Annotated in this window: 52 protein-coding genes and 1 other annotated feature (1 of these 53 running past the window's edge); of the genes, 16 read left to right on the plus strand and 36 right to left on the minus strand. The window is 34.9% G+C overall.

Annotation, left to right across the window (positions count from 1 at the left end; translation table 11 throughout):
• The 4 genes from BTJ66_RS08075 to BTJ66_RS08090 all read left to right on the plus strand — a co-directional run.
• A partial coding sequence (locus tag BTJ66_RS08075) for an LPXTG cell wall anchor domain-containing protein (RefSeq protein ID WP_153043327.1) occupies positions 1 to 401 on the plus strand: 401 nt, incomplete at its 5' end.
• A 295-nt stretch (positions 402 to 696) separates the two neighbouring features.
• Entirely contained in the window at positions 697 to 1941 is a 1245-nt protein-coding gene (locus tag BTJ66_RS08080; protein WP_099090462.1) for a Glu/Leu/Phe/Val family dehydrogenase, read from the plus strand.
• A 254-nt stretch (positions 1942 to 2195) separates the two neighbouring features.
• Positions 2196 to 3140: an agmatinase family protein gene (locus BTJ66_RS08085; RefSeq protein ID WP_099090463.1), complete on the plus strand. Its 945-nt coding sequence runs from the start codon at positions 2196 to 2198 to the stop codon at positions 3138 to 3140.
• 17 nt (positions 3141 to 3157) lie between these two features.
• Complete coding sequence (locus BTJ66_RS08090) at positions 3158 to 4378, plus strand: Nramp family divalent metal transporter (RefSeq protein ID WP_099090464.1); 1221 nt, start codon at positions 3158 to 3160, stop codon at positions 4376 to 4378.
• 77 nt (positions 4379 to 4455) lie between these two features.
• Here the strand turns inward: BTJ66_RS08090 and BTJ66_RS08095 are convergent, their stop codons facing one another.
• Positions 4456 to 4929, minus strand: coding sequence for an SRPBCC family protein (locus tag BTJ66_RS08095; RefSeq protein WP_099090465.1), 474 nt, complete (start codon positions 4927 to 4929; stop codon positions 4456 to 4458).
• Positions 4930 to 5119: 190 nt separating this feature from the next.
• Complete coding sequence (locus BTJ66_RS08100; RefSeq protein ID WP_099090466.1) at positions 5120 to 6748, minus strand: ribulokinase; 1629 nt, start codon at positions 6746 to 6748, stop codon at positions 5120 to 5122.
• A 197-nt stretch (positions 6749 to 6945) separates the two neighbouring features.
• On the opposite strand from BTJ66_RS08100, the gene BTJ66_RS08105 reads away from it, so the two are divergent.
• From BTJ66_RS08105 to BTJ66_RS08115, 3 genes are read left to right on the plus strand one after another with little or no spacing between them, the layout of a single operon-like run.
• Entirely contained in the window at positions 6946 to 8010 is a 1065-nt protein-coding gene (locus tag BTJ66_RS08105) for an alcohol dehydrogenase catalytic domain-containing protein (protein ID WP_099090467.1), read from the plus strand.
• A 26-nt stretch (positions 8011 to 8036) separates the two neighbouring features.
• Positions 8037 to 9278, plus strand: coding sequence for an MFS transporter (locus BTJ66_RS08110; RefSeq protein ID WP_099090468.1), 1242 nt, complete (start codon positions 8037 to 8039; stop codon positions 9276 to 9278).
• Between the two features lie 40 nt (positions 9279 to 9318).
• The gene (locus BTJ66_RS08115; protein WP_099090469.1) at positions 9319 to 10098 is read left to right on the plus strand and encodes a DeoR/GlpR family DNA-binding transcription regulator; all 780 of its coding nucleotides are present in this window, start codon (positions 9319 to 9321) and stop codon (positions 10096 to 10098) included.
• Between the two features lie 89 nt (positions 10099 to 10187).
• Here the strand turns inward: BTJ66_RS08115 and BTJ66_RS08120 are convergent, their stop codons facing one another.
• From BTJ66_RS08120 to eda, 5 genes are all read right to left on the minus strand, one after another.
• Complete coding sequence (locus tag BTJ66_RS08120; protein ID WP_099090470.1) at positions 10188 to 11009, minus strand: SDR family oxidoreductase; 822 nt, start codon at positions 11007 to 11009, stop codon at positions 10188 to 10190.
• Positions 11009 to 12040 carry a mannonate dehydratase gene (locus tag BTJ66_RS08125; protein ID WP_099090471.1) on the minus strand — a complete coding sequence of 344 codons (1032 nt, stop codon included), beginning with the start codon at positions 12038 to 12040 and terminating at the stop codon, positions 11009 to 11011. The genes BTJ66_RS08120 and BTJ66_RS08125 overlap by 1 nt, the downstream gene beginning before the upstream one ends.
• Positions 12041 to 12042: 2 nt before the next feature.
• On the minus strand, positions 12043 to 13449 hold the full coding sequence (gene uxaC / locus BTJ66_RS08130) for a glucuronate isomerase (protein ID WP_099090472.1): 1407 nt from the start codon (positions 13447 to 13449) through the stop codon (positions 12043 to 12045).
• Between the two features lie 181 nt (positions 13450 to 13630).
• Entirely contained in the window at positions 13631 to 14602 is a 972-nt protein-coding gene (locus BTJ66_RS08135; RefSeq protein WP_099090473.1) for a sugar kinase, read from the minus strand.
• Positions 14603 to 14605: 3 nt separating this feature from the next.
• Positions 14606 to 15223 (minus strand): bifunctional 4-hydroxy-2-oxoglutarate aldolase/2-dehydro-3-deoxy-phosphogluconate aldolase, encoded by a 618-nt coding sequence (eda, locus tag BTJ66_RS08140; protein ID WP_099090474.1) that lies wholly within the window; start codon positions 15221 to 15223, stop codon positions 14606 to 14608.
• A gap of 137 nt (positions 15224 to 15360) precedes the next feature.
• Between eda and BTJ66_RS08145 the strand changes: the two genes are divergently transcribed.
• Positions 15361 to 16305 carry a LacI family DNA-binding transcriptional regulator gene (locus BTJ66_RS08145; RefSeq protein WP_099090475.1) on the plus strand — a complete coding sequence of 315 codons (945 nt, stop codon included), beginning with the start codon at positions 15361 to 15363 and terminating at the stop codon, positions 16303 to 16305.
• Positions 16306 to 17147: 842 nt separating this feature from the next.
• Here BTJ66_RS08145 and cidR read toward each other — a convergent pair.
• The 5 genes from cidR to isaB (BTJ66_RS08170) form a co-directional block, all read right to left on the minus strand.
• Positions 17148 to 18023 carry a cidABC operon transcriptional activator CidR gene (cidR, locus tag BTJ66_RS08150; RefSeq protein WP_099090476.1) on the minus strand — a complete coding sequence of 292 codons (876 nt, stop codon included), beginning with the start codon at positions 18021 to 18023 and terminating at the stop codon, positions 17148 to 17150.
• Between the two features lie 56 nt (positions 18024 to 18079).
• The gene (gene bla, locus BTJ66_RS08155; protein ID WP_167380383.1) at positions 18080 to 18949 is read right to left on the minus strand and encodes a class A beta-lactamase; all 870 of its coding nucleotides are present in this window, start codon (positions 18947 to 18949) and stop codon (positions 18080 to 18082) included.
• A gap of 168 nt (positions 18950 to 19117) precedes the next feature.
• Positions 19118 to 19702 (minus strand): immunodominant staphylococcal antigen IsaB family protein, encoded by a 585-nt coding sequence (gene isaB / locus BTJ66_RS08160; RefSeq protein ID WP_099090477.1) that lies wholly within the window; start codon positions 19700 to 19702, stop codon positions 19118 to 19120.
• A 44-nt stretch (positions 19703 to 19746) separates the two neighbouring features.
• The gene (gene isaB / locus BTJ66_RS08165) at positions 19747 to 20331 is read right to left on the minus strand and encodes an immunodominant staphylococcal antigen IsaB family protein (RefSeq protein ID WP_099090478.1); all 585 of its coding nucleotides are present in this window, start codon (positions 20329 to 20331) and stop codon (positions 19747 to 19749) included.
• A 124-nt stretch (positions 20332 to 20455) separates the two neighbouring features.
• The gene (gene isaB / locus BTJ66_RS08170; protein ID WP_099090479.1) at positions 20456 to 21046 is read right to left on the minus strand and encodes an immunodominant staphylococcal antigen IsaB family protein; all 591 of its coding nucleotides are present in this window, start codon (positions 21044 to 21046) and stop codon (positions 20456 to 20458) included.
• A 449-nt stretch (positions 21047 to 21495) separates the two neighbouring features.
• Between isaB (BTJ66_RS08170) and BTJ66_RS08175 the strand changes: the two genes are divergently transcribed.
• Positions 21496 to 22881, plus strand: a complete 1386-nt coding sequence (locus BTJ66_RS08175; protein ID WP_099090480.1) for a GntP family permease — start codon at positions 21496 to 21498, stop codon at positions 22879 to 22881.
• Between the two features lie 99 nt (positions 22882 to 22980).
• Here the strand turns inward: BTJ66_RS08175 and BTJ66_RS08180 are convergent, their stop codons facing one another.
• Positions 22981 to 24060 (minus strand): aldo/keto reductase, encoded by a 1080-nt coding sequence (locus BTJ66_RS08180; RefSeq protein WP_099090481.1) that lies wholly within the window; start codon positions 24058 to 24060, stop codon positions 22981 to 22983.
• A 203-nt stretch (positions 24061 to 24263) separates the two neighbouring features.
• Here BTJ66_RS08180 and BTJ66_RS08185 point away from each other — a divergent pair, with 203 nt between their 5' ends.
• Positions 24264 to 24569 carry a monooxygenase gene (locus BTJ66_RS08185; RefSeq protein WP_099090482.1) on the plus strand — a complete coding sequence of 102 codons (306 nt, stop codon included), beginning with the start codon at positions 24264 to 24266 and terminating at the stop codon, positions 24567 to 24569.
• 217 nt (positions 24570 to 24786) lie between these two features.
• Here the strand turns inward: BTJ66_RS08185 and BTJ66_RS08190 are convergent, their stop codons facing one another.
• Positions 24787 to 25626 (minus strand): sialate O-acetylesterase, encoded by an 840-nt coding sequence (locus BTJ66_RS08190; RefSeq protein WP_099090483.1) that lies wholly within the window; start codon positions 25624 to 25626, stop codon positions 24787 to 24789.
• Positions 25627 to 25801: 175 nt separating this feature from the next.
• Here BTJ66_RS08190 and BTJ66_RS08195 point away from each other — a divergent pair, with 175 nt between their 5' ends.
• The 4 genes from BTJ66_RS08195 to BTJ66_RS08210 all read left to right on the plus strand — a co-directional run bounded on the left by BTJ66_RS08195 (position 25802) and on the right by BTJ66_RS08210 (position 28921).
• Positions 25802 to 26653, plus strand: coding sequence for an NAD-dependent epimerase/dehydratase family protein (locus BTJ66_RS08195; protein ID WP_099090484.1), 852 nt, complete (start codon positions 25802 to 25804; stop codon positions 26651 to 26653).
• 291 nt (positions 26654 to 26944) lie between these two features.
• Positions 26945 to 27301: an Msa family membrane protein gene (locus tag BTJ66_RS14020; RefSeq protein ID WP_420801881.1), complete on the plus strand. Its 357-nt coding sequence runs from the start codon at positions 26945 to 26947 to the stop codon at positions 27299 to 27301.
• On the plus strand, positions 27288 to 28166 hold the full coding sequence (locus BTJ66_RS08205) for an ABC transporter ATP-binding protein (protein WP_099090486.1): 879 nt from the start codon (positions 27288 to 27290) through the stop codon (positions 28164 to 28166). Before BTJ66_RS14020 ends, BTJ66_RS08205 begins: the two co-directional genes overlap by 14 nt.
• Positions 28166 to 28921 carry an amino acid transporter gene (locus tag BTJ66_RS08210; RefSeq protein ID WP_099090487.1) on the plus strand — a complete coding sequence of 252 codons (756 nt, stop codon included), beginning with the start codon at positions 28166 to 28168 and terminating at the stop codon, positions 28919 to 28921. The genes BTJ66_RS08205 and BTJ66_RS08210 overlap by 1 nt, the downstream gene beginning before the upstream one ends.
• A gap of 156 nt (positions 28922 to 29077) precedes the next feature.
• Here BTJ66_RS08210 and BTJ66_RS08215 read toward each other — a convergent pair whose 3' ends face one another.
• From BTJ66_RS08215 to BTJ66_RS08255, 9 genes are all read right to left on the minus strand, one after another.
• A complete protein-coding gene (locus tag BTJ66_RS08215) occupies positions 29078 to 30031 on the minus strand; it encodes an ornithine cyclodeaminase family protein (RefSeq protein WP_099090488.1) in 954 nt (317 codons plus the stop codon).
• 18 nt (positions 30032 to 30049) lie between these two features.
• Positions 30050 to 30457 (minus strand): hypothetical protein, encoded by a 408-nt coding sequence (locus tag BTJ66_RS08220; RefSeq protein WP_099090489.1) that lies wholly within the window; start codon positions 30455 to 30457, stop codon positions 30050 to 30052.
• Positions 30458 to 30563: 106 nt separating this feature from the next.
• The gene (locus BTJ66_RS08225) at positions 30564 to 31340 is read right to left on the minus strand and encodes a 3-hydroxybutyrate dehydrogenase (protein ID WP_099090490.1); all 777 of its coding nucleotides are present in this window, start codon (positions 31338 to 31340) and stop codon (positions 30564 to 30566) included.
• Between the two features lie 9 nt (positions 31341 to 31349).
• A complete protein-coding gene (locus BTJ66_RS08230; RefSeq protein WP_099090491.1) occupies positions 31350 to 31997 on the minus strand; it encodes a 3-oxoacid CoA-transferase subunit B in 648 nt (215 codons plus the stop codon).
• Positions 31990 to 32694 (minus strand): CoA transferase subunit A, encoded by a 705-nt coding sequence (locus BTJ66_RS08235; protein ID WP_099090492.1) that lies wholly within the window; start codon positions 32692 to 32694, stop codon positions 31990 to 31992. The genes BTJ66_RS08230 and BTJ66_RS08235 overlap by 8 nt, the downstream gene beginning before the upstream one ends.
• 384 nt (positions 32695 to 33078) lie before the next feature.
• On the minus strand, positions 33079 to 34830 hold the full coding sequence (locus BTJ66_RS13855; protein ID WP_238597612.1) for an accessory Sec system protein Asp2: 1752 nt from the start codon (positions 34828 to 34830) through the stop codon (positions 33079 to 33081).
• A gap of 21 nt (positions 34831 to 34851) precedes the next feature.
• A complete protein-coding gene (locus tag BTJ66_RS08245; protein ID WP_099090493.1) occupies positions 34852 to 37170 on the minus strand; it encodes a CDP-glycerol glycerophosphotransferase family protein in 2319 nt (772 codons plus the stop codon).
• 261 nt (positions 37171 to 37431) lie between these two features.
• Positions 37432 to 37938, minus strand: a complete 507-nt coding sequence (locus tag BTJ66_RS08250) for a GNAT family N-acetyltransferase (protein ID WP_099090494.1) — start codon at positions 37936 to 37938, stop codon at positions 37432 to 37434.
• A gap of 24 nt (positions 37939 to 37962) precedes the next feature.
• Positions 37963 to 38535: a GNAT family N-acetyltransferase gene (locus BTJ66_RS08255; RefSeq protein ID WP_099090495.1), complete on the minus strand. Its 573-nt coding sequence runs from the start codon at positions 38533 to 38535 to the stop codon at positions 37963 to 37965.
• 263 nt (positions 38536 to 38798) lie between these two features.
• On the opposite strand from BTJ66_RS08255, the gene BTJ66_RS08260 reads away from it, so the two are divergent.
• Positions 38799 to 39251 (plus strand): hypothetical protein, encoded by a 453-nt coding sequence (locus tag BTJ66_RS08260; protein WP_099090496.1) that lies wholly within the window; start codon positions 38799 to 38801, stop codon positions 39249 to 39251.
• Between the two features lie 102 nt (positions 39252 to 39353).
• Here the strand turns inward: BTJ66_RS08260 and BTJ66_RS08265 are convergent, their stop codons facing one another.
• Entirely contained in the window at positions 39354 to 39842 is a 489-nt protein-coding gene (locus BTJ66_RS08265; protein ID WP_099090497.1) for a kinase, read from the minus strand.
• Between the two features lie 128 nt (positions 39843 to 39970).
• Positions 39971 to 41161 (minus strand): glycine C-acetyltransferase, encoded by a 1191-nt coding sequence (locus BTJ66_RS08270; protein WP_099090498.1) that lies wholly within the window; start codon positions 41159 to 41161, stop codon positions 39971 to 39973.
• Between the two features lie 191 nt (positions 41162 to 41352).
• Between BTJ66_RS08270 and BTJ66_RS08275 the strand changes: the two genes are divergently transcribed.
• Positions 41353 to 42531, plus strand: coding sequence for a M20 family metallopeptidase (locus tag BTJ66_RS08275; RefSeq protein WP_099090499.1), 1179 nt, complete (start codon positions 41353 to 41355; stop codon positions 42529 to 42531).
• Between the two features lie 466 nt (positions 42532 to 42997).
• Here the strand turns inward: BTJ66_RS08275 and tuf are convergent, their stop codons facing one another.
• The 11 genes from tuf to rplA form a co-directional block, all read right to left on the minus strand.
• Complete coding sequence (gene tuf, locus BTJ66_RS08280; RefSeq protein WP_099090500.1) at positions 42998 to 44185, minus strand: elongation factor Tu; 1188 nt, start codon at positions 44183 to 44185, stop codon at positions 42998 to 43000.
• 218 nt (positions 44186 to 44403) lie between these two features.
• Positions 44404 to 46494 carry an elongation factor G gene (gene fusA / locus BTJ66_RS08285; protein ID WP_099090501.1) on the minus strand — a complete coding sequence of 697 codons (2091 nt, stop codon included), beginning with the start codon at positions 46492 to 46494 and terminating at the stop codon, positions 44404 to 44406.
• A 119-nt stretch (positions 46495 to 46613) separates the two neighbouring features.
• A complete protein-coding gene (gene rpsG / locus BTJ66_RS08290) occupies positions 46614 to 47084 on the minus strand; it encodes a 30S ribosomal protein S7 (protein WP_002484155.1) in 471 nt (156 codons plus the stop codon).
• A gap of 70 nt (positions 47085 to 47154) precedes the next feature.
• Complete coding sequence (gene rpsL / locus BTJ66_RS08295; protein ID WP_002484156.1) at positions 47155 to 47568, minus strand: 30S ribosomal protein S12; 414 nt, start codon at positions 47566 to 47568, stop codon at positions 47155 to 47157.
• Between the two features lie 94 nt (positions 47569 to 47662).
• Entirely contained in the window at positions 47663 to 47917 is a 255-nt protein-coding gene (locus BTJ66_RS08300) for a ribosomal L7Ae/L30e/S12e/Gadd45 family protein (RefSeq protein WP_099090502.1), read from the minus strand.
• A 153-nt stretch (positions 47918 to 48070) separates the two neighbouring features.
• Entirely contained in the window at positions 48071 to 51661 is a 3591-nt protein-coding gene (gene rpoC, locus BTJ66_RS08305; RefSeq protein WP_161940547.1) for a DNA-directed RNA polymerase subunit beta', read from the minus strand.
• Positions 51662 to 51827: 166 nt separating this feature from the next.
• Positions 51828 to 55379: a DNA-directed RNA polymerase subunit beta gene (gene rpoB / locus BTJ66_RS08310; RefSeq protein WP_099090504.1), complete on the minus strand. Its 3552-nt coding sequence runs from the start codon at positions 55377 to 55379 to the stop codon at positions 51828 to 51830.
• Positions 55380 to 55578: 199 nt separating this feature from the next.
• A complete protein-coding gene (locus BTJ66_RS08315; RefSeq protein WP_099090505.1) occupies positions 55579 to 56187 on the minus strand; it encodes a class I SAM-dependent methyltransferase in 609 nt (202 codons plus the stop codon).
• A gap of 223 nt (positions 56188 to 56410) precedes the next feature.
• The gene (gene rplL, locus BTJ66_RS08320) at positions 56411 to 56779 is read right to left on the minus strand and encodes a 50S ribosomal protein L7/L12 (protein ID WP_099090506.1); all 369 of its coding nucleotides are present in this window, start codon (positions 56777 to 56779) and stop codon (positions 56411 to 56413) included.
• 41 nt (positions 56780 to 56820) lie between these two features.
• Positions 56821 to 57330 (minus strand): 50S ribosomal protein L10, encoded by a 510-nt coding sequence (gene rplJ, locus BTJ66_RS08325; RefSeq protein WP_099090507.1) that lies wholly within the window; start codon positions 57328 to 57330, stop codon positions 56821 to 56823.
• Positions 57331 to 57408: 78 nt separating this feature from the next.
• Positions 57409 to 57556: a sequence feature (ribosomal protein L10 leader region), on the minus strand.
• Positions 57557 to 57641: 85 nt separating this feature from the next.
• Positions 57642 to 57671, minus strand: partial view of a 50S ribosomal protein L1 gene (gene rplA / locus BTJ66_RS08335; RefSeq protein ID WP_099090508.1) — the 3' end only. It continues 666 nt past the right edge of the window; only the last 30 of its 696 coding nucleotides appear in the window; its start codon lies off the right edge, out of view; its stop codon occupies positions 57642 to 57644.

Below are 57671 nucleotides of genomic sequence, written 5' to 3' on the forward strand. Positions count from 1 at the left end.
CGGATCCTGAACCAACACCTGATCCTGAACCAACTCCGGATCCTGAACCAACTCCGGATCCTGAACCAACTCCGGATCCTGAACCAACTCCGGATCCTGAGCCAACGCCGGATCCTGAACCAACGCCGGATCCTGAACCAACGCCTGTGCCTCAACCAAGCTCAGCAACTAAAGATAGCATAGTGGAAATATTACCACCTAGTCACAACAAAATAATCAAACTAGCATCATCCAAAAATACAATAAATAAAAATTCAAAGGCATCAAAGGAAACAGAAGAAACTCAACAACTGCCTGAAACCGGAGACAAAGACAGCAACACGACTATTTGGAGCAGTTTATTGATCCTAGTTGGGTCATCGCTACTCTTCTTTAGAAAAAGAAAACAGCGTGAGAAATAACTTACGCACTAAATCAAACTATAATATATTAATTTCAAATTTTGGTCACTTTCACACTTACCGGTAACAATTAACATACGCTACAAGCAATAACTAAAAAGTTATATGCTTGTAGCGTATGTTTATAATCTAAGACACACTCTAATTTAAAGGACTGATACGCATTGAATTGTTAATTGAATTTTCACAATTTTTAAAACATTCCGTTAATTTTATTGCATTTCACTCTTAATCCCCTTACCATTAAATATAAGTAGCATTTAATATTTAAGTAATAAGATAGAGGAGATTAGTAATGACAAAAACTACCGATTTAGTTAGCTCAACCCAGGAAATTACGAAAGAAGCTTTACATAAATTGGGTTTTGATGATGGTATGTATGAACTCATCAAAGAACCTTTAAGATTTTTAGAAGTACGTATTCCAATACGTATGGATGATAATACAGTCAAAACCTTTACCGGCTATCGTGCACAACACAACCATGCCGTTGGACCTACTAAAGGTGGAGTTCGTTTTCATCCTGATGTAAATAAAGACGAAGTGAAAGCATTATCCATGTGGATGACTATGAAATGTGGTATCACCGACCTCCCCTTTGGTGGTGGTAAAGGAGGAATAATTTGTGATCCGAGACAAATGAGCAATCAAGAATTAGAACGATTATCTCGAGGATATGTTCGCGCAATTTCTCAATTTGTTGGACCCGAAAGTGATATTCCAGCGCCTGACGTGTACACAAACCCACAAATTATGTCATGGATGATGGATGAATATAGTAAAATCAATCGTTCTAATGCATTTGCCTTTATTACTGGGAAGCCTTTAGCTTTAGGAGGTTCTCTTGGTCGTAATCGTGCTACCGCACTTGGTGCAGTTATAACGATTGAAGAAGCAATAAAACGCAAAAATTTAGATATCAAAGGATCACGTATAACAATCCAAGGTTTTGGTAATGCCGGCAGCTTTATTGCAAAAATCTTACATGATATGGGGGCAAAAATCGTAGCTATTTCTGAAAGTTACGGCGCCCTTCATAATCCTGATGGTTTAGATGTCAATCGACTTATTGAATTAAAAGAACAGCACGGTAGAGTGACACATCTCTTCGATGATGTTATTACAAACGAAGCTTTGTTTGAAGTTGATTGTGATATTTTAGTACCTGCCGCTCTTTCCAATCAAATCACTGAAGATAATGCATCTAAGATTAAGGCAAGCATTATAGCGGAAGCTGCAAATGGTCCTACGACACAAGAGGCAACACGAATTCTAACCAATCGCGGTGTCTTAATTATCCCTGATGTATTAGCAAGTGCTGGTGGTGTTACAGTGTCTTACTTTGAGTGGGTACAAAATAATCAAGGCTATTATTGGTCAGAAGAAGAAATTAACCATAAACTACGCAACAAAATGGTCGACGCCTTTAATAAGATATATGATTTAGCGGAAGACAGAAATATGGACATGCGCTTAGCTGCATACGTCTTAGGTATCAAACGCACTGCAGAAGCTACCCGTTTCCGTGGTTGGGCATAAAATACAATATACGACTGACAAGGTAACAATGAAACTACAGACAATTTTTTGTCTCAAGTTTCATTGTTATTTTTTTACATTCAAATGATTCATAAACTATTCAAAATGATAAGCAGACAATCGCCTACAATAATTATGCCTTTTCTTTTGTATTATTTAAAATTGCACAATTAAAATTAGAATTTTCTGATTTATTTGAAATGCAAATTAATAATCTATATACTTATTTACAACAAAGGGGAGGATATACAATTATGAAGAACAATATCTACGGTAATGTACCGTGCTTTTTAAATAGTAAGAATCTCACTCAGTCAAACATATTAGATACAGACGTTATCGTTTATGGCGCACCATTTGAAGGCGAAAGTACTTGGGGCGACTATACAGGTGTAGAACTTGGCCCTAAACAAATTCGCGTCTGCTCAGCTCGTTATAGCCAATATCTACCAGAACTTAATCACATAGACATCAGTGAACACCTCACGATGGGAGACGTTGGAGATGTTCCATTTGTCGCACACGATAATAAGCAAAGTTATGATAATATTACTGATTTCGCCAAAAAACTTTGGGAAAGCGGTAAATTTTTAGTAGGTTTCGGTGGTGAACATGGCGTTACATATCCCATATTGAAGGCACTCACAGAAACAGGAAAAAAAGTTGGCATTATTCATTTAGACGCCCATTACGACAATATGCCTGATTATGAAGGTGAGCCTTATGCACGTAACACACCTTTTATGAGGCTTTACGAAACAGATGGCGTACGAAATGAAAGCATTATTCACACTGGTATTCACGGACCAAGAAATAAACCAGCTACAGGTCGCTATGCACAAGAAGCAGGTGCCGTGACATTAACGATTAATGATATACGTGAGGCGCATGACTTAAAGGAGTATGCACGTGATATCTATAACCAAGCAAGTAAAGATGTAGATGTTGTTTATTTAACGATTTGTAGCGACGTGCTCGACTTTGCTTTTAATCCTGGTGGTCCTGTCGACGGGAATGGTCTCTCTTCTTTTGAGTTATTAACAATGATTCATGAATTTGGTAAATTAGGCCTTTGCGGTATGGATTATGTAGAAGTTTATCCGATGATGGATGCCAATCAAAACTCAGCGCATTTTGTCTCTACAGCAGTGTTATATGTACTTGCTGGCCACGTCGCTTATTTAAATCAAACAAAGTAATTTGAGGAGTGGTTTCATTGTTTAAAGAAGCTGGGAAGATTTTAAAATCAATTGGCCCTGGAATGATTATCACTGCCTCATTTATTGGTCCAGGTACCGTGACAACAATGACACAGGGGGGTGCCGGATTCGGTTATAGCTTACTATGGGCAGTAGCATTCTCTATCATAGCTACAATTGTGCTACAAGAAATGATTATTCGTCTATCTCTCGTCACACGTGAAGGATTAGGAGAAGCCATCCAAGATTTATTTAAGAATAAAATCGGCAAACTCATTATTGTATGGTTCACACTAATTGCCGTCACGATAGGCTGCGCTGCTTATATTAGTGGTGACTTAATTGGGACATCCTTAGGTGCTTCCTATTTATTGAATTTACCTGAACATTGGGTAGCACCAGTAATCGGTGTCATTATTTTATTTATTGGGTTATTCGGAAATTACCGCTTTTTAGAAAAAATCATGCTTGTGCTAATGGTTATCATGGGCATTATCTTTATTACTACTATGATTGTAATTCAACCAGATACTTCAGGTGTTTTAAAAGGGGCATTTATTCCGACTATTCCCGATGGATCTATTATTACTATCATAGCGCTTATAGGAACGACCGTAGTACCTTATAATTTTTTCATACATTCAACCGCAGTACATGAACGTTTTGGCAATATCAAAGAGCTAAAGTATGCACGTTGGGATACCGTGATTTCAATTACCATAGGCGGTATCATTTCAGCTGCTATATTAATTGCTGCAGCTACATTAATAGAAGGCAAAGAAGTTACAAGCGTCATCCAACTTGCCGGCCCTCTTGAACCCGTCCTTGGAGATGCAGCGCCTGTCGCAATCAGTATCGGACTATTTGCAGCTGGGTTATCTTCGGCAATCGCCTCTCCCACAGGTGCTGCCGCAACGATTAGTAGCTTGTTAGGTTGGCAAGGCGGTATGGAAAGCAAGAAGTATAAGACAGTTTTCACAATTATTATCATCATTGGTATTATCACTTCAGCCTTAGGTTTTGAGCCGCTTCAAGTACTTCTTGTTGCACAAGCGTTAAATGGTATCATCTTGCCTATTGTGGCCATACTCATTTTCATAATTATCAATAAGAAAAACTTAATGGGTCATTACGTTAACACCCTATGGCTCAACATCATTGGTAGTATCGTTGTACTCGTGGTTACCTTCTTGGGTGTATATAGTTTGATAGATGCAATTATGAGTTTTATGTCTTAAATATTTAAACACCCCAATTTAGTCAACTAAATTGGGGTGATATATTTTCATTTACAATAATAATTATACAGATTTAATTATTGTTCACAAATTTGTTTTAAACGTCTAAACATACTAACATAACCTTCTTCTGTAGTTGATTTTGTCACTGCTTTCTCTTTTTCAACTGCATCGTCATCCAATGAATCATCTATAGGGACTTTTATACCTTGATTAAATTTCACTTGTGCTTCACCTTGTAAATCTATAAATTCTACTGTTATAATATCTTCCAAATCACTAAATTGAGGCATTTTAAATGAAAACATCAATTTATAAGGTGCTACAATATCTATATATGTGCCAATTGCTCTATATGCTGTCCCTTCTCTGACATCGATAATTTCCCAGTCGCCATTCACTTCCAATTGGTTCTTTGCGACTTCATTAGTTGTCTCTGAAGTCATAAACCACTGCTTAAAGAGACTAGGTTCAGTCCATGCATTAAACACGGTTTCAACTGAAGCATCAACCTTGAATTCCATATCTAAATTAACAATTTCCCATTCCACAACATTCACCCCTTCATTTGCATTCAATATATGCAATAACACACTGTTTAACAATTCTACTGTTACTGTGATAAATTACCTATTTTTTACAAATTAAACTTTCAACATTGATTTGATTCACTAATACCGTAGTATGTTAAATATTGAAAATTTGATAAATTTCCTCACAAAGTTAATTATTATGTGTTGTTTACATTAACGCGCTTACATCACGCATAATACGAGCCTTTTTATAACCTAATAAATCATGTAATTCCTTATAAGCATTAAATAATTTTTTATAAATACGTACTTGTTCTCGTTCTGGCTCTACTTGATATAAAACAGGTTCTTTCATCGCTTGAATAGCTGAGGAAAAATCAGGATGTGCACCGCCACATATAGCGCCTAAGATAGCAGCCCCGATAGCCGGTGCATATGCACTATCAATCACAGTGATTTTCTTGTTTAAGACATTCGCATATATTTCCATCAACAAGCTATTCTTTTTAGGAATACCACCACATGCAAAGACATGATCCACTTCCATTTGCCATCCTTGATATTGTTGCATAATCATTTTTGTACCAAATGCTGTTGCTTCCATGTATGCACGATAAATATCTTCATGCTTTGTTTGAAGACTTAACCCGAACAGGCTTCCTTTTAAATTACTATCACTTAAGACACTCCGATTACCATTGTGCCAATCTAATGCGATGATGCCACTTTCTCCAGGATACCGCTGACCTGCTTTTTCATTGAGTAACTCAAAAATTGAGATACCTCGCTCTTCCGCCATTTTTACATAGTCATATGGGGATTGATTAGCAATATACTCGAATAAATCTCCTACTGCAGTTTGTCCGGCTTCATATGCATAAAGATCAGGTATGATTGCCCCTTTAACAGAGCCTGAGATACCAGGGACTTTATGCTGCGCCTTATTCAACATTAAGTGACATGTACTCGTGCCCATGACCATCGTCATTTCTTTATCCTTTTCAGCACCGATACCTAACAGACTTGAATGCGCATCAATAATGAAAGGACTTACTTCTGTATTTGGCGAAAGGCCCAATTTATGTGCCATCTCTGTACTAATTTTACCAACACTTTCACCAATGCTCACAACAGGTGCCGCTACTTTCGTACGTACAATATCTGATAAATTATCATCCACTTTATCAAACAAATCATAATGAAATCCTGTAGATGACTCCCAAAATGATTTAAATCCTAATCCACAGTTAGAGCGTACATTTTTACCCGTAAGGCGATTAACAATCCAATCTCCTGCCTCCATAATATTAGCTGTTTCAGTCATCACTTCTGGCGCTTTATGATTCACTTCCATAATTTTAGGGATCATCCACTCGCTGCTAACATTAAAGCCATAATAACCTAACCAACGATTTTTCTCTTCTATAGCAGTGTTAAATAATAAATCAGCTTCTGCCTGTGCGCCGTGATGCTTCCACAATTTCACATAGGCATGCGGATTATCGCAAAATTTAGGATTATTATGAATTGGCTCCATATATTCATCAACAAAAATGACTGTAGAAGAAGTGAAATCTATACCTATACCGACGATATCTTGTGCTGCTATATTCGATTTTGACAAAATTTCTGGTATACCTATTTCAATTACTTCCATATAATCATTCGCATTTTGCAATGCATAACTTGGTGGTAACTTTTGTCCATTAAGTTCCCCTTCAATTGTGCCATGCGAATATGCTTTGATATATTGTTCAATAATTTCACCATTCTCAGTATTCACCAGAAATACTCTCCCTGAACCGGTACCAAAATCTATCCCTATACTGTATGTCATGACTAACCCTCCAGTCTCCTTAAAGAAAACGCTTTCCTAAAGCATAATTAAGATAGTTCCAAAAATCAATATAAAAATTCATAAATACACATAAAGAAACACAAAAAAGCATTATTACATTGACAAATACCAATGTAAGCGTTTACTATTAGCCGTACAAACATAAATGAACACGAAAATAAAGGAGTTGAACATATATGAAAATCGAATCAAATGCTTTTCGTTTGATTGAGCCTGGTAAATTCAAAAGAGATACACTGATTCATGATTTCGAAGATAGAGATATTATTGTCAGGCCAACAAAAGCAAGCGTCTGTCACGCAGATTTACGTTACTATACGGGTAAGCGTCGTCCTGAAGCACTTGCCAAAAAATTACCTATGGCGCTGTTTCATGAAGGCATTGGTATAGTAGAAGATTCCAACCATCCTGATTTTCAACTTGGAGATAAAGTGGTCATTGTTCCTAATGTACCCTCTCGTCTACGTAAAGGTATATATCCAACTTCTACACTACAAGATAATTATGATGAGAACGCTGTTTTTATGGGAAGCGGATTTGATGGCATTTGCCAAGATCGGATGGTAGTTCCCGGAGATAACGTCGTAAAAGTACCAGAGGATTTAGATGAAGACGTTGCGCTACTTGCCGAATTATGTTCTGTATCACTATATCCCATTAACCAACTTGAACACATCACTACAACAGAATCACCACAGGTGGCAATCTTCGGAGATGGCCCAGTCGGTTACTTAGCAGCAACGGCCTTGCATTATATTTATGGCATTGATAAAGCAAATTTAATTGTATTTGGTGCTGTTCAAGAAAAACTAGCTGCCTTTGAACATTTTGCAACAACGCATCTCGTATTTGATTTTGATTTCAATCAGCACCGCGGTGTGCACACTATTTTCGAATGTACAGGCGGTCAATTTTCAGAGTCTGCGATTAATCAAGCCATTGATTTAATTGATAGACAAGGACACATAGTGTTGATGGGGGTCACTGAAGAACGTGTTGGTATCAATACACGAGACATTCTTGAAAAGGGCTTAACTTTTTCAGGAAGTTCACGTAGTACGAAACGAGAATTCGAACAACTAATTAACGCATTTAGCAATCAGCAGTATCAACAAGCCCTGAGACAGCTTATTCCAGAGGTTTACTATCACATCCATAATACATCAGATTTGAAGCACGCCATGGATGACACTGCTGCACATAAAGGATGGAAGAAAACATATTTACAATATCATTGGTAAACAATGACTGAAAAGGTGGTATATAAATGAATCATTCGAATGCTATTTTAGGCATGCCTCGTCAAATTATATGGGGGTATATCGGTATCATCATCTTTATGATGGGTGATGGGTTAGAAATTGGGTGGCTAAGTCCCTGGCTACATGGGCACGGCTTCTCAGTTCAAGAAACTAGTTTACTATTCTCTGCATACGGTGTTGCCGTAGCAGTCGCAAGTTGGCTCAGTGGCGTGTTTGCCGAAGCACTTGGCGGCAAACGCACAATGATGTTAGGGTTAGGCTTCTATATCATTGGTACCATTTGTTTTGTAGGGTTTGCAATTCCTTCACAAAATCTTGCACTCATGTTGCCTGCTTACGCTTTAAGAGGTTTAGGCTATCCATTATTTGCTTATTCTTTCTTAGTATGGATTTCTTACCGTTCAGAACAAAAGTCGCTTGGTGCTGCTGTGGGCTGGTTCTGGTTTGTATTTACAGGTGGCTTAAATGTATTAGGTGCGCTTTATTCTATTTGGGCAATCGAACACTTAGGACATATCAATACGCTATGGAGTTCACTATTCTGGGTCGTTCTTGGTGGTTTCTTCACTCTAGTGTTAAACAAAGACACGTTACCATCCAACCAAGGTAGTTCAAAGGAAAAGCTAAAAGAAATACTTAAAGGCTTTACAATTATGAATGACGAACCGAAAGTATTATTAGGCGGCATCGTGCGTGTCATTAATACAACAGCACAGTTTGCTTTTCCTGTCTTTTTACCAATATATCTTTCTTCATTTGGCATACCAACATCGAAATGGCTGGCTGTGTGGTCAACGATATTCGTTGGTAACATCATCTTTAACTTAATCTTCGGGATTGTTGGAGATAAGATTGGTTGGCGTAACACAGTGATGTACTTCGGTGGTATTGGAAGTGGCATCTCAGTCCTATTAATGGGTTATGTGCCTATTTGGACTGATGGTAACATCGTTCTTTTAACTATTGTAGGTTTCAGTTGGGGCGCCTTTATCGCTGCCTATGTACCATTATCCGCACTCATACCATCACTGGTTAAACAAGATAAAGGGGCAGCCTTATCTGTACTTAATTTAGGTGCTGGTTTGCCCGTATTTGTCGGACCTATGATTGTTTATCTATTCATTGGTAGCATACAAGCTATAGGCGTAATTTGGGTACTCGCGATACTATACTTTATTAGTACGATACTCACTTATTTTATTAAAATGCCTAAGCACATGCAAAATGGTGAGTATGAAACAACGTAAATTCTTGTGATAGCTGATCATACTTTAGGAGGTGTCGCCAGTGTTACCAGCTGAACGCGAACATTTGATTATTACTTTTTTGAAAACAAATAAAAAAGCAACGATTCATGATTTAGCAATCGAATTCAAAGTCCATGAAGCTACCATTCGTCGAGATTTAAATAAATTAGAACAATTCAACCAAATCAAACGGACGCATGGTGGGGTCGTTTTAAATGATTCAGAAGTCTGGGATGAATTAAATTTTGATGATCGTGAATCCAGTTACTATTATGAAAAATTAGCAATTGGTCATCAAGCAGCTGAATTTGTAGAAAATGGCGACACGTTGTTTATCGATTCGGGATCGACGACGATACACTTTGCTCGTGCACTAACGCAAAAGAACAATTTAACCATTATTACAAATGATATTCATATTGCTTCTATTTTAAAATCCACCTCCAATCAAGTCATTGTTACAGGAGGTATCTTATATAAAGATAATTATTTATTAAACGGTATGATTACGAACGATACATTGAAATTATTTAACCCTTCAAAATTATTTTTAGCAACACCTGCCCTTGATTTAGAAAAAGGAGTTACACATTTTAATGAAACACTTACTTCTACAAAAATTCAAATGGTCAACCAAGCTAAACAAATATACGTGCTAACTGATAGTTCTAAATTGGATAAAGTGTCACTTTACAATGTGTGTCCAACACACCGAATAGATACATTAATCACTGATCATACCAATCACAAAATTAACTGGACATCTTATGAAACTAAGTTAAATCATTTAGTTACAGTCGATACAAATATCTGTCACTAGTTTAAACGTGAATTACAAAACGGGTTTTCATCAAACTGATGAGAACCCGTTGTTTTTGTATATTGTACAATGTTTATTCATCCTGTCTATTAAACACCAGAATATGATGAAAATCCACCATCTATCGGAACAACAATACCTGTGACAAAACCACTCATGTTATAATCCATCAACCAATAGAGTGTTCCTAAAATATCCTCCGGTTCACCAAAGCGATTCATTGGTGTTTGAGAAAGAATTTTTGCAGCACGTTCAGAATACGAACCATCTTCATTCCTTAACAGTGCTTTATTTTGCTTCGTTTCAAAGAATCCAGGTGCAATGGCATTTACACGAATATGACCTGCAAAATAAGTACTTAACCATTGCGTAAAGTTACTAACTGAAGCTTTCGCACCACTGTATGCTGGTATTTTCGTTAATGGTGTAAAAGCATTCATCGAAGAAATGTTAATGATGGTACCATCTGCACTTTCAACAACGTCTTTACCAAATACTTGAGATGGTAAGAAGGTACCCGTATAGTTCAGTTTAAATACTTGGTCTACACCTTCTTCAGTCAAATCAAAAAATGTCTTGTCACTTGTTACATCATACATCTCATCATCTGTCGTAGCATTCGGATTATTGCCCCCCGCACAATTGATAAGTACAGCAATTCTGCCAAACTTATTATTATATGTTTGTTTCGCTTTTATTAAAGTATTCTTGTCTAACACATCTGCCATTAAACCAACCGTTTGTTCTCTATCTGTATCAACTTCATCTTGCAGTTCAATGATTTTATCTTCCTGACGCCCTAAAATACCGACATTTGCACCTTTTTTAACTAGTGCTTTGGCGAATGTTGCACCAATTACGCCCGTCGCACCGGTAATAATGACGTTAACTCCCTTAAATTGTGTAGACATTATTTACTCATCCCTTCTATTAAGCCATTGATATAGGTTGCACCTAATGCTCTATCAAACAGACCGTAGCCAGCTTTACCCGTTTCACCCCAAACCATTCGTCCATGGTCTGGTCTAATGGTACCTTGAAAGTCGATATCTTTTAAAGCTTCGACAACTGCTTTCATATCTACCGAACCATTTTTAGATAAATGCCCCGTCTCTACGAATGAAAATGCATCTAAACGTTTCACATTACGCATATGCACAAAATGGATATGGTCTCCAAATTCACGAATCAAAGCTGGTAAATTATTCTCAGCTGATGAGCCAAGTGACCCCGTGCAGAAACAAATGCCATTCTGTTTACTATCATTGATAGCTAATAATTGTTTATAACTGTTTCTATTTTTAATGATACGTGGAATACCAAAAATAGACCATGGCGGATCATCTGGGTGTATCGCAAGATCAATGTCATGTTCGATTGCAGTAGGTAACACAGCATCTAAGAAATACTTTAAGTTGTCCCATAATTGTTCATCAGACATGTCACGATAAGTGGTGATTAAGTGATTCATTTCTTCCCTTGAATAACTTTCATCCCAACCTGGTAAATTTAAATCTGTCGTTAATGGATCAATATTTTTTAATTGATCATGTTTATAAATAAGCGTATTGGAGCCATCTTCTAATTCGTAATCTAATTGTGAGCGTGTCCAGTCAAATACAGGCATAAAATTATATGTCACTGTTTTAATACCATTTGCCGCTAAGTTGATTAATGAAGTTTTATAATTTTCAATTAAAACATCACGTTTTTCTGTACCCATTTTAATTTCTTCACTGACAGGTAAACTTTCAACGACTTCAAACTTCAATCCTTCCGCTTCAATGGATTGTTTCAACTGCGAAATCCTTTCTGATGTCCATACTTCTCCAACCGGCACATCATAAATTGCCGTAACAATTTGCTTCATATCAGGAATCTGTTTAATATGTCTTAAAGTCACCGGATCATCTTGACCATACCATCGAAATGATAATTCCATAATTATACCTCCTTAACGCCATCTATTTTAAATAACCGAACTGCATTGTTGTAACAAATATCTTTCACCATTTGATTCATTGTTGATTCTGATAATGCAATTTCCCCTTTTTCAATCTTATCACCTAAGAAATTACATAATATTCTTCTAAAATACTCATGGCGCGTATAAGAAATCATGCTACGCGAATCTGTTAGCATACCAACAAATTTAGCTAATAAGCCTACATTGGCATAGTCTACTAGATGTTGTTCCATGCCTTCTTTCGTATCATTAAACCACCACGCAGCACCTAATTGCACTTTGTGCTCACTATTCGAAAAGTTGCCTGCAGTTGCTTGAACCATTAAATGATCATTCCCATTATTTGGATAAATAATTGTGTCTGAAAGTGCTTGATGCTGTTCAAGATGGTCTAACATAGCATTGAGTGATTTCGCACTTAATGGTTCTCCTACGCTATCAAATCCACTATCCGTGCCAACTCTTTCATACATTCTAGTATTATTATTTCTAGTTGGTCCTAGGTGGAATTGAACAACCCATTTTAATTCATGATAGACTTTGCTTATTTCTGTTAATATATAGCCCGCTAATTCATATTGTTCTGTTTCCGAAACGTTCTCACCATTGATTAGTGCTGTGTATATTGCGTGCGCTTCTTCAGAAGAAGCGGTCATGAGTGGCGTTTTTTCAAAACTTTGATCTGAGCTTCTAGCGCCTTGACGATCAAAATAATGAATACGTGCTTTAAGCGCTTCAATGTAACTATTTAAATCACGGATATCACAATCTGTAGATTGATCTAATTGTGCAATCTTTTCTTGTATAGTTGCGCTACTTAAAAATACATAACTATCCGGTCTGAATGTAGGGATAACTTTGAATGTCACGTTTTTATCTTCATTTAATAATCTATGATATGCTAAATCATCGCAAGGATCATCCGTTGTACAAACAACTTTCACATTACTTTGTTTAATTAGGTTTTGTGGTGTATGGGATGACTTCGCTAACTTGCGATTTAATGATTTATAAAGCTTTTTAATATTCACTTTATCTAAATCAGTATCTTCATTGAAGTAGCGTTTTAATTCAAGCGAACACCAGTGGTACATCGGGTTAACTATAGAATAAGGTACCATATGCATAAATGCTTTGAATTTATCATAGTCTTCTGCATCACCAGTAATATAGTCTTCTTCAATACCAAATGCTCTCATTAATCGCCATTTATAGTGGTCACCCGCTAGCCATAATTGTGTGATATTATCATAGTTTTTATTTTCATAAATTTCTTTGGGATCTAGATGGCAATGAAAATCATAAATGGGTAAGTCTTTCGCCTTTTGATATAACTTAACTGCCGTTTTATTATTTAGTAAAAAATCGTCTTTAATTAATGTCATTATTTTTGCCCCTTTTCTCTAAATATTTAGCTTGCCCAGTTAAATATTTAAAATTTCATATCAACCGCCTGATACTAAAAGTCATCCTGCCATCAGTTGACCACATGATTGACAACATCATTGAATACGCTTACATAGAAAGGATTTAAAATCTGTCAATCTATACATAGAAATTCTACGTTTAACGCTTTAATTCTCCGAAGTGAGAAGCTAATTTGAATACGTCACTTTCATCTACTGCTAATGCATCTTCATTCGTTGTATGTTGCAATACTGAACATTTCGTTGCAAAATCAATAGTTTCTTTCAGTTGCCATTGGTTTATCAAACCATGTAAAACACCAGCCATAAATGCATCGCCAGCCCCTATACGATTGAGTACAGCATACTGATATGCCTCACTTTCTAAATAACCTTGTTCAGATAACGCAATACCTTGTAACGTACTTTGCTCAATATCTCTGTTACTCGATGCCATGAGCGGTATGTGATATTGCCTTTGAAGTGTTTCAGCGCAAGTCTTTATATCATCACTTTCAGTATTAGTTTCAAGTAAATGGGTTGCATCTTTCTTCCCAAAGAACAACACATCCACTAATGGTAAGATTGATTGAATGATCGGTACTGCAACTGCTTTCGACCATAAATTGGCTCTAAAATTAATATCAAAGACAATATATGCCCCTTGTGATTTAAGCCCTTTTAGGATCTCTACGATTTGTTCACGAATCGTTTCATTGATGGCTAATGTAATACCGGTTAATACAACATAGTCACCCTTTTTAATCGGCACATCATTAATTACAACATGCCCTACTTCAGCAAAAGACGAATGTTCACGATCATAGATGACCTTGCCACTACGAAAGCCGAAGCTTTCTTCCATGTAATACGTACCCATTCGTCCGTCTACTTGGTGTATTAAACTTGTTCCAACGCGCGATTGATACATCTGTTGCAACGCTAATTGCCCCAAAGCATGATGCGGCAAGACGGTTAACATCTCCGTACCATGACCAAACTGTGCTAATGTCACAAGTGCATTCAATTCCGCCCCACCGACATTAACCCTCAATGCATCCGTATCTTTAAGCTGTTTATAGTTAGGCGGCGTATAGCGTAGTAAGACTTCGCCAAATCCATATACCGTCATAAATTATCCCTCGCTTTTTAATTCTGCTACGTATTGCTCTAATGCCGCTTTACCTTGTTGTTGATAAATTTTAGTAATCTCACTTCCGATACCTACTGCAAAGCTACCTGCGTCTAGCCAGTCTTTTTGATTATCTTTGCCAATGCCACCAGTAGGAACAATTTCAATTTGTGGCAATGGTCCTTTAAAATCTTTAATTGCTTTTGGTGAAAACTGTGTTGCTGGGAATAACTTCAATAATTTACAACCATAGCGCAATGACTCAACCATTTCTTTTACTGTCATACATCCTGGAATATATGGCACATCATAAAGATTTGCGATTTTAGCCGTCTCTTTATCAAAAGATGGACTCACAATAAATTTCGCACCGTTTAAAATAGCTGTGCGCGCTGACACACTATCTAATACAGTGCCTGCACCAATTAATGCGTCTTCTCGTTTTGCTAAGTCGCTAATAATGTCAATAGCCTGTGGTGTCGTTAACGTTACTTCAATAATATGAAGGCCTTTATCAATAATCGTATTAGCAATATCCAAAAATGATTGTGCATCGTCTGTACGCATGACGGCGATATGTTGTCCTTGTTGAATTGCTTTCATTGTCTCTGATGATTTCATCTTGTCATCTCCCTGATAGAAATTTAATTTACCGAAAATAACAACGTTGTTATTTAGGTTCAAAAAAATATTGTAACGCTTGTCTCTATGGTATAATTAATTCTAACCTAAATCAATCTATTTCAAGGAGAAATTTTATGGCAGTAACGTTAAAAGATGTTGCCGAAGCCTGTGGCGTAAGCTATTCCACAGTTAGTAAAGCACTAAAAAATTCCCAACTTGTAAAACCAAATACCAAACAAATGATTCAACAAAAAGCGATTGAAATGAATTATATCCCCAATCATTCTGCAAGAGCGCTTGTTTCTAAGAAAAGCGGTACGATTGGATTAATCTGGCCTTCTGTCGATCGTGTAGCCGTAACTCACCTTATCACTGAGATTAATTTAGCCATAAAATCCTTAGGATATGTCATGTTTGTGTCGATTGATGATGTTGCTGCCGCTTCGAAAAAATTTGTCGAATTTGGCTGTGATGGTATCGTCATTTTTGATGAAGGAGACAATACGAACTTACCGCCAGAGATTTACAACAATGTCCCCGTCGTAGCATATGGTGTCGATCGCAATGTCCCTTATCCAATTGTGAACGTCAATCATGCTGAAGCAATGATTATAGCAATAAGCGAACTACTAGCTAAGGGCATTGACAGCATCGATTACATCGGTGACCTGCACACGAATGACGCGCGTCAAGTAGCTAAAAAAGATGCCATCACCAATTATTGTAAACAACACCATATTAACTATCGCATGATAGATTCTCGAGGGTTAAATGCTATTGATGCAGAAGCATCAGTTAAACATTTTCTTCAAAGCGCATCACTGTCATCTGGCGTTATTTGTGGCAGTTACGATATCACTGTAGGTACTATCAATGCGATGGGGCCTGACCACCAACCAACCATATACTCTTATGACAATATCCCACAAATTAAAAAAATTGATTATCCTGTACACGCGATTGGTGTCCCTACTGCACAAATTGCACAACAAGTTGTTACCGTATTAGATAAAGTAATTAAAGGGGAACCTATAGAAGGTACTTATCAACTTCATCCTTCACTGAATCACAATCGGTAATATATCGTTACTACATGCATAATAAACAAAAAGCCCAATACTACATGGACAGTGTAGCGTTGGGCTCATTTGTTTGAGAGATATTTATCTTATCTAGAGGGTTATTTCATTTTTCTCATCAACTGAAATATAAGTTATTTCATGTATTAATATGTTTATTTTCTGGTTCGTTTAAATCTAATAAGTGACCTTCATCGATGTGTATATCGTCTAATCGATTTACAACAGTCGTTACACCTATATGCTGTTATTTACATAGTAACCTTACATTTAATACGCAAACTGTCATTATACGAATGAAAAATTAATATTTGTACACATTATCATGTTAAAGCTTTTTATGAAATATAGTCACCAATTTTGAGCGCTGGTTTTGGGGTTTAAGTTTATAATTGGGAGAAAACTTAGGTTAATTGGTTTGAACTTATATTTCATACACATCATATTTACAAATATAATCATTGGCATCGATGAGTGCTTTGCATAAGGGGATACAAAGCATTATCCATATTGATGCGATCACACCATCTCTGTGTCATACGGCATCACCTAATTCATTCTATTCCTTCAGACTCCCTTAGTATCTTCATAAGTTATGAGTTCTGATTAGAATAACGTATATTTTAAAACTGTTGTATCTAAGTTGTTCAACGAAATTAATACATCGCGAAACACTTATTTAAAAGCATTTGTCTGCTTAATTAATCAGTACTCATAACCCTCTACAACCCTTATTATAATACTCAACCTCCTATGATTAAAATACATAGTTGGAATATTAAATATTCCATTACGGAATACTTTGTCATGGAAATATACCCTACCTATTTCACGAAATGATACTATTTATAATTTTTTAGAAAATTAATCCATTCACGCGTTACATAATTAATATAGCTTTCTTTTTTCCAAATAATACCTAGGTTCCAATCCACATCTGCATCAGCTATTTCTATACCAACGACATCCTCATTTAAAATACCTACAATACTTTCAGGTAAAATACTCACACCTATTCCATCTACAATCATATTTTCAATAAATGTTATTTGCGCCATCTTGGCTACTGTTTTTGGATGGAAACCAACCTTCCTACAGCTTTCAATAATTTGATCTTTAATGTAATAATCATTATGGAACATAATAAAATGCTCCCGCTTTAAATCACCTAAATGCACCGATGATTGTTTTGCATATTCAGATTGTTTATCGACGACAAGTAGTAATTTCTCTTTATATAATGGTACTGCATGATACAAATCATCATCTACCGGCAGTGTTGTAATACCTACATCAATTTCATCATTATTCAAATATAATTCAACTGCTTTTCCGCCGCCTTCAATCACTTCATACGTAACATTAGGATATATACTATGGAATTTATTTAAACTTTCAGTAAACAAACGCACGTCCATAATAGCTGAGACACCTAAGCGTATATGGCCTCGTTCTAGGTTGGAAACATCATCCATTTCAAGCGATAAATCATCTAATATAGCTAATGCTTCTACACATTTATCATAAAATATTTGTCCTATATCTGTTAGTGTAATATGCTTCTTCCTTCTATCAAACAGCGTGATATTAAATTCATCTTCAATACTTTTAATATTTTTACTAATAGTAGATTGTGCGATATAGAGATGTTCTGATGCTTGCGTCATGCCACCATTTTTTACAACTTCAACAAAATATTTCATTTGCTTAATTTCCATGTTAGTCTCCTCTGAATGTCCCTTTGTTTAAATCTTCATTATACGTATTTACGTGTCTACTTTAAATGCTTAATCACTGCTTTAGCAGAATCTGAAATTACTTTATCATTAGGCTTGCCATCTTTTTGATCTTGTTTTGAATAAATTGCTAAAATAATAGGTTTAGTTTGATTTTTCGGATAGATAAAAGCTAAATCATTACGTGTTGCATACGTTAAGCCTTGTCCACTCTTGTCTCCAACAGTATAACTTTTAGGTACACCTGCTTTAATCAAGGTATCACCTGTTTCATTTTCTATCATCGTTTGCTTCAATAATGCTACATTTGATTTATTGTTTTCATTACTTGTCAAAATGTGTTTTAACGTTGTTGCTGCAGCTTGTGGTGTTGTTGTATCAGCTGTACTATGCGGATCAAAGTAATTTAATTCTGGTTCCAATCTTTGCGGTGCTGAAACATAATCACCTAATAATTCCAACTCATGCTTCAAACCAGTTGCACCACCGAGTTCTTCGATGATTTTATTATTTGCAGTGTTATCACTTTTCAACATAGATGCTTTAATTAGCGCTTTTAATGACATCGTTTTACCAATATGTTGTTCTGTCACAGGTGAGTTGGCCACAATGTCAGCTTGATTTATTTGAACTTTCTTATTCAGGTCCACTTGTGAATAATTATTGAGTAATATACCACTTGCAATCGCTTTATAAGTAGACGCGAAAGCAAATCGTTCATTCGCATTATGTTTATATTCCTTACCATTTTCAGTATTGATACCATAAACACCTACAGTCGTATCGTATTCATGTTCTATTTTATCGATATCTTTCGCAAAAGTCACATTACGTACAAATGATAAGCTTATCAAACATACTGAACTCAAGATAAGCGCAACCATTATTTTTTTTACATATGTATTCATCTTTAGTCCCCTTTTAATATTAAATTTTTTTCGTACTATGTTATTACTTTGTAAAACAATTATAAAAGAGCGAGCAGAAAATCAAAGTTTTGAATTTGACTTTCTATTCTCGCTCATTCATCATAAACTACTATCTCATTTTTTTACTAGAAGTTTCAAATACTAAGACTAATCTTCAAACGTAATTAAAATTTCTTTTAATTTATCATTTTTATCGAAATCAACGGAATAAAGGCCTGTATTGGTTTTATATTCTAAAAATGTTCCCCCCTCTGTTTCACCACTATTAACGATTTGATTGGAGGCATGTGCTTTTTTAAACATGTCTTTAGAAACAGTGTTAGGTTTTGTTAAAAAGGTTATACCTACGACTTCATCTTCACCATTGAAATCAACTGTTGTGTCGTATATTTTTTTACTATAATAAGGTTCCCTATCAGTATGTGTATTTACTTTGTAACCATTGATGGTTACGTTATCATATTTTAAGGCGCGTACAAAATTATAATCCTGTGTAAATGACGGATCATGTGTTGTATAACCTTCATAGTTATACCATGGTGTTTGCGCTTTTAAATTTTTAGTACTTTGTGTGCTGGCACCACTTGCTCCACCTTCACCATGACCCCATTTTTGTACTTGTTCGGCTGCTTGGGTTTCCGGACTATTGGTTGCTATATACGCTACTGAAGAACCAACAACCAGCGTTGATACAACGATTGTCGTAGAAAGTAACTGCCTTACTTTACGCATATGACTTCATCTCCTATCCTAAAACCAATTGATAGCAAGCCACTTTATTGTCCAATTGTCACTTCTGTCAATCTATCATTTTGATCAAAGAAGGCTGTATAGAAACCATTATTTGTTGCATAAGTTACAAATGTGCCATCATTATTCCCTAATTTTCCTTCTTTAGTAATTTCATTAGAGGTATGAGCCTTTTTAAATGTCGCTTTAGACACTGAGTCTGGTTTAGTGAAAAATGTGATTTGAACGACTTCATTATCACTATTAAATTCTACACTTGTATCATAGACTTTCTTACTATGATCAAATTCTTTCTTAGCATCTGTATTCACTTTATAACCATCGATTGAGACATTGTCATATTTTAAGGCACGTACAAAATTATAATCCTGTGTAAATGATGGATCATATGTTGTATAACCTTCATAGTTATACCATGGTGTTTGCGCTTTTGAATTTGTAGTACTTTGTGTGCTGGTACCACTTGCTCCACCTTCACCATGACCCCATTTTTGTACTTGTTCGGCTGCTTGAGTTTCCGGACTATTGGTTGAGACGTATGCTGCAGAAGAACCGATGACGAGTGTTGACACAACGACTGTTGCTGAAAGTAATTTACCTACTTTACGCATAATAAGTCACTCCTCAATTTTCGAATTATTTTCTATAAAAAACATAAGCACAACGCACTTCGCTTTACACACACCATTTTTATTATTTACGCAAAACGTATACTTATCATCTTCAATGACGACATTATCCAATTCCCATTTGCATCAATCGATTGTTTTTATCAAAGTACGCTGTGTATGAACCATGATTGGTCTCATATTTAACAAATGTACCGTCACCGTTTTCCCCGCCATTAGTGACGCCTTCATCAATTATTTTGTTAGAGGTATGAGCCTTTTTAAATGTTGCTTTAGACACTGAGTCTGGTTTAGTTAAAAAAGAAAGACCAATCACTTTATTATCGCTATTAAATTCAACAGTTGTATCATAGACGTCCTTACTATGGTCAAATTCTTTCTTAGCTTCCGTATTCACTTTATAACCATCGATTGAGACATTGTCATATTTTAAGGCGCGTACAAAATTATAATCCTGTGTAAATGACGGATCATATGTTGTATAACCTTCATAGTTATACCATGGTGTCTGTGCTTTTAAATTTGTAGTACTTTGCGTGCTAGCACTACTTGCTCCACCTTCACCATGACCCCATTTTTGTACTTGTTCGGCTGCTTGAGTTTCCGGACTATTGGTTGAGACGTATGCTGCAGAAGAACCGATGACGAGTGTTGACACAACGACTGTTGCTGAAAATAATTTACCTACTTTACGCATAATAAGTCACTCCTCAATTTTCGAATTATTTTTTGGTCGAAACTTAAGTAATAAACAATCTATTTGCACGCTTAATTAACAAACATGCTAAACAACTTTACGCCTATGCAAATTACAGGGACAGTTGATAAGTGATCCACTATAAACATTAAATTGAACGATTTCTAAAACCACTCCTTAATTTAAATTTTCTTTTTGGCTTTAGTGTAATATTTCACCTCAATCATACACCAAATATTTATATTTGCAAGAATATATATAATAATTAATAAACTCAATTCTGCTTTCTCGAATAATAGTGAAAGCGTTTTATTGAAATGATGATAAATCTGTTTTAAAATGAATCTCATGGTTTGAATTATTTTTTTAATAAAATGTATTTTTATAAATTCCATCAATAAATAGTATTCATTTTATTGACGGCACTTATATTAGGGGGGGAACTTACAGTGACAACGCAAGATTATCAACTGTTGATTATTACAGTAATTAGTATTTTATTTCTAATCTTTTTAATCACATCTAAATTAAAATTCCATCCATTATTAGCACTGTTACTCACAGCAGTCTTTGTTGGTTTCACTTCTGGATTAGGTATCGATAAGATTGTTGAATCTATAGAAACCGGGGCTGGTTCAACACTTGGTGAGACAGGTGTGACTATTGCTTTAGGCGCTATGCTAGGGAAGATACTTTCCGACTCTGGTGCAAGTGACAAAATTGCATCCTCCATATTACAGAATGCATCATATAAAAAATTACCCTGGATGATGGCTTTAGCCGCTTTCATAATCGGTATTCCGATGTTCTTCGAGGTGGGTTTAATTATGTTATTACCACTTATTTTTACAATCTCTAAGAAATTAGAAAATGACAATAATATTAAAGGATCGGCTTATGTCGCAATTGGCGTCCCTGTCATAGCTGCATTAGCAACAATGCATGGTATGGTGCCACCACATCCTGGGCCACTCATTTCAGTGAATCAATTTGATGCAAACATTGGATTAACTATGATTCTTGGTATAATTTGCGCGATTCCAACCATCATTATTGCTGGTCCATTATACGGAAAATTCATAACACCGCGCTTATCTGTTAAACCAAATCAAGATTTACTCAATCAATATACCAACGACAACGATGAGGATAATTCTCAAACAGTATCAACATTTTTAGCCTTTTCAACTATATTAGTACCAGTAATTATGATGTTATTACATGCAATTGCTGGCATATTTTTTGGCGAAAAAACACTACAATATAAAATTTTCGAATTTTTAGGAAGTCCCATTATTGCCATGTTTATCGGTGTCCTTTATGCAATTATCGTTCTTGGCTATTTAAAAAATAGAGATACTCAAAAAATACGTGACGCATTAGGTAGTAGCTTGAAACCTATTGCAGGTATCATGCTTATTATTGCGGGCGGTGGTGCATTTGGCCAAGTACTTGAAGACTCCGGTGTAGGTACGGCAATTGTTCACCTTGCAGACAATTTCTCATTATCTGCATTATTGATGGGCTGGGTTGTTGCTGCGTTACTATCAATTTCGACAGGTTCTGCAACTGTAGGTATCGTTGGTGCAACCAATTTACTTTATCCATTAATTCAAGCAGATCCGAGTATCAACAAAGAATTATTAACCATTGCAATTGGTTCTGGTTCTTTATTCTTCAACTATGTTAACCACGGTGGTTTCTGGTTGGTTAAAGAATCTTTTGGTATGTCCATGGGCGAAACATTTAAGACAATCACTATTGTTCAGTCAATTGTCGGTATTTGTGGTTTGGTTATGGTATTACTTTTAAATGCCGTTATTGGCTTGTTTTAATAAAAAAATCGGGACACGCTTACGTGTTCCGATCTTTTTATGTTGAATATATAACTATAGGATTGAAATTCCAAGAATTTCCAAGTAAGTTAAAGTAACTTATAGCAATTTATCTTTTCTTTCCATTAAACGATTATATTCGTCTAAATAAACCTTTTCCGACTCCGAAGCCTTATCATAAGAATTCATGGCACGATGCCATAATGGATAAATTGGTTCTGGCGCAGTTAAATCTGTAATCGTCTTAATTTCATTACTTGTCAGCTGTAAATTGTACGATGCAATATTATCTTGCAATTGTGCTTTCGTTCTTGCAGCAAGCACAATTGAATCAACATTGGGACGATCTCTAAGCCATGCCAATGTTACTTGAGCAACAGATACTTGATGTTGTCTCGCAATGTCTTGTAATGCATCTATTAATTCGTAAAATAACGTTGTATCTTTAACATATGGTTCTGCCCAACCATCACCCTGTCTAGTACCAGGTTCACCCTTCTGTTGACGGTTAACTTTACCTGTTAATAAGCCTTCCCCTAATGGCGACCAAATGCTGTTACCTACACCTAATTCCTTACCAGCTGGTAACAACTCATATTCCGCTTCCCTAGATTCAGGTGTGTAATAGATTTGTTGTGCAATAGGTGGTGCCATGTTATTTGCTACTGCCATTGTATGTGTTTTCGCTAAGGCCCAGCCGCTATAATTAGAAACACCCCAGTGACGTATCTTTCCTTTTTTAATTAAATCATTCATCACTTGGATTGTTTCTTCCACTGGTGTTTGCCCATCCCATAGATGTGTATAATACAAATCTATATAATCTGTGTTTAAGCGTTGTAATGATTCATCTATAGAGCGCTCAATGTTTACACGTCCTGCACCACCATCATTTGGGTTATCTGTTAATTGAAACCCTGTCTTGCTACTAATCACCATTTGGTCTCGTTTATTTCTAATTGCTTTACCTAACGCAATCTCTGAATCGCCTTTAGAATATAAATTCGCAGTATCAAACTGATTGATACCTTGTTCCAATGCATAATCAATCATATAATTTGCCGTTTCTTGTGACATGCCCCCAGCATTTTCAAACCCATGAGTACCAGTAAACGGAATCGTACCTAATGCATATTTAGAAATCGATAATCCAGAATGACCTAATAATGTATAATCCATTATTTTCCCCCTAACATTTACTTACTATTCATATGTTCCCTTTATCGCGTTATTTAAATCTAAGTAGTATGATTAGGTAATGATTATGAAACATAGTGATTTAAATGATATAATCCTATGCTAAAAGCTTTGTCGATACATTTAGTTGACAATTAAGGTTATGATTATATTGTAAAATTTCAATATAGAAAGGATGTTAACAAATGGTCACAATTTTACAAGTAGATTTTCCATTAGATGGACCTTTTGGAGAAGCAATGGCTCAAGAATTTAAAGATTTAGCGGTATCTATTAATGATGAGCCCGGGTTTCTATGGAAAATTTGGACAGAAAATGAAGCCGAAAAAGAAGCTGGCGGTATTTACGCCTTTGACAGTAATGAGCACGCACAACAATATTTAACGATGCATCGTGCACGTTTAAAGTCGTTGGGCGTTATACAAGTAAATGCGAAACTATTCAAGATTAATAACGGACTTACAACAATCACCAACGGACGTATCGACTAATAAGACATGATAAAGTCCCCCTTTCCTATTCACACAATTGTGACTATCCAGGGGGACCTTTTTCTTAAATTTAATTATTCCATCTATATTCTTACAAAATTTAAAAAATTCAACCTTAAAATTTATAATTCACTAAATGCATTATCCTCAACACAAAAACGTACAAATTCAGAAAAGTTAATATGTTTTCATTTCCCAGGAAATGAAATATTTCTTTTTATTGGAGTTCAGCCATTCCTTCTATAAATGCGTCATAAGTAATTTCATTCTTGGAAAATTTCGATACCAATAAGTACATCTGTTCATTTTTAGTGAAGTCTTTTTTGTAAAGTACGCGCTCAGCATCCGACTCTTGTGACAGTGGTTGTGTGATATCTACGCGTTTTGAAAAGGCAGCAAAATAACGCATGCCCAACAAACGTTGTGAAGTAGCATTAATATGAATGGCATCTGGATTAGCTGTTAATCCCTGTGCCGTTACATAATAGCAATTTGCTGTTGACTCAGCTACATCCTTCAATGCTTCATTAATTTGTAGATATTCTACTGCACTTTGTCCAAATGCGGCTTCGCCTAAAAAGTCTGGTAACAATCCGACAATAAATGGCACATCAGGTAAATTTAATTGCGCTCTAAAATAGTCTATAAGTACTTCTAATTTATTAGCATAAGATTGATGGCGTTGGTTTAAGCTATCACTCTCACCTTGATGCCATAATACACCAATAATTTCACTCGTTTCTTGCGCAAACTTAGCCTCTGCAATGGCATGTCTAGTTAGTATTTGGTCCGGTGACCACTCATCAATAGACGTACCGCCATCAGCGCATGGAATTAATCCTATAGTTTCATCTGGATGTGCATCTAACCATAATGTTGCAAAGGAAGCAGCTGGACCAATTCCTGCAACTGAACGATCACTATGAATCGGCTCCTCCATCATTTGCCATCTACCATTTTTCAAGACCATGATGCGTTCATCAATAATAGGTGGCACGTCACTTACAAATCCTCGCCCTGCCATATTAGACTGACCTACAAGTAATATTGATTTCATATTTAACTTCCTCACTAAATATTTATTTGATATAGACATCATACTATACATTTAAATCGTCTAAAAATATAATTATTTATTGACAATAACAACTAATGTTCATATTCATCACGTTTGATTTAGATATAAAACGGAAATTTAAAGAAAGCAAGCTAAATATTGGAGGACTATAACTATGACAAAAGTATTGGTAACAGGTGCCACTGGTTTAATTGGTACAAAATTAACACAAAGATTATTAAAAGAAGGTTATGAAGTCGCAGGCTTTACAACTTCTCAACAAGGTAAAGCAAAACTTGTTGATGCAGGTGTGGAAGCCTATATTGGGGATATTTTAAAATATGATACGGTAGCTGCCGCAATATCTGATTATAAACCTGACATTATCATGAATGAAATTACAGATTTAAAAAATGTTGATATGGCCGCAAATACAAAAGTAAGAATCGAAGGTACGAAAAATCTTGTTGATGCTGCAATTGAAAATAACGTAAAACAAATACAATCACAAAGTATTGCTTTTAATTATGAAAGTGGCGATACTTTAGCAACAGAAGATACACCACTTGATACCCAATCGACAGGCGATCGTAAAATAACAGTTGATGGTGTAGAGGGTCTAGAACGTGAGACTGCACGCATTGAAAACAATGTGATATTGCGCTATGGCTTACTTTATGGACCAGGGACATGGTACGGCAAAGATGGTATGATTTATAATTTGTTTAAAGAAGATACTGTCACAATGACGGATGGTATACAATCGTTCATTCATATTGACGATGCAGTAGAGGTGGCGATTCAAGCGTTGCATTTTGAATCAGGCATCTATAATGTGACCGATGATGACCCTGTAACAGGAGATGTTTGGGCAGCATGGTATGCTAATTTATTAAATGTAAACCCGAAACTCAATATCCAACCTGCTGCGGAACATGAAAGAGGCGCTTCCAATGCTAAATTCCGTGCTCAAGGCGGACAACTGATTTACCCTTCTTGGAAACAAGGCATGGATCCGATTCAATAGTTAAAGACTAATCCTTCTAGATGATTAACCTGGAATAGAAACAGACCTTAGATAACATACCTAGGGTCTGTTTTTATAATGTTTTTAACAAGCAATTACTATGAATAAATCTATATTCATGGTTTATTTTAAATATTACTACATACAAATTTCTAGTTGTACATACGTGTAACTTCACATATTTTTCACAAATAATATATTAAAAATAAAATAGTAACATGATAAAATTAAATTGTAAAACGGAAAATTAGTGAAAATATTGGCCGGTTTATTAGGGCTAAGTTTGGAGTAATTGGACTAAATCTAGGCATATTAATTATATTGCTATTCATGTATTTAATCCCGATTATCCTAAATTTTATTGCTATTATAAGTTGTAAAAAACCTTATAAGAAACGCGAAATTCTTGGAACATCGATTATTAGTACACTTTTTTATTGTATATATTCATATTCGTTAATGAGTACATCTGTATTTAATGCATTTATTGATAAATACAAACATAATGATGGTAATTTCTTTGTAGAGATAGAGCCTAATTTTATAGGTATGCCACAAATAATATTTGTCTTTTTAATCCATTTCACTATTTTATACGTATTGTGTAGGTTATTTTTAGAAAGAAGTGATATAAATGTTAGAAATTAAAAACATTAGTAAATCATATAATAAGCATGAGTCCCCTATTATTCATGACATTAATTTGGAAATTAAAACTGGTGAAATAGTTGGATTGATTGGTAGTAATGGTGCTGGAAAGACTACTTTAATGAAATTAATAGCTAAAACTAAAAAACCTACGGAAGGTCAAATATATATCGATAATATAGAAATATTTAGTAAAGATAATGTGCTAAATGACGTAGGCATTATGATTGATATGGTCTTTTTCCCGCATTTATCCGCAAGAGAAAACGTTGAATTTTATTTAAAAGTTAACAATTTAGAAAGTTACAATCACAATATTGATAAAGTTTTAAAGTTAGTAGGTTTAGAAAATACTAAAAATAAGAAAGCTAGTAATTTTTCTTTTGGCATGAAACAAAGACTAAGTTTAGCTATATGTTTAGTTTCAGAACCAAAATTAGCAATTATGGATGAACCTTTTGTTGGACTAGATCCCAATGGTGTTAATACTTTAATTAAGTCCTTAAAGGAATGGGCTATTAAAAAAGGGATGACCGTTTTGATTTCAAGTCATCAATTAAATGAATTAGAAGAAATATGTAATCGATTCACGATATTGAAGCATGGCACATTAAAAGAAGCTAATTTGGGTCAGGAAAAATATTTAAAAATATCAGTTAAAGAGAAAATACTAGAAGAAGATGAAAAACAATTAACTTTAAAATTTAAAACAATACAAAATATTAGTGAAGCGTCTATATATTTAAATAGTGAAAGTAAAGAAATGAGTGATATTATCAACTATATGTTGCCTAAATATTCACTAGATTCAACAGAAACAATTGGTGATAATCTGTATGATTACTTTAATGAGGGGGATTGTTAATGGCACTTTATAAAAATATTTTCATGAATTTGATTTCTAAAAAATCAGTTTGGCTATTGTTTATCATTGGCTTATATCCCTTATTAATTTTACTAACTTCATTGTTACCTACAAATTTCATGCAAATAAGTGGCGAAAAAAATGGCTTGTATGGCTTAGATTTTTTCACTGCTATTTTAAGTACACAATATCAGTTTGTTATACCTTTGATATTAATGGCCTATTTTGTAAGTGTTATTTTTTATGAAGAATTTATTTCTGGCCGGTTAATATTCTTTAAAGATATAAATAGAACCAAGTTATTAAACAGTAAGTTAATCGCCTTGTTAAGTGTCTATACAATATACTTTGTGATTCTCTTTTTATCTTCAGAATTTTTGTTCTATGCTTATTTAGTACATTTTGATTACGCTTCTAATAAATTTTTACCTAATGAACTAACTACGACTTTAAATGATTTACTAATAATAATTAGTACAATACTGTCATCTTTTATATCAGTCTATTTAGCCATCATGTTATCCATGAAATTTTCAACTGGTTTTACAATTTTAGGTGTTATATTCTCATTTATGTTAATTTCGATTTCACCTATGGTTAAAGGACTAGATATTTTCTTCCCTGCAGGATATACAAATGCACATCATTTATATAATTTTGGTATCAACCTTTCAATCATGCTAATTATAACAATGATATATTGTAGTGTATTTTATTTTATTAGTAGAACTATATTTAATAAGTTAGAATACTAATCGTTTAGTGATTTTTTAAATTTAAAAGCACTGACTCACATTAAAACCACCCTGAAAATGGGTGGTTTGTTCTATAAGGATAGTCCTATTTAACTACATAACCTCTAATAATCCACTATATTCTGGAACGCCAATCAACTGGATGACTGATCTTGTTTACTGCTCTAGCGCCTTTTGATAAAAATAATTTGCAACGACAATATCTACAATTGCCACACCCACTGATTTGAAAATAGTAATTTCATCATCAGATAAGCGACCAGCCAATTGATCAGCAATGATATGGCCTAATTCACCATGCAACCCATCTTGAGCAAAGACACCCTCGTTTACTGGATTGATTAGATCACCCGTTTCTGCCATAGCCGCTTCTTGTGCCTCCACTACAACTTTATCTGCATCTGCAATCGCTTGTGATGGCAATTCTTGCATATCCGGTTTAAATGATCCCACTGCATTCACATGTACACCTGGTGATAAGCGTTGTTGAAACACCGGTGTTGTCGCATTTGTTGCCGTTACAATGATATCTGCACTATCCATTGCGGATGCGACATCCTCGTATACAACTAAATCTAAAGAGGGATGCTTGTCCTGAATGTTTTTTGAAAATTTAAGTGCTTTGTCATAAGTACGATTATAAAATTGAAGACGTTCAATATCTCTTACAGCAAGTACTGCTTCAATCAAACCTTCAGCTTGATCACCAGTACCAATCACACATAATGTTTTCGCATTTTCACGAGCGAGGTGTTTTGTAGCAACACCTGAAATAGCACCCGTTCTTATCTTTGTTAAATGTGAGCCTTCTAAGATTGCGAGCGTTTCTCCAGTTTCATAATCTGAAAGCGTCACAGAACCAACAATCGTAGGCTTACCTACCTTAGAATTATTCGGCGCTACCGTAACTGTCTTAACACCAGCCACTTTCAATGTATCTGAAAGTGCTGGCATCACAAGGTATCGATTTGCTTCATTAAATGGTAATGAATAGCGTAGTGGTGTATCTGTGTTACCTTCCGAATACGCTTTAAGCGAATCCGCGACCGCTTCAACAACTTCCTTCATATTTAATAATGCTGCTTGTTCTTGTGCATCTATATAACGCATAAGTCACCCCTATTTGCTTTAATTATCAATAATATCTGTGTTCTTCTCAAACTTATTGGTGATGATATACCATATAATAAAAATAACACCAATAACTAACAAACATAGCCACATCATTTGTCCACTTAAGTATGCCGTAACAAAAAATATAGCTGCTAACAATCCGTAAAACACCATATTTCTAACGAATAGTAGCCAATAGTCTGCTTTAATACTGATTGTTGTTTTAATATCTGGATCTTCCGTTTTAATATAATACTTCGTCCTACGAACACCTTTAATAACCACAAAAATAAGTGCTAATATCATCAGCATTGTTAGAATTTGGGTATACAATTGATTGTTTAAAAAATCCGATAGCATCGCAAAGCCTACGCCTGTAACGATAGGCATCCAATCCTTATCATCAGCATTCGCATTCTTCATCAGTCAATCACCTTCAATATGTCTATATTTGTCATTGTCCCTAACATAACATATTTCCATTGAAAATAATCACTGCTTTAAAATTGAATTGCATGACGTACTTCTATTACTGTACCGTATAACCACCGTCTATCAATATAGCTTGACCCGTCACGCTTTTCGCACTTTCACTACATAAGAACAATGCATAATCCGCAATATCTTTAATATCTAACAAGCGCTTTTGAGGAATCAATGGATATAAGACGTCTTCCAACACCTGTTCCACTTCGACGCCTCTTTCTTTTGCTAAGTCTGCCATTTGATTACGCACTAATGGTGTATCAATATAACCTGGACAGATTGCATTCACCGTAATCCCTTCTGTAGCAGTTTCTAGCGCCGTCACTTTGGTTAAACCAATAATGCCATGTTTCGCACTATTATATGCGGCTTTTCCCGCAAAACCAATCACACCATTAATCGATGCCATATTTAAAATACGTCCAAACCCTTGCTTCTTCATAATCGGCAACGCATATTTTGTACCGATAAAACTCCCCGTTAGCATAATATCAATCATCTGTCTGAACTTTTCTGTTGGGAATGACTCGATACTTTCAACATGTTGTAGTCCCGCATTATTAAATAATATATCCAGACGTCCGTAGTGTTCAACGGTTTGATCTATCATTGATTTTACAGCATGTTCATCTGTGACATCGACTTTTATGCATATACATTCCAACCCTTGAGATTGTAATACGGCTGTTTCTTGCTTCAATTTATCTTCGTTTAAATCTGCAAGGACAACCTTTGCCTCATTTGCTAAAAATACTTTCGCAATTGCCAATCCAATACCGCTCGCGGCACCTGTAATGATTGTTACTTTATCTTTTACCAATCCTGACACCTACTTTAAATGATTTTCAAAATGTGCATCCGTATGAGCTTCAACTTGTTCCAACGTTGTATCAGGTTGTAATTCAATAAGTTTCATAACACCATCCTCAAATTGAAATACGGCTAAATCTGTAATCAACGTATGAACCACTCCGACACCAGTCAAAGGTAATTCGCATTTAGACTTAATCTTAGACGCACCATGTTTATTCATATGATCCATAATGACAACCACTTTTTGAGCTCCAACTACTAAATCCATTGCACCGCCCATGCCTTTCACAAGCTTACCTGGAATCATATAGTTCGCTAAGTCTCCCGTTTCTGAGACTTCCATACCGCCAAGGATGGCTAAATCAATATGACCACCTCGAATCATCGCAAATGATTCCGCATTATCAAAGTAAGACGCTCCTTTAGCTGCTGTTACTGTCTCTTTACCCGCATTGATTAAATCAGGATTTACTTCAGATTCTGTAGGATAAGGTCCAATTCCTAGCAAGCCATTTTCAGATTGAAAATACACATTTTCAACATGATCATTCATTTCATTCGCAACCAACGTTGGCATGCCTATACCTAAATTAATTACCATATCACTCTTAATTTCTTTCGCAGCACGTTGAATAATCTTTTGACGCTGTATTTTTTTATCCATGATACGCCTCCTTCACCGTGCGTTTTTCAATACGTTTCTCAAAATGTTCACCCTTATAGATGTAATCTACATAAACACCAGACATATGTACTTCATCCGGATCAATTTCTCCGATTTCAACAAGTTCTTCAACTTCAACGACTGTTACGTTAGCTGCCATGGCACATAAAGGATTGAAATTACGCGCTGTTTTTTCAAATACTAGATTGCCAAATGTATCGGCTTTTTGTGCTTTGACGATGCCAAAGTCACCTTTAATCGTGCGTTCCATTAAATAAGTTTCCCCATCGAACTCACGTGTTTCCTTCCCTTCAGCAATTGGCGTACCCACGCCCGTTTTAGTATAAAATGCAGGAATCCCTGCGCCACCAGAGCGTAACTTTTCCGCTAATGTACCCTGCGGTGTTAACTCCACCTCTAACTCCCCATTAATAAGTTGTTGTTCAAATATTTTATTTTCACCTACATAGGAACTAATCATTTTATCTATTTGCTTATATTCTAATAAACGACCTAAGCCGAAATCATCTACACCACAGTTGTTACTTACAACAGTTAGCCCTTTCGTACCTTTTGTACGAATCGCTTCAATACTATGCTCAGGAATACCGCACAAGCCAAATCCGCCAGCTAATACCGTCATGCCATCTCTCAGACCTTCAAATGCGCTATGTATATCTTTAATTACTTTCGACATTTGTGAACCTCATTTCTAACTTTTGTTTTTTAATACCTAGTACTAATTATACTCGAAATTTTTAATGAAGTCTTTTAATTATGTTTGCGGTTTCATAGATAGTTTTCAAATATAAATCTTAAAATAATTATTTAAAGTCGTTTTTGATATAGGAAATTCTAGTTTGTATATCAAAAATGATGTGATTTGAGATCTTAAAATTTACAACAAGCTCATTCTAATTAGTACAGTCAATATACTTTAATTTTAGTAATACATATGGACAGTAAACGTTCCACTTTAAAATAATGATATTTTTATAATTATAATACTAAAAATAGACAACCTTTATATCAAAAAAGACATAAAGGTTGTCTACTTTAAAAGTAATCAATCGATTACTTTTTAAAGTGTCATGTTAATCAGCATTTTATTCAGTAACATTAGCTGTTCTGGAATGCTGTTTCTAGATACATCTGGGTGACTATTTATATGGTCATCTATTTTATTTATTATTCTTACATTCTTTCCTCTTATATTAGAAGCCTTTGAAAAGTTAAATTTTACTTTTTCGGAACATATTATGAATTTTTCGCTATTACTTTGACAACTCAAATAATTATTTATATCTTCAGTGATATCTTCTTTTCTTAAGTCTTTTAGAAAGTGTTCATCTTTCAAATTATATTCTTCTAAACTTATAATTGGATCAACTGCCAAGCATTTATAATCCAATTTTGATGCATAATATAATGAGCCAGTGCCTCCTTTAGAAGCACCATATAAAACCACATCGTCATTTTTTATATTTAATTTTGATTGGACACTTTTTATAGAACCTATTATATCATTTTCAAAATTTGGGTTATTAACTGTGTTGATGTAATGGGAACCATGAGAGCAATTTAAATCCATTATTCTCATAATATAAACATTTTTCACTATACTTCTTTCAATTCCATCAAAAAATTTAGGGAACATTCTATTTGTCATTAAATAATTATCATAAACATCCATTGGTGGCATACATGTAAATATTACTAAAAGTTTTATATTTTCATCAGCTGAATTTAATTTTTTATCTTTTGGTGCATCTAATGTGTAAAAATTATTATTATATTGATGTAGATCTTTCCTTTTCCATAATTCTTTTATGTAGCTTCTTTTATATAATTTAGATGTTCCGTCATTATGATAATACAATATATAATCATTCAGTAATAAAATCTTATATAAATTGTAAATATCAGTATTCTTTCTTGCTAATTCAATTATATTTTCACTTGTATTTAATACTACTTCCACTATTTTAGTATTTAAAATTTCATAATCATAACCAACGTACAAACGTTGGACAGTTTTTTCTCCATCTTTTAAAAATAGTCCTTCACTGTCTTTTATATTAGTGATTTTTATTAATTTATTTAAGAAATCATTATAAAATTGAAGTTCATAATGTAAATAATATGCACCCCACAAATGATTCTTATCTAAATAATACTTTTTAGAAGTCATATCTAATTCTAATACATCATAATTATTACATACATAACTATCTAACTTATCCCATTTACTATTCATCACTTCGATATCTTGTATAGAAAACCCATTCTTAACTCTATATTCATTTAATGTACTCCCATCACTAAATTCATTAGAAAAGCGAGCTTTCACCAAAATAACCTTACAGCTTGGAATTTCGTTTTTCATAAAATTAAAAAATTCGTCTATTGATTTCTTCCATAATTTCATATACTCTTCGTAATTTTCTACAATATTTAATGTTTCTACACCATTTGAAGAGTGAATATCCTCATAATTTGGATTATTAGATATGAAATGCGTATTGCTAATTTTTTTTATTCCAAATTTAATGTCTGGGTCAAAATCTAACAAAAGAAAATCTGGTTTTTCTTTTGTTATAATTGTTAGAAATTCCTTTGAGTATTCTTTGTATATCATAGTTTGAATATAAGGAGACTTATTTAAAAAGTCATTATTCACGCTTAAACTCATTTTTTCAGACATTAAACTAAGCATAGTAGTTTGATTTTGATGAGCTATCACATTAAAAAATTTTTTATAATTTGGATTTATTTTAGTATTAAAATTATCTCTAGTAATACAAGAACCTATTGTCGCTATCTTTATTGTCATAACATTCTCCTATTTTGCAATTCAATTATAGAACACTTCATTTAATATATCTTTTGTACTACCTTTTTTATCATTATTTACTATTCTTTCAATTAAATTTGTATAATCTATTTGCTTAATATTTTTTATTTGCAAAGCCAATTTCTTTTCATCCAATGAAGCAACAGGGAATTTTCCTAATTCAAATATATTAAAATAAAAACCCACATCTTTTTGATATGTTTTAGAGTCTTCCTGCAATAAGAAAATTGGTTTGTTTAAATGTGCATAATCAAAAATAGTCGAAGAATAATCAGTAATCATTACATCACAAAGCAAGTACAATTCTTGTATATCGACAAATTCATTATAAAAGCAATGAATACGACTATCTAACTTATTATATTTAGTTCTTAGTCCACTCTCATTAGGGTGTAATTTCACAATAATTTCATAATTCTCTGGAAGATAGTCTAATAACTTTTTCAAGTTTATATTAGTTAAATTTTCCCTCTTGCTTTTTCTCCATGTTGGACAAAATAAAATATATTTTTTTTCATTATCTTCTATAAACAAATATTTTCTCTGCAATTTTTGCCAATTATTTTCATCATAATTTTCTAATAAGAATTCGTTTCTAGGTGCTCCATATTCTAAGATATTCAAATTCAAATTATTTTCTAATCTAAAAGCAGATTTAAGTAACATTGAATTTATAGTGGAAGACGATAGTAGATAATCCCATTTTTCCATTCTAGGTTGAAATAATTTATTTTGTAATATTCTTTCTTTGTCATCCCCTAGATCATTCACCATTTTTTTCAATGGAAAACCGTGCCATGTTTGGATGAATTTTTGATTTTTGTGTTTGTCTACTTTATCCCATGAATTACCGTTCATAAATACATATTTACACTTTCTAAAAGTTTCGATGTAATTCTCGCTGCCAAATCTGACAGGTTTAAATCCATAGTTTCTTATTTCAATATCAACTAATGAATTTTTTGAACTAACATAAACCTCTTTTTCTCTATACATCTCTTTTATATTCAAAGCAAGGTATTTGGGATCTCCGCTAAAGTTACTCCCATGAAATGATTCGATAAACACTTTGTTTTCATCTGGAATTATTTTATCTAGCACTTTTTTATGTAATTTACTTTTTCTAGTACCATAAATTTCTTTTACTTTCTTGAAGAAATAATCATTTTTTAATAATTTACTGAAAAGTGGTTTTTCTTTCATTCTAGCATACAAAATTTTACCATTATTTAATCTTTCAAGTTGACCTCGTTTCTGAATCTTATATTTACCAACGGTTTTAACTGGCATTATAGTATATTCATTCTTCGAATTTTCAAAATTCAATAGATATTTATCACTGTAATTAGAATCTAAAAAATCGTTTTTTAGATTCTCGACATCAACTTTTCTTTTATACTGTGTATATTTTTCGTTAAGCAAAGAAATTAATATTTCACTATCCCTAATAATATTTTTTTCTAAAAATTCAACGGCGTAATATTTACTATAAACTTCTTTTAATACTTTATCTTTCCCAGGAAAAATCAAAGCTCTATTACCATTTGCAATTGTTTCTAATATTGAATACCCTAATGTTTCGTATGGAGAAGATGATATATAAATATAATTAAGTGGTTCTTTTTGATTAATATGAATGTTGTTTTGCAAATTATAATATTTAATCAAATTATTATATAAAATTTCAGATGGCCCATATCCGATGATATAAAGCTGAATATCTGTTCTATTAGTATTTTTAACTATATAATTAAAAAGTTTAATAACATAAGAAATATCCTTAATACTATCTTCAAATCTTGCCTTAATCAAAAAATTTCTTTTTGTATTTATTTGTCTTGAATTTATATGAATATGTTCAGCATTTACATATTGAGAAAACACAGATTCATAATTATATAGTTTTTTAAACTCTCTTTTAATACTTTCTGTACTTACTCTAATGCTATCGATGTAATCTAATGCTAAATCTATAGAATCATCAATATATTTTAAAGGCCCATGAATTTCACCAATAATATTAATATCTTTATTATTTTTTTTTATGTCTCTCGCATATTTAAAAAAAGATTCCCTCGTAATAATTAATAAATCTGCATTAGATATTTCATCTACTCCATTGAATTTCAAAGTAGAAAAATCTTCATTATTCAAATCCTCATGAATAATTAAGCTTGTTACGTCAGTTTTTTTAAAATCTTGCGCATTAAAATATTTAATTTTGTGTCCTTTATTCAAAAATGATTTTACCAAATTAATATTACTTCTAGACGTTCCTCCTTTTGCAAATATATTAAATCCCAAAATATTAATATTCATTATCTCACCTTTAATTCATTAATTTTTCATTTATTTCAGTAATACACCTATATTATATTTATATTGTCCCCTCAAATAAATATAAACTATATTTATTATACTGTAACCATTAATTTAAATCTATATTTTTTCAATAATTTTAATAAAGGGTTTACTTATGCATATATTTTATAATTAATTTTAATATCCTTTCATTTATATGAAATCGCAAAAAAGCGTGTAACAAAAGTTACACGCTTTACATTCTAATACCTTATTCACTTATGCGATTTCAATTTGAAAACGGCGAACGACTGTACCATCTTCAAGTGTAGATGATTCAATTTCTTCGCCACCGTTATGTTGAATCACGGCTGCTGATGCTTTATTATCTTCTGTACATGTTACTAATGCTTCTTGAACACCAATTCTTGATAAATAATCTAATGATTTTTTCAAGATTTTATTGCCATATCCTTTTCCACGATGTTTCTTACGAATACCATAGCCAACATGGCCGCCAATTGTTTTAAGCTTCTCGTTTAAATTATGACGAATATTCGCTGCACCAATAATTTCATCGTCATCAATCAAGAATAATGTCGTATTATCCACTGATTCATCATGTGATTTGTTATCTGCCAATTCATGTACTAACTCTTCAAAATTATTATATTTCGTGATATTCGTAATGGTAGGTACAATTGTTTCATCATCGTCGATCCATTCTCTCATATAATCACAATACATCAATTCGTCACCCATTGTTAACTCTCTAAATTCAACCATGTTGACACTCCTTCCTTTCTTGACTTACATTTGTAAATCATCATCGTGTGTATTGAGATAATACACATAGTGATCCGTCCATTGTTCGTTTTCAAAAATAAAACCTTTACGCACACATTCAAACTGAAAGCCTAATTTCTCAATTAATTGTATAGAAGGTATATTATCTAAATTAATGTGTGCCTCAATTCTATGAAAATGTAACGTGTCCCGCGTTTGTTTCACTAATTCTGTTAAGGCTTCATAGGCATAACCATGGCGCCAATATTGATTATGAATAAAGTAACCAATCTCTGCCCATTGAAAATTGTCTCGACTTAAGTTCTTAATATTGAGCATTCCTAAATGTCGATGTGCTTTATCAAAAATACCAAATATATATAAATCATCTGCTTCAATCGCTTGTTGCTGTCTTGTAATGAGCGCCGAAAACCAAGGTTCTGTAGCATCTGACATATCTACTTGCCCTTTGTCGTGTCTATATTGTGAAGGCCTCCTATTTACAAAACCATTTAACCATGATTCGTAATCTTTTTCTTCCAACGGTCTAATGATAAGACGTTGTGTAGTGAAATGCAACCCTAAATTATTATGCATTTAAAATCCCCTTATAATATTCATTCAGCAAACTTATTTTCAATCATTAAGTGATAAAATTCAACGTCATTCCTCATCCCTCTGTGCGATATATCTCGCTTTATCCTTATACCTATTCATAACCTCTTTATCATGCATTAAAACTTTATTTACAGGGTATATATATAATTGAAAGCGCTAACAAATATAACTTTAAATTATATATTATTTAATATGATCACACATAAGCCAATGGAGATTTTGTATCTTAGGAGGTTTTTATGATGAACAATAGTAATGCTTCAAAAATTTTCTTCACTTTTTTTGGTATTTTGTCATGGTTATCAACTGTAATTCTATTCATTTTACCGACATTGTCACCTTATCAAGATTACATTAAAACACAAGGCGGCATGTCAACAAGTTGGATTATTGTGTTACTCGCATTTATAACGCTGTTTTACATTGCTATCTTAATCATGGATATCTACAGTCCGTTAACAACACAAGTAATACAGTTTGTATTGTTAACGGTAGTAATCGTGTGTGCAATACCATCTATTACTGCATTTGTTCTTGCTTCATTTGTAGTAGACATTAGTATTATCGAAATCTTTATACCGATTGTGCTGATTATTTTAGCCAGCATGTTACACATTTTATGGTTTGCGATACCATTTATGCAAAACAAAGAAAATCGTGAAGCTAAACAAGTACGAAAAAATCCATTTAAATAATGAAACTTTTGTTAATCACTATACTAACCTACGATAGCGGATATTCACCGTACCATCGTAGGTTAGTTTGCGTTATAGTCATTGATAAATATCGGTATAGTATTAAATAATATCCACTAATATCATCTTCACGATTTCATTTTCAGACATTGCTTGAGAAATACATTTCTCATTCTTTACACCTAGCACGTCATTTTTTAAAAACCAATTTGCCATAGCTTCTGGCCCAAAATCCGTGTCTGGTTTCAAATTATGTCTCCTTACAGTTTCTTGAAATGATAGGTTGAAGTAATAGGTATGTGTTTCTACATTCATTTGGTTCATTAAGTTATCAATCATTGAACCATATTTGCTCTTATTTAAAATGCCTTCTAAAATGACATAATCGCAATGGACAATACCATAATTTACAATATCTTCTATAAGCTGAATTGCTAGGTTATTAGGTTGGTCTCTAACGTTTAATATATTACGGCGTATTTCATCTTGGCCAACTAACATCACACCCGCCCCTAACACGTGTTGCAGTAGTTGTGCAACTGTCGACTTTCCACTGCCAGAATTCCCTCTAATAATAATTAACTTGGCCATATGCTTCACTCCCATATTATAAATTATCTACATTATATAAAATAAAAACGTTCGCAGACAATCGTCTCCGAACGCTTTCTTATGGTATGTGTACTTTAATATCAAATCCGTGTTTCTTATTTTACGCTTTACTTAATGGTACCTAGTTCTTTACCAACTTTTTCAAACGCTGCTAAAGCTTGGTCTAACATCTCTTTCGTATGTGCAGCTGTTGGCATATTACGTACACGACCTGTGCCTTTAGGAACAGTTGGGAACACGATTGATTTCACGTAAACGCCTTCGTCTTTCAAGCGACTACTAAATGCTTGTGTCTCTTTCTCATCGCCGATAATAACAGGTGTAATTGGAGATTCAGAATTTCCAATATCAAAGCCTAATTTTTTCAAACCGTCTTTTAGGTAATTACCATTTTCCCAAAGTTTATCATGTAATTCTGTAGATGCCATTAATTTTTTCACGGCTTCTGTAATTGCTTTTGTGTCTCCTGGTGCTAATGAAGTGGAGAATAAGAATGGTCTTGATTGTGCTTTCAACCAATCAATCAGTGACTGTGTACCTGCTACATAACCACCAACGACACCAATTGCTTTAGATAATGTACCGATTTGGAAATCAATTTTGTCTTGTAAACCAAAGTGTTTAACCGTACCAGCACCTTTACCCATTACACCAGAACCATGAGCATCATCAACATATGTGATTAAGCCAAATTCTTCAGCAATTTCCACTATTTCTGGTAATTTTGCAACATCGCCATCCATACTGAAAACGCCATCTGTAATATACATCACTTTATTATATTGTCCTGATTCTACTGCTTCTTTTGCTTTAGCTCGTAAATCTTCCATATCTGAATGGTTTACACGAATAATCTTCGCTTTAGACAAACGACATCCATCAATGATAGAAGCGTGATTTAACTCATCAGATAGAATCGCATCATTTTTATTCATAACAGCTGAAATAGCGGCCATGTTACAGTTGAATCCTGATTGATATGCAATGGCTGCTTCTGTACCTTTAAATTCAGCAAGCGTTTTCTCTAATTCATCATGCACATCTAACGTACCATTGATAGAACGCACAGCACCAGCACCTACACCATGTGTATCGATTGCGTCTTTTGCTGCTTGTTTCAAGTCTTCGTTTGTTGCTAGTCCTAAATAGTTATTTGAAGATAAGTTAACATAATTTTTCCCATTGATTGTAATCTCCGGCCCATTGGCACCTTCAATTGTATCTATCTCATTATATAAACCGTTATCCTTTAAATATTGAATATTTTCATCTAAAAAGCCATGTAGTGATTGAACCACTGCAAGTCCCCCTTTGAATTATCATAGTTTTCAACTTAATCATAACCTATTTTTATAGTTGTGGAAAGTAGAATTATAATATAGTAGAAAGCGTTTCCTACAATTTAATATATATGTTAACCATTGTACTTACAGTTGACACATGTAAAGTGATATAATAGGTGAAAATGCTTAAGGAAGAAGGGTTGAAGTTGTTTGATTGGTTTCAACTAGCACAACAAAAAGAAAGTAGGATGGTGCAAGTACGACGTTATCTGCACCAATATCCAGAATTATCATTTGAAGAGCATCACACACATGACTTTATAATGAACCAATTGAGTCAATTATCTTGTGAGATACGTACACCAGTAGGACGTAATGGCATAGTCGCGACATTCAAAGGCCGTGGAGATGGTCCTACTATCGCCTTACGTGCAGACTTTGACGCTTTACCGATAGATGAATTAACAGATGTACCCTATAAATCAAAAAATCCAGGTGCTATGCATGCTTGTGGTCATGACGGCCATACAGCAATTTTACTTGGTGTTGCAGAAATCATTGAAAATCATTTAGCCTCATTAAATGGCAATGTCGTATTGATCTTCCAATACGGTGAGGAAATTATGCCAGGTGGTTCACAAGAGATGATTGATGATGGCTGTTTAAACAATGTAGACAAAATCTATGGCAATCATTTATGGACAGGTTATCCGACAGGTATGATATATTCACGACCTGGCGCGATGATGGCATCACCAGATGAGTTTAATATTACAATTCAGGGTAAAGGCGGCCATGGTGCTAAACCACATGAAACGATTGATCCGGTAGTCATTATGGCTGAATTCATTATGAGTGCTCAAAAGATTGTATCTCGTACGATTGATCCTGTTAAACAAGCGGTCATCAGCTTTGGTATGGTTCAGGCAGGTTCGGCAGATAATATTATTCCAGACACCGCTTTTTGTAAAGGCACCGTTCGTACATTTGATACAGAAGTACAAAGCCATGTTATGACTAAAATGGAAAAATTATTACAAGGTTTAGCTGTCGCAAACGATATTACTTATACCTTCAATTATATTAAAGGTTACTTGCCTGTACACAATCATCCAAATAACTATGAAATTGTGAAGCAGGCTGCTAACGACATGAATTTACGTTTCTATGAATCAGAGTTAATGATGATCGGTGAAGATTTCTCACACTATTTAAAAGTTCGTCCAGGGGCCTTCTTTTTAACTGGTTGCGGAAATCCAGAAAAAGATACAACACATCCTCATCATAGTCCTAGCTTCAATATAGATGAAAAAGCAATGAAATATGCAACATGTGAATTTCTAAAAATTCTTGAACTTGAAAACGTAATTATTAAAGCACCTTAGTCATTTTATGACTTAGGTGCTTTTATGCATGAGCTTTAGCTCAGGTATACCTTAGTAACCTTAGTCATTTTATGACTTAGGTGCTTTTATGCATGAGCTTTAGCTCAGGTATACCTTAGTAACCTTAGTCATTTTATGACTTAGGTGCTTTTATGCATGAGCTTTAGCTCAAGTATACCTTACTAACCTTAGTATTACTTTCAGCTATACTGAATTAGTAATACTTATGCATGTGCGAAAGCATATGTATACCTCTTAAAATCATACTAACCACAATAGAGTTTCTGAAATATGAGTCAGGGGTACTACTTTTTTAGCGATTTTTATATAAATACACTTCCCCAGAATTATACCTCTATCTATTTATTAAAATGAAAAGCCATCCACTATACGGAAAGCTTTTCTTCATACAAAAAAAGCCTCCCGAAGGAGGCTTTAAAATTCTATTCAAAGATAGAAATTAATATTATTTGTTGATTACAGTAACAACGCCTGATCCAACAGTACGTCCACCTTCACGGATAGAGAAACGTGTACCGTCTTCAATAGCGATTGGAGAAATTAATTCAACTTCCATTTCAACGTTATCGCCAGGCATAACCATTTCAGTACCTTCTGGTAAGTTAACAACACCAGTTACGTCAGTAGTACGGAAATAGAATTGTGGGCGGTAGTTAGTGAAGAATGGTGTATGACGGCCACCTTCATCTTTAGATAAAACGTAAACATCCGCTTTGAATTTTGTATGTGGTGTAATAGTACCAGGAGCAGCTAAAACTTGACCACGTTGTACGTCATCACGTGAAACACCACGTAATAATGCACCAATGTTGTCACCAGCTTCAGCGTAGTCTAATAATTTACGGAACATTTCTACACCAGTAACAGTTGTTTTGCTTGAATCTTCTTGCATACCAATGATTTCAACTTCTTCACCGACTTTGATTTGACCACGTTCAACACGGCCTGTAGCAACAGTACCACGACCAGTGATTGAGAATACGTCCTCAACTGGCATCATGAATGGTTTGTCAGAATCACGTTCTGGTGTTGGAATGAAGTCATCAACAGCTTGCATTAAGTCTAAGATTTTTTGCTCATAGTCAGCATCGCCTTCTAAAGCTTTTAATGCAGAACCAGAGATTACAGGTACATCGTCACCTGGGAAGTCATATTCGCTTAATAAGTCACGAACTTCCATTTCTACTAATTCTAATAATTCTTCATCGTCAACCATGTCAACTTTGTTTAAGAATACAACTAATGCTGGAACACCAACGTTACGTGATAAAAGAATGTGTTCACGAGTTTGTGGCATTGGGCCATCAGCAGCAGATACTACTAAGATAGCTCCGTCCATTTGTGCAGCACCAGTGATCATGTTTTTAACATAGTCAGCGTGACCTGGGCAGTCAACGTGAGCATAGTGACGTTTGTCAGTAGTATACTCGATGTGTGAAGTATTAATTGTAATACCACGTTCTTTTTCTTCTGGAGCGTTGTCAATCATGTCATATGATTGTGCTACAGAGTCACCATTTTTTGCTAATACAGTTGCGATAGCAGCTGTTAAAGTAGTTTTACCATGGTCAACGTGACCAATAGTACCAATATTGGCATGTTCTTTTGAGCGGTCAAATTTTTCTTTAGCCATTATAAAATCTCTCCTATTCGTTAGAAAATAAATTTTTAAAATTATCTCTCATGACAGTTTCTCACCATCATGAGAAGATTGTCTGTTTTTTTGGTATAAAGGACTATATAGTTCCTTTATAATGCATTTTTCCCAAAAAATCAATTTATAAAACTACAAGCTACATAATTAAGCTTTACATGTATTGTACAGACAGTTGTCGTACAATACAAGTTTAATTATTCAGCTTTATTACCACTGTTTTTCTTGATAATGTCTTCAGCAATTGATTTTGGAACTTCAGCATAGTGATCAAAGTACATAGTATAAGTACCACGACCTTGAGTGTTAGAACGTAATGATGTAGCATAACCGAACATTTCTGAAAGTGGTACATAAGCATTTACAACTTGTGCATTACCACGAGGTTCCATACCATCAACACGTCCACGACGAGATGTTACGTCACCCATGATGTCACCCATGTACTCTTCAGGCATTTCAATAGTTACTTTCATCATTGGTTCTAAGATAACTGGATCACATTTTTTAGCAGCTTCTTTAAGCGCTAATGATGCAGCGATTTTGAAGGCCATTTCTGATGAATCGACATCATGGTATGAACCATCAAATAATCTAGCTTTAACATCAATTAAAGGATAACCAGCTAACACACCGTTTTCCATTGAATCTTTAAGACCTGCTTCAACTGATGGAATGTATTCACGAGGAACTACACCACCAACGATAGCGTTTTCGAATTCGAATCCGCCACCAGTTTCATTAGGTGAAAATTCAATTTTAACGTCACCATATTGACCACGACCACCTGATTGACGAGCGAATTTACCTTGAACTTCAGCTGATGCTTTAAATGTTTCACGGTATGAAACCATTGGCGCACCAACGTTACATTCAACGTTGAATTCTTTCTTCATACGGTCTACTAAGATATCCAAGTGAAGTTCACCCATACCACCAATGATAACTTGTCCAGTTTCATCGTCTGTGTGTGCATGGAATGTAGGATCTTCCTCTTGTAACTTAACTAAAGCTGTAGTCATTTTGTCTTGGTCAGCTTTAGATTTTGGTTCAACTGATAAGTGAATAACAGGTTCTGGGAAATCCATAGATTCCAAGATAATGTCATTTTTCTCACCACATAAAGTATCACCAGTACCAGTATCTTTAAGACCTACCGCAGCTGCGATATCTCCTGAATATACTGTGTTTAACTCTTGACGAGAGTTAGCGTGCATTTGTAGTAAACGACCTACACGTTCACGTTTATTCTTCGTAGAGTTTTTAACATAAGAACCTGATGATAATGTACCTGAATAAACACGGAAGAATGTTAATTTACCAACATAAGGGTCAGTCATTACTTTGAACGCTAAAGCAGCGAACTCAGCATTGTCATCAGCTTTTGCGATAACTTCTTCTTCTGGATTATCAGCACGGTGACCAACAATTGGTTTAACATCAAGTGGTGAAGGTAAGTAGTCAATTACTGCGTTAAGCATTAATTGAACACCTTTGTTTTTGAATGCTGTACCAACAAGTACTGGGTAGAATTCTACGTCAGTAGTTGCTTGACGAATCGCATCTTTCAATTCAGCAATTGAAATTTCTTCATCACCAAGATATTTTTCCATTAGTTCGTCATTAGTTTCAGCTACAGCTTCAACTAATGCCGCACGAGCTTCTTCAGCTCTTTCTTTATGATCGTCAGGAATTTCAATTTCTTCAATTTCAGTTCCTAAGTCATTGTTGTATTTGAAACATTTCATTTCAACTAAGTCGATGATTGCTTCAAATTCGTCTTCAGCACCAATAGGTAACTGAATTGGTTGCGCGTTAGCTTGTAAACGGTCATGAATTGTGCTTACTGAGTATTCAAAGTTAGCACCTAATTTGTCCATTTTGTTAACGAAAACAATACGAGGTACACCATAAGTTGTTGCTTGACGCCAAACTGTTTCAGTTTGCGGTTCAACACCTGATTGTGCATCTAATACTGTTACTGCGCCATCAAGTACACGTAAAGAACGCTCAACTTCAACAGTGAAGTCTACGTGTCCAGGTGTATCGATGATGTTTACACGGTGGTTATCCCATTCTGCAGTTGTTGCTGCTGATGTGATAGTGATACCACGGTCTTGCTCCTGTTCCATCCAGTCCATTTGTGAAGCACCTTCATGTGTTTCACCAATTTTGTGGATACGTCCAGTATAGTAAAGAATACGTTCAGTCGTAGTTGTTTTACCAGCATCGATGTGAGCCATGATACCGATATTACGAGTTCTATCTAAACTAAAATCTCTAGCCATGTATTTTTCTCCTTCCAGTATAACTGCGAATAAATACTTTAAATATGGCGATGCCCTAAACACGCACCGACGATAGTAAACTATCTTTGTGGAACATGCTCAGGGAAAAAGCTACTATCCTACCAGCGATAGTGAGCGAATGCTTTGTTAGCTTCAGCCATTTTGTGTGTGTCTTCACGTTTCTTAACTGCGCCACCAGTGTTGTTAGCAGCATCTAAGATTTCGTTAGCTAAACGTTCTTCCATAGTTTTTTCACCACGAAGACGCGAATAGTTAACTAACCAACGAAGACCTAATGTAGTACGACGCTCTGGACGAACTTCTACTGGTACTTGATAGTTAGAACCACCTACACGGCGAGCTTTAACTTCTAATACTGGCATGATGTTGTCGATAGCTTCTTCGAAAACTTCAACTGCTTCACGACCACTACGTTCTTTAACTAAGTCGAATGCAGAATAAAGAATTCTTTGTGCTGTTCCACGTTTACCATCTAACATAATTTTGTTGATCAATTTTGTAACTAATTTAGAGTTGTGAATTGGATCCGGTAATACGTCTCTTTTTGGTACTGATCCTTTACGAGGCATAATGTAAATCCTCCCTTCCTATTATAGTATAATTTTTAAATTTATAGCGAAAATTTACGCAATCTTAAACTTATTTTTTAGGTTTTTTAGTTCCGTATAATGAACGTCCTTGTCTACGTCCATCAACACCTGAAGTATCAAGTGCACCACGTACGATGTGGTAACGTACACCAGGTAAATCTTTTACACGTCCTCCACGTACAAGTACAACACTGTGTTCTTGTAAGTTATGTCCGATACCAGGAATATACGCGTTAATTTCAATGTTGTTAGACAAGCGAACACGAGCATATTTACGTAACGCTGAGTTAGGTTTTTTAGGTGTCATTGTACCGACACGTGTACAAACCCCACGTTTTTGTGGTGAATTTAAATCAGTAAATTTTTTCTTTTTACTGTTAAAGTTTCTGTTTAATGCTGGTGAATCAGATTTTTTTGATTTACTTTGTCTTGGTTTGCGTACCAATTGATTAATAGTTGGCATTAAAAGTTCCTCCTTTCCTCTTTTATAATCCCACACATCCAGGTGGTTCATTTTAAGGGTAAATAAAATTTAGTAAGAATAATTCTTACTAATCTCATTTTAATAATGCAACGATGGCTGCATTAACGTTTATACCTACATACTTTCCTAAAGCGTGTTTGCTTTCGAAAAATGAAACAGGTATGTGTTTGTGATTGATTTGGCTTAACACGCGAGTCATCAGATGAACTTCTACGTCTTCAGCGATAATCAATGATGTAACTTGATCTTTATTCAAAGCTTTAAGCGTTTGTTTAAGACCAATAACATAGAGTTGTTTGTTAAAGCGTGCAACTTTTTCATTAGACATCTAGATATCCTCCAAAGTTCTGCTTGCATCAACCTTAATAATAATAACACTTTCATCACTGTAGAGTCAACTTTAAATCATATTTTTACATAAAAATTTAAACAAAGTGACCGAGCAATCCATGCCGGCCACCTTGTTTATTTAACTCTAAAATTATATTTCAGTAGTTTGTATTTCTTCTACAGTTTCTGGAGCCACTTTATCGTATTCAACATCTCTATAACGTCTCATACCTGTACCAGCTGGGATAAGTTTACCAATGATAACATTCTCTTTAAGACCGAGTAAGTTATCACGTTTACCTTTAATTGCAGCATCTGTAAGTACACGCGTTGTTTCTTGGAATGAAGCCGCTGATAAGAAGCTTTCAGTTTCAAGAGAAGCTTTCGTAATACCTAATAATACTGGTTTAGCTGTTGCAGGACGTTTACGTTCTTTAAATGCTTCACGGTTTGCATCAGTAAAGTTATGAATATCTACTAATGAACCCGGAAGTAACTTAGTATCTCCAGCTTCAATGATACGTACTTTACGTAACATTTGTCTTACCATAACCTCAACGTGTTTATCGTCAATTTCAACACCTTGCATACGGTAAACTTTTTGAACTTCTTTTAGTAAATAACTTTCTGTCGCATTTAAACCGGATACAGATAAGTAGTTCTTAGGCTCGATTGAACCTTCTGTTAGCACTTCACCACGTTCAACACTTTGTCCAACTTCTACTTTCAATCTTGATGTACCAGAAGCTAGATAAGATTTCGTTTCGTTTGCGCCTTTAATCACGATTTCTTGTTGACGATCTTTTGCAAGCTTGATGTCATCAACAACACCTTCGATTTCAGTAATCACTGCTTGACCTTTAGGATTACGTGCCTCGAAGATTTCTTGGATACGAGGAAGACCTTGCGTGATATCACTACCTGCTACACCACCTGTATGGAATGTGCGCATTGTAAGCTGTGTACCTGGTTCACCAATTGATTGGGCAGCAATTGTTCCAACTGCTTCACCAACTTCAACTTTTTCACCAGTTGCAAGGTTTTTACCGTAACATTTTTCACATACACCATGACGTGTGTTACATGTAAATGCTGAGCGGATATACATTTCCTCAATACCAGCATCAGTAATTTTCTTAGCGATATCTGCAGTAACTAATTCATCAGGATGAACAATCACTTCATTTGTTTCTGGATGACGGATTGTTTCTTTAGAATAACGACCTTCAATACGTTCAATGAACGGTTCAATCATTTCTGTACCTTCTCTGATATCAGAAACAAGTAAACCACGGTCAGTACCACAATCTTCCTCACGAACAATAACATCTTGAGCAACGTCAACAAGTCGACGAGTAAGATAACCTGAATCGGCAGTTTTAAGTGCAGTATCGGCAAGACCTTTACGAGCACCGTGAGTAGAAATGAAGTATTCTAACACTGTTAAACCTTCACGGAATGATGAAGTGATTGGCAATTCAATAATCTCACCAGAAGGTGCAGCCATAAGTCCACGCATACCTGCTAACTGTGTAAAGTTAGATGCGTTACCACGGGCACCTGAGTCACTCATCATGAAGATTGGGTTTGTTTCTTCAAGTGATCCCATTAGTTCGTTTTGAATTTGATCTTTGGCATCTGTCCAAATTTCAATAACTGCGTTGTAACGTTCGAAATCAGTGATTAAACCACGATTGAATTGTTTCGTTACTTTATCTACTAATTTTTCATGTTCGTCTAAAATATCTTGTTTATCTGGTAATACTACAATATCAGATACACCAACAGTGATACCTGCTTTAGATGAGAACTTGAATCCTAAGTCTTTCATTCTGTCTAACATCATTGACGTGTCCGTAATGCTGAAACGGTTAAAGACTTCTGCAATAATATTTCCTAAGAAATTCTTATTGAAAGGTTTGATTAACGGTTGTTCATCGAAGTAAGCTTTTAAGCCTTCTTCCCCAATTTCATTAGGTGCAATGAAATATTTTTCAGGTGTTTTATTTTCTAAGTTCGTTTGTGTTGGTTCATTGATATATGCAAATGAATCTGGAATGATTTCATTGAATATTACTTTACCAACTGAAGTTAGTAAGATTTTTTTATTTTGTTCTTCAGTGAAAGTAGGGTTGTTAAATGATCCCGCATGTACACCAATACGTGAATGTAAATGAACATAGCCATTTGCATACGCTTTTAGCACTTCGTTTGTATCATTATAAATCGTACCTGTATTCACTGCTTCTTTACGCTCTAAAGTAAGGTAATAGTTACCTAATACCATATCTTGTGATGGTGTAACTACTGGTTTACCATCTTTAGGGTTCAAGATGTTTTGCGCAGCTAACATTAACATACGTGCTTCAGCTTGAGCTTCTTTAGATAATGGTACGTGAACAGCCATTTGGTCACCATCAAAATCGGCATTGTATGCCGTTGTAGCTAATGGGTGTAGACGAATCGCACGACCTTCAACAAGTGTAGGTTCAAATGCTTGAATACCTAATCTATGAAGTGTAGGTGCACGGTTTAAAAGAACTGGATGTTCTTTAATAACGTCTTCTAATACGTCCCATACTTCATCGTCCATACGCTCAATTTTACTTTTCGCATTTTTAATGTTTGTAGCAATTTCACGTTGTACTAATTCTTTCATTATGAAAGGTTTGAATAGCTCGAGCGCCATTTCTTTAGGTAGTCCACATTGATACATTTTCAAGTTTGGTCCAACTGCAATAACTGAACGACCTGAATAATCCACACGTTTACCTAATAAGTTTTGACGGAAACGACCTTGTTTACCTTTTAACATATGTGAAAGAGATTTTAACGGACGGTTACCTGGTCCAGTTACTGGACGACCACGACGACCATTATCAATAAGGGCATCTACAGCCTCTTGTAACATACGTTTTTCGTTTTGAACGATGATGCCAGGAGCACCAAGATCTAATAAACGTTTTAAACGATTGTTACGGTTGATGACACGACGATATAAATCATTTAAATCACTTGTTGCAAAACGGCCCCCATCTAATTGAACCATTGGTCTAATTTCAGGTGGGATAATTGGAAGTACGTCTAAAATCATCCAAGCTGGATTATTACCAGAATGTCTAAATGATTCAACAACTTCTAAACGTTTAATTGCACGTGTCAATCTTTGACCAGTAGCTGATTCTAATTCATCACGTAAATGTTTAAGTTCAGCATCTAAGTCGATTTCTTCAAGTAATTCTTTAATACCTTCAGCGCCCATTTTAGCAGTAAATTTACCTGGGAATTTATCGTAGTAATCTCTAAATTCAGCTTCAGATAATAATGTCTTTTTCTCTAATCCTGTTGGACCTGGATTAACAACAACGTATGAAGCAAAATAAATAACTTCTTCTAACGCTCTTGGTGACATGTCTAATAATAGACCCATACGACTTGGAATACCTTTGAAGTACCAAATGTGAGATACCGGCGCAGCTAATTCAATGTGACCCATTCTTTCACGGCGCACTTTAGATTTAGTTACTTCTACACCACATCTGTCACAAACCATGCCTTTGTAACGTACACGTTTGTATTTACCACAACTACATTCCCAGTCTTTTGTAGGTCCAAATATTCTTTCACAGAATAGACCATCTTTTTCTGGTTTTAAAGTACGATAGTTTATTGTTTCTGGCTTTTTAACCTCACCAAAAGACCACGAACGGATTTTTTCAGGTGAAGCAAGTCCTATTTTCATATAATGGAAATTATTTACATCAATCAAGGAGCCTACCTCCTTCAATTTAGATTAGCTGTGCAAATTGATTGATTGCTCTATATTAATAACGAAATATTCCGTGTAGAGCGTGCACAATCAAGCACACATCTCTTCACGGCATATTCATTTATAAACTTAAATGCAATTAGTCTGTAAGTTCTTTTTGTGATTCTGGTGCATCTTTTTGTTGAAGATCCACTTTACGTTCAACTACGTCATCATCTTCAGTATCTTGCATGTCAATTTCATTGTCATGCTCGTCCATAATTTTAACGTCTAATCCTAAACTTTGTAATTCTTTCATCAATACGCGGAATGATTCAGGAACACCTGGTTTAGTAATATTTTCACCTTTAACAATAGATTCATATGTTTTCACACGACCTACTGTATCATCAGATTTGTACGTTAAGATTTCTTGAAGTGTATATGCGGCACCGTATGCTTCAAGTGCCCATACTTCCATTTCACCGAAACGTTGTCCACCAAATTGTGCTTTACCACCAAGTGGTTGTTGCGTTACTAATGAATATGGTCCAGTTGAACGTGCGTGTAATTTATCGTCAACCATGTGTGCAAGTTTCAGCATGTACATAACGCCGACTGAAATTCTGTTATCGAATGGTTCACCCGTACGTCCATCGTATAATACTGTCTTACCATCACGTGCCATACCAGCTTCTTCAATTGTTGACCATACGTCTTCATCACTCGCACCATCAAATACTGGCGATGCAACATGAATACCTAAGTTTTTAGCAGCCATACCTAAGTGTAGCTCTAATACTTGTCCGATATTCATACGTGATGGAACACCTAGTGGGTTCAACATGATATCGATTGGTGTACCATCTGGTAGATAAGGCATGTCTTCTTCAGGAACAAGTTTAGAAATGACACCCTTGTTACCATGACGACCACACATTTTGTCCCCTACGTGAATTTTACGTTTTTGAACGATATAAACACGAACTAATTGGTTAACACCTGGAGATAATGTATCGTCTCCTTCTTCACGGTTAAAGACTTTAACATCTAGAACAATACCACCTGCACCATGAGGTACGCGTAATGATGTATCACGAACTTCACGTGCTTTTTCACCAAAAATCGCATGCAGTAAACGTTCTTCTGCAGTTAATTCTGTTACACCTTTAGGCGTTACTTTACCGACTAAAATGTCACCATCATTAACTTCAGCACCGACGTATACAATACCACGGTCATCTAAGTTCTTAAGTGCACTATCAGAAACGTTAGGGATATCACGAGTAATTTCTTCAGGTCCTAGTTTCGTATCACGCGCTTCTGATTCATACTCTTCAATATGAATAGAAGTATATACATCATCTTTAACTAGGCGTTCACTCATGATTACAGCATCCTCATAGTTGTAACCGTCCCAAGTCATGAAACCTACAACTACGTTTCTTCCTAATGCCATTTCACCAAGTTCCATTGAAGGACCATCGGCTAATATTTCGCCTTTAGCCACTACGTCACCAGAAGTAACGATAGGTCTTTGGTTATAACATGTACCTGTATTTGAACGCTTGAATTTAGCTAATGGGTAGCGATCTAGTTCACCTTCGTATTCTTGACCATCTTCCTCAATAAGTTGACGAACAAGAATTTCATTAGATTCAACGTGTTCAACACGGCCTTTACGTTTTGCAACAATCGCTGCACCAGAGTCACGTGCTGCCACGTGCTCCATACCTGTACCTACAAATGGTGATTCTGGATTCATCAATGGCACTGCTTGACGTTGCATGTTTGCACCCATCAATGCACGGTTAGAGTCATCGTTTTCTAAGAAAGGAATACATGCTGTCGCAGCAGAAACAACTTGTTTAGGTGAAACGTCCATGTAGTCCATTTTTTCTTTAGCCATAACTGTGTTATTACCACGGAAACGACAAACAACTTCATCCGCTGTGAAACGTCCATTTTCGTCTAATGTAGAGTTTGCTTGTGCAACAACATAGCTATCCTCTTCATCAGCTGTTAAATAGTCAATTTGATCAGTAATTGCATTCGTTTCAAGATCCACTTTACGATAAGGTGTTTCAATAAAACCGAATTCATTCACACGTGCATAACTAGATAACGAGTTGATAAGTCCAATGTTTGGACCCTCAGGTGTTTCAATTGGACACATACGGCCATAGTGAGAGTAGTGAACGTCACGTACTTCCATTTGCGCACGTTCACGTGTTAAACCACCAGGTCCAAGTGCTGATAAACGACGTTTATGTGTTAACTCAGCTAATGGGTTAGCTTGGTCCATGAATTGAGATAATTGTGAACTACCAAAGAATTCTTTAATAGATGCAATTACAGGACGAATATTGATTAATTGTTGTGGTGTTACAGAATCTGTGTCTTGAATAGACATTCTTTCACGTACAACACGTTCCATTCTTGATAAACCAATACGGAATTGGTTTTGTAATAATTCACCTACTGAACGTAGACGACGATTACCAAGATGGTCAATATCATCTGTAAATCCAATACCACTTAATAAGTTAAAGAAGTAAGACATTGAAGCAATGATATCAGCTGGTGTAATACATTTCACTTCTGAATCAGGGAATGCATTACCAATCACTGTAGTTGTACGTCCTTCTTCATCGTTAGGGACATAAACTTTAATAGATTGAATTTCAACTGGTTCATCAATCACTGTACCTTCTAATTCAAAGACTTCACTGTTAGCATTTGCTTCAAGTACATCCATGATTTCGTCAAGATTACGACGATCAAGTACTGTACCTTCTTCAGCTACAATTTCACCTGTTTCAGTATTAACAATTGGTTCTGCTAATTTTTGATTAAACAAGCGATGTTTTAAATGAAGTTTTTTGTTTGCTTTGTAACGACCTACACTTGCTAAGTCATAACGTTTCGGATCAAAGAAACGAGAATATAAAAGACTCTTAGCATTTTCAACTGTAGGTGGTTCACCAGGGCGTAAACGCTCATAGATTTCTAAAAGCGCTTGATCTGTAGTTTCTGTACCATCTTTTTCTAAAGTATTACGTAAGTACTCATTGTCACCTAAAAGATCAACGATTTCTTGATCAGTTGAGAAACCTAAAGCACGTAATAATACTGTTAATGGTAATTTTCTAGTTCTATCGATACGTACGTAAACAACATCTTTTGCATCTGTTTCATATTCTAACCATGCACCACGGTTTGGAATAATTGTAGCATCGAAGTTGGTACGACCATTTTTATCTAGTTTTTCATTGAAGTATACGGATGGCGAACGAACTAATTGTGAAACGATTACACGTTCAGCACCGTTAATTACGAATGTACCTGTATCTGTCATTAATGGGAAATCACCCATAAACACTTCTTGCTCTTTCACTTCGCCAGTTTCCTTGATAATCAAACGTACTTTTACACGTAGAGGTGCAGAATACGTTGTATCACGGTTCTTGGATTCTTCTAAATCATATTTCGGTTCTCCAAGTCTGTAATCTACAAACTCTAAAGATAGATTACCTGTGAAATCTTCAATCGGAGAAATGTCTCTAAACATTTCTAATAAACCTTCTTCTAAGAACCAATCGTAAGACTTAGTTTGAATCTCAATTAAATTCGGTAATTCTAATACCTCTGAAATTCTCGCATAGTTTCTACGTTTACGATGTCTTCCATATTGGACAAATTGACCTGCCAAACAGATTCACCCCTCAAAAATTGCGTGTTTTACTTTTACTAAATCACCAAATATAATTAGACAAAAAGAAAACGGTAGCATACTCATGACACCATTTTCTATTTCACCTTATATACATTGTTAATTTATACGTAAAAGTACACACTTATTGAACATAAATTTTTACATTCTATTACTATATCAGAATACAGCTGTTTAATCAACCTTTTACACTTCTTAAAATGTAGTAGCCTTTGCGCTTATCTAATATTTCCACGTTATTGAATGTATCTTGCATTTTATTCTTCGCTGATGGCATACCTTGCTTTTTTTGAATAACAACATAAAGGGCGCCACCCTGTTTTAATTTACTTTTTGCATCCTCTAAAATACTATGAACGACTTGCTTACCTGCTCTAATCGGTGGATTAGTCAGCACAAAATCATACGTGTTATCTTCTACTTGTGATAGACCATCACTTTCTTTTATTTCAGCATTATCTATGCGGTTTCGCTTTTTGTTTTTTCTTGATAATGATAGTGCACGTTGATTGACATCAACCATTGTCACCTCATGATGTGGGGAAACCTTTGCAATCATTAAACCGATAGGGCCATAGCCACAACCTACATCTATAATTTTTTTCGTGGGACCAGGGGGATATGCTTTCAAAAAAGTTTTCACCAATAAATCAGAACCAAAATCTATTTTACCTTTGGAAAATACACCTGAATCTGTAACTAGTTCTAAATCATGGTTATCGTAGGAGTACGTAAAAAGCAATTCATCACTTTCTACTTCAGGATTTTCATCATAGTAATGACTCATGACACACCTCTTTAATCTAATTATTCTTAGATTAATACTATACCCATTTAATATAGGTATAGATCAAATAAGATAAAACCCCGTTATATGGATAACGGGGTTTTCATTTCTCAAAGATATCAGACTGTCCTAAGTGTTTAATCTCAACGTACCGAAGTAGTTGATGCATTAAGCAACACAAACAATCTTCAATATATAATTATAAACTGTTAGCCAGCTAGAATTATTTTAATTCTACTGTAGCGCCAACTTCTTCTAATGCTTCTTTAAGTTTTTCAGCTTCTTCTTTAGGTAGAGCTTCTTTGATTACTTTAGGAGCTCCGTCAACTAATTCTTTAGCGTCTTTTAATCCTAAGCCAGTAGCTTCTTTAACAGCTTTAACGACTTTGATTTTAGATGATCCAGCTGAAGTTAATTCAACATCGAAATCAGTTTTTTCAGCTTCAGCGTCTCCGCCACCAGCTGCGCCTGCTGCTGCTACTGGAGCTGCTGCAGTTACACCAAATTCTTCTTCAATTGCTTTTACTAAGTCGTTTAATTCTAAAACTGACATTTCTTTAATTGCTTCAATGATTTGTTCTTGATTAGCCATTTTTAATATTCCTCCATTAATTTTAATTAGTTTATGCGCAATTATTCAGCGCTTTCTTCTTTTGATTCTTTGTCTTCTCCAACAGCTTTAACTGCATAAGCGAAGTTGCGTACTGGAGCTTGTAGTACTGATAATAGCATAGAAACAAGACCGTCGTGTGATGGTAAAGTACCAACAGTGTTAACTTCTTCAGCAGAAATAACATTGCCTTCCATAACACCTGTTTTAATTTCTAATGCTTGATGATCTTTTGCAAATCCTGCGATAACTTTTGCTGGAGCAACAACATCTTCTGTTGAAGTAGCAACTGCAGTAGGACCTACTAAGAATTCATCTAAACCGTCAATACCAGCTTGTTGAGCTGCACGGCGAACCATAGTGTTTTTCAATACTTTGTATTCAACACCAGCTTCACGTAATTGCGAACGTAATTCAGTTACTTCAGCAACGCTTAGACCACGATAGTCAACGATAACTGTAGATACTGAGTTTTTAAGTTGTTCAGCAATAATATCAACTTCTTGTTTTTTTGCATCGATGATTGCAGACATTTAGACACCTCCATAGATTTTAGTTTGGTGCTTTTAATTTTGAATTTCTGTTGGTTGACGTTTGTCAGTTCCTCAGATTATTCAATAAAAAAAGCACTTTCTACCCGTGGCAAAAAGTGCTTGAAAGATCTAAAATCTTCACGTTCAAGTCAATTTTAGCCTCGGTAGGATCAAATTTTAAGTTATTTCTAACTCCTACTGTCTTAGGTAAAATAATACATTAACCAATATAACTAAATTAATGTACAATGTCAATATTTTTTAAAGACTGGAAGTAAAAACTTCCAGTCTTATATATATTTATTTATAAATTAAAGTTTAAAGCTTGAAGTATCAACTTT

The organism is Staphylococcus edaphicus (genome assembly GCF_002614725.1).
GTDB classification, from domain to species: Bacteria; Bacillota; Bacilli; order Staphylococcales; family Staphylococcaceae; genus Staphylococcus; species Staphylococcus edaphicus.

Bases quoted from the DNA above. Each gene is read 5' to 3' on its own strand.
- BTJ66_RS08080 (WP_099090462.1), top strand. From the start codon at position 697: ATGACAAAAACTACCGATTTAGTTAGCTCAACCCAGGAAATTACGAAA.
- BTJ66_RS08085 (WP_099090463.1), top strand. From the start codon at position 2,196: ATGAAGAACAATATCTACGGTAATGTACCGTGCTTTTTAAATAGTAAG.
- BTJ66_RS08100 (WP_099090466.1), bottom strand. From the start codon at position 6,748: ATGACATACAGTATAGGGATAGATTTTGGTACCGGTTCAGGGAGAGTA.
- BTJ66_RS08105 (WP_099090467.1), top strand. From the start codon at position 6,946: ATGAAAATCGAATCAAATGCTTTTCGTTTGATTGAGCCTGGTAAATTC.
- BTJ66_RS08110 (WP_099090468.1), top strand. From the start codon at position 8,037: ATGAATCATTCGAATGCTATTTTAGGCATGCCTCGTCAAATTATATGG.
- BTJ66_RS08120 (WP_099090470.1), bottom strand. From the start codon at position 11,009: ATGTCTACACAATTTAAGGGAGTTAACGTCATTATTACCGGTGCGACG.
- BTJ66_RS08125 (WP_099090471.1), bottom strand. From the start codon at position 12,040: ATGGAATTATCATTTCGATGGTATGGTCAAGATGATCCGGTGACTTTA.
- uxaC (WP_099090472.1), bottom strand. From the start codon at position 13,449: ATGACATTAATTAAAGACGATTTTTTACTAAATAATAAAACGGCAGTT.
- BTJ66_RS08135 (WP_099090473.1), bottom strand. From the start codon at position 14,602: ATGACGGTATATGGATTTGGCGAAGTCTTACTACGCTATACGCCGCCT.
- eda (WP_099090474.1), bottom strand. From the start codon at position 15,223: ATGAAATCATCAGAGACAATGAAAGCAATTCAACAAGGACAACATATC.
- BTJ66_RS08145 (WP_099090475.1), top strand. From the start codon at position 15,361: ATGGCAGTAACGTTAAAAGATGTTGCCGAAGCCTGTGGCGTAAGCTAT.
- cidR (WP_099090476.1), bottom strand. From the start codon at position 18,023: ATGGAAATTAAGCAAATGAAATATTTTGTTGAAGTTGTAAAAAATGGT.
- bla (WP_167380383.1), bottom strand. From the start codon at position 18,949: ATGAATACATATGTAAAAAAAATAATGGTTGCGCTTATCTTGAGTTCA.
- isaB (WP_099090477.1), bottom strand. From the start codon at position 19,702: ATGCGTAAAGTAAGGCAGTTACTTTCTACGACAATCGTTGTATCAACG.
- isaB (WP_099090478.1), bottom strand. From the start codon at position 20,331: ATGCGTAAAGTAGGTAAATTACTTTCAGCAACAGTCGTTGTGTCAACA.
- isaB (WP_099090479.1), bottom strand. From the start codon at position 21,046: ATGCGTAAAGTAGGTAAATTATTTTCAGCAACAGTCGTTGTGTCAACA.
- BTJ66_RS08180 (WP_099090481.1), bottom strand. From the start codon at position 24,060: ATGGATTATACATTATTAGGTCATTCTGGATTATCGATTTCTAAATAT.
- BTJ66_RS08185 (WP_099090482.1), top strand. From the start codon at position 24,264: ATGGTCACAATTTTACAAGTAGATTTTCCATTAGATGGACCTTTTGGA.
- BTJ66_RS08190 (WP_099090483.1), bottom strand. From the start codon at position 25,626: ATGAAATCAATATTACTTGTAGGTCAGTCTAATATGGCAGGGCGAGGA.
- BTJ66_RS08195 (WP_099090484.1), top strand. From the start codon at position 25,802: ATGACAAAAGTATTGGTAACAGGTGCCACTGGTTTAATTGGTACAAAA.
- BTJ66_RS08205 (WP_099090486.1), top strand. From the start codon at position 27,288: ATGTTAGAAATTAAAAACATTAGTAAATCATATAATAAGCATGAGTCC.
- BTJ66_RS08210 (WP_099090487.1), top strand. From the start codon at position 28,166: ATGGCACTTTATAAAAATATTTTCATGAATTTGATTTCTAAAAAATCA.
- BTJ66_RS08215 (WP_099090488.1), bottom strand. From the start codon at position 30,031: ATGCGTTATATAGATGCACAAGAACAAGCAGCATTATTAAATATGAAG.
- BTJ66_RS08220 (WP_099090489.1), bottom strand. From the start codon at position 30,457: ATGAAGAATGCGAATGCTGATGATAAGGATTGGATGCCTATCGTTACA.
- BTJ66_RS08230 (WP_099090491.1), bottom strand. From the start codon at position 31,997: ATGGATAAAAAAATACAGCGTCAAAAGATTATTCAACGTGCTGCGAAA.
- BTJ66_RS08235 (WP_099090492.1), bottom strand. From the start codon at position 32,694: ATGTCGAAAGTAATTAAAGATATACATAGCGCATTTGAAGGTCTGAGA.
- BTJ66_RS13855 (WP_238597612.1), bottom strand. From the start codon at position 34,830: ATGACAATAAAGATAGCGACAATAGGTTCTTGTATTACTAGAGATAAT.
- BTJ66_RS08245 (WP_099090493.1), bottom strand. From the start codon at position 37,170: ATGAATATTAATATTTTGGGATTTAATATATTTGCAAAAGGAGGAACG.
- BTJ66_RS08250 (WP_099090494.1), bottom strand. From the start codon at position 37,938: ATGGTTGAATTTAGAGAGTTAACAATGGGTGACGAATTGATGTATTGT.
- BTJ66_RS08255 (WP_099090495.1), bottom strand. From the start codon at position 38,535: ATGCATAATAATTTAGGGTTGCATTTCACTACACAACGTCTTATCATT.
- BTJ66_RS08260 (WP_099090496.1), top strand. From the start codon at position 38,799: ATGAACAATAGTAATGCTTCAAAAATTTTCTTCACTTTTTTTGGTATT.
- BTJ66_RS08265 (WP_099090497.1), bottom strand. From the start codon at position 39,842: ATGGCCAAGTTAATTATTATTAGAGGGAATTCTGGCAGTGGAAAGTCG.
- tuf (WP_099090500.1), bottom strand. From the start codon at position 44,185: ATGGCTAAAGAAAAATTTGACCGCTCAAAAGAACATGCCAATATTGGT.
- fusA (WP_099090501.1), bottom strand. From the start codon at position 46,494: ATGGCTAGAGATTTTAGTTTAGATAGAACTCGTAATATCGGTATCATG.
- rpsG (WP_002484155.1), bottom strand. From the start codon at position 47,084: ATGCCTCGTAAAGGATCAGTACCAAAAAGAGACGTATTACCGGATCCA.
- rpsL (WP_002484156.1), bottom strand. From the start codon at position 47,568: ATGCCAACTATTAATCAATTGGTACGCAAACCAAGACAAAGTAAATCA.
- BTJ66_RS08300 (WP_099090502.1), bottom strand. From the start codon at position 47,917: ATGTCTAATGAAAAAGTTGCACGCTTTAACAAACAACTCTATGTTATT.
- rpoC (WP_161940547.1), bottom strand. From the start codon at position 51,661: ATGAAAATAGGACTTGCTTCACCTGAAAAAATCCGTTCGTGGTCTTTT.
- BTJ66_RS08315 (WP_099090505.1), bottom strand. From the start codon at position 56,187: ATGAGTCATTACTATGATGAAAATCCTGAAGTAGAAAGTGATGAATTG.
- rplL (WP_099090506.1), bottom strand. From the start codon at position 56,779: ATGGCTAATCAAGAACAAATCATTGAAGCAATTAAAGAAATGTCAGTT.
- rplJ (WP_099090507.1), bottom strand. From the start codon at position 57,330: ATGTCTGCAATCATCGATGCAAAAAAACAAGAAGTTGATATTATTGCT.